The following is a 57,296-nucleotide window of genomic DNA, read 5'->3' on the forward strand; positions in this document are numbered from 1 at the left end:
CGTTGGAATGTCGTAGCATAACTGATCACCGTCCATTAATTGTTATCTATATTATACCATATTAACGCGGTGTCGTCTTAAACTACGCGCAAATAAAAAGAGCTGTCGAGACTTTCTCGACAGCCTGGCCGGACCCCAGGGTCCGGTTTTTTTTGTGAGGCCCCTAGTCTACCGTTTGCCGCTGACTGCCCTTGATATGCTTGCCGCAAACTGATTTTAGGGCTGGCCGAATATTTACCTCCAAAAAGGTCAACAATGATTACCAGCACTTTAAATACTTAGCAATCCTTCAGGAGGGGTAGAACAGGTGAATACCAGACCATGGATCAAAATGTGGATCAGCGCCCTGCTGCTGCTGACACTGGCGATGCCTACGGCGCTAGCCGAGGAGAAGCCGGCTGAGAATAAGGTGGACTTGGCGCCGGGCGCCGTATCCGCCGTCGTGATGGATGTGGATACCGGTACGCTCATCGTCGATAAGAACAAGGATGCCAAGCTTCCGCCGGCAAGCATTACGAAGGTCATGACCATGCTGTTGATCATGGAGGCTATCGATCAGGGCAAGCTGAAGATGGACGAGATGGTACGGACAAGCGAATACGCAGCATCGATGGGGGGATCGCAGATCTTCCTGGAGCCGGGCGAAGAAATGACGGTTAGAGATATGCTGAAGGGAATAGCCATGGCGTCGGGCAATGACGCTTCCGTTGCTATGGCGGAGAAGATCAGCGGCTCTGAGCAGGCTTTCGTCGCGTTGATGAATGAGCGGGCCAAGGGGCTCGGCATGCACAATACGAACTTCGTCAATCCGAACGGACTGCCGGCTGAAAATCATTACTCCTCCGCTTACGATATCGCTTTGATGAGCCAGGAGCTGCTGAAACACGAAGAAATTACTCAATTCACCGGACAGTATCAGGATTATTTGCGCAAGGACACGCAAAAGCCCTTCTGGCTTGTCAATACGAATAAGCTGGTCCGCTTCTATTCGGGAGTGGATGGACTCAAAACCGGCTATACCAGCGAGGCGAAGTTTTGTCTGACGGCAACGGCCAAGCGTGATAATCTGCGCGTCATCTCGGTCGTGATGGGCGAGCCGGATACCAAAACAAGAAATGCCGAGGTCACTAAGCTGTTCGATTATGCGTTCTCCCAATATACGAACCTGCCCATCTACAAGACGGGCGATCCGATCGGCGAGCTGAAGGTCGGCAAGGGAGAGACGCCGGTTATTCCGCTGACAGCCAAGCACTCGTACTCGCTGCTGCTGAAAAAGGGCGATGCCGTGGAAGGCATCCGTCACGAGGTCCAGCTTGATCCGAAGCTCAAGGCACCTGTAGCTATAGGGCAGCCGATCGGTAAAATCGTCGTGTACAAGGGCGACCAGGTGATCAAGGAGTTTGCACTGGAATCCCCGGTGAACGTAACGAAGGCAGGCTGGTGGACGCTCACCAAGCGAACGGCCAAACGACTGTTTTTCTTTGATTGACATCCCAGAATCCCCGCAGCAGAAGTAACGGCCACGCGGGGATTTTTTTGTATACGTACCTCTTTAAAAGGACCCCTGCTGCATTTTCTGTCGCTTTCCTTCTAGTTCTGACGCATTTCTTCTAGTTTTGTCGGGGGGGAAGGAAAAGCTTTCCTGCATGTAGAAACAGTGATTCATGAACGGGAGGGAGTGAACAGCGTGAGCTTACAAATCGAGTTGGAGCATTACCGCAATGCGCTTATCGTCAGGCTTCAGGGCGAGCTGGACCATCATACGGCGGAAGCCGTGAAGACCCGCATGGAGGAAGCGGTTCTGCGAGGGCACAGCACCCATATTATTCTCAGCCTGAAGCAGCTCAGCTTCATGGATAGCTCGGGCCTCGGCGTGATTCTCGGCCGGTATAAGCAGATTACAAGCCGCGGAGGCAAGATGGTGGTATGCGATGTAAATCCGTCCGTATACCGGCTGTTCGAGATGTCAGGTCTGTTCAAAATTTTATCGATTCAAGACAACGAGAGACAAGCGATTCAAAGTCTGGAGGTCGTATCATGAGTGTACGCAATTTTATGAAACTCCAATTCGCCAGCCGCTCTGAGAACGAATCGTTTGCGCGCGTCACGGTCGCCGCATTCGTCTCCCAGCTGGACCCGACGCTTGACGAGCTGACCGATATCAAGACGGTGGTCTCCGAGGCGGTAACCAACTCGATCATTCACGGCTATGATAACAATCCGGAGGGAACCGTTACGATCTCGGCCGAGATCGATGGCGATACGGTTTTAATTTCGGTGGAGGATCAGGGGGGCGGTATCGAGGACCTCGATCTGGCCAAACAGCCGTTATATACGTCCAAGCCGGAGCTGGAGCGCTCGGGCATGGGATTCACGATCATGGAAAACTTTATGGATGAAGTGGAAGTAACCAGTGAGCTTGGCGCCGGAACGTCGATCCGAATGAAGAAGCGAATCGAGTCAAAAAAAGCTTTATTTAATTAGGGGTTGAACCTATGGATGTGGACTTGAAGCAAGCCTCGCACAGCTATCTGGACGATACCGAAGTCAAACGGCTGATCGCGCTCAGCCAATCCGGCGATGCGCTCGCGCGTGAAACGCTTGTCAATTGCAACATCCGGCTCGTATGGTCCGTGGTGCAGCGCTTCCTGAACCGCGGCTACGAGGCGGAGGACCTGTTCCAGATCGGCTGCATCGGTTTATTGAAATCCGTTGACAAATTCGATCTGTCGTACGAAGTCAAGTTCTCCACCTATGCGGTGCCCATGATTATCGGGGAGATACAGCGCTTCCTCCGGGACGACGGGACGCTCAAGGTCAGCCGGTCGCTCAAGGAGCTCGCCAACAAGATCCGCAAGGCCAAGGACGAGCTGGCCAAGCGCAACGGCCGTCTGCCAACGGTCAAGGAAGTGGCTGAGGAGCTCGGCATCACACCCGAGGACGTGGTTTTCGCTCAAGAGGCCAATAAGCCGCTTTCCTCGATTCATGAAACGGTTTTTGAAAACGATGGCGACCCGATTACGCTGATGGATCAAATTGCGGATGAGGGGCAAGAGAAGTGGTTCGACAAGCTCGCGTTAAATGAAGCGATCGGCTCGCTGAGCGAACGCGAGCGTCTGATCGTATACTTGCGATACTTCCGCGATCAGACGCAGTCCGAGGTTGCCAGCCGGCTCGGCATCTCCCAGGTGCAGGTGTCGCGGCTGGAGAAGAAGATCCTGCTTTCCATTAAAAATCAGATCGCTCAGTAGCAGCCCAAAACCCGTCCGGAAGCCCGGACGGGTTTTGGGCTTGTCGTTGTCGTCATCATAGCCCCGCTTCTACCGAGCCCTGGAAGCATTGTCCCGGAACAGCAAGCCGATGCAGTACAGACCGGCTAAGCCTACCAGTGTGTATACGATACGGCTGAGTCCGGAGGATGCCCGGTGGACGTCTCCACCGAGAAGCGCCGTTACCAAATCCCACTGAAACAAACCTACCAATAGCCAGTTGAGCGCTCCGATAATGACGAGGGTCAATGCGGTTTTGGTCATATTGTTTGCACCTTCCTTGTTTAGATAAGTGTGGGTCTAGCTGATTCTGGTATTAGGCTTCCTAGTCCGCCGCATGGCTATTCATAGGAAGGTGCCCACAAGTTTTTCCATATGGGGTGACGATTACAAGTGTGCGTTCCCATTCATACTACCCTTATCTGACAGGAAGGGCTCAGGAAGGAAGGACAGAGAGGAGGTCGCTTGTACGATGGAACCGCAAATTTCTTCAACGCCGCGCGTTTATATCCGCTTGCGCCGAACACTGCGCATCAGTCCCCGGGAGTCCGTAAGGCTGGGGAGGGTCGCTCAGCTGCTTGCGCCGCCCGAGCATGAACGCGAGCTGCTGGAGCTGGAGCTGTACCGTCCCAAGGAATACGACGGCAATCTCGTGCTTGTGGATATGCTGCTTATCATTCGTAAAGTACAGGAAAGATTCCCGGAAATGCAGCTTGAGCTATTCGGCGAGCCGCATACGCTGGTCGAGATACAAAGTGAACCCAAGCGCCCCAATAAAGTGCTGATCGTGCTGGTGTGGCTTCTTTTGTTCGTGGGCTCGGGACTGGCGATCATGAATTTTCATGCCGATGTCAGCATGGCCGAGGTACATCGCCATATTTACAAGCTGCTGACGGGTCAAGAGAAGACGCATCCGTTGCTGCTGCAAATACCTTATTCGCTAGGAATCGGATTGGGGATGATTGTATTTTTTAATCATTTGTTCCAGAAGAAATTCAATGAAGAGCCAAGCCCGCTCGAGGTGGAGATGTTTATGTACCAAGAAAATGTGAATCAGTTCGTTATCTCGGACGAATATGCCAAGCTTCACCGAAAAGAACATCATCAGGACGGGAATGAACGCCCGGTGAAGTCACGATGATCGAGTGGGCCGCGTCTTTGGCGCTTATCTTTATCGGATTAGCCGGCGGCATAGCCGTGGGGAGCGGGATGGTCGCTTTTCTGGTCGTGCTGGACATCATTCCGCGATTGGCGCAGATCTCTCGGTCCTATGGGCATATACGGCTTTATGAAGCCGCCGTGATCGTGGGAGCTCTCTTTTTTACGGTGACCGATTTTTTCGAATGGACCTATCGACTCTTTCCGATGTCTGCGGCCGTATACGGCCTGCTGGCCGGCTGCTTCGTCGGAATGCTGGCGGCCGCCTTGACAGAGGTCATCAATGTGCTGCCGATTATTGCGAAACGGATCGGGATGGAATCTTATATGATATGGCTCTTGATGGCCATGATCTTCGGCAAAGTATTCGGCTCCTTCATCGACTGGCTGGGCATTCTCGGGTAGAGGCTCTGCCGAAGCTTCGCAAGGGGCGCCGGATAACAGAAAGTCATCAGGATTAGGAGGGACGATTACGATGCAAAAGGAATTCAAGCGCGCCAAACGGATGAATCCCCAGCGGAACGGACTTAACACGGGCAACGGGATGACGGAAGAGCCGGAGCTATCCGGGGAAAGACAGGAGGAGCAGGAGGAAGGGTTTGCTCTCCGGCAGGATGAGAATTCATATCTTGAAAGAGAGTCAGAGACCGACCCGAAGCTGGAAATTGATGAACATGGCGATATTATCGGTCAAGCGCGCGAAAGAGCAGAGGTCGGACCGGAGGGCGAGCCGGGGCGGGACCCGGAGAAAACGGGCGCCGAATCCTCTAGCGGAAACGACCCGAAAACCGGCATGAAGGCGGAAGCCCATCTGTCGGAGGAGGAGCGCAGGCTTAAGGAAGATCAGGCGATCCCGGCAACGTTTGCCCGCTTGAAACGGCAGCTTGAGGAAAGGGTCGGCCTGAACAAAAGCTTCGACGTTGTTTTTCGCGAGATGGTGTTCGGAGGGCAGAACACGGGCATTTTTTATTACAACGGATTTGCGAAGGATACCGTATTGACCGATATCCTAATGCGGCTGTCATACGCAGACGAAGAGCATAGAGCGGCGAACGGGGATGTCAGCCTTCCCGGTCACAAGGAGGGGGAAGAGCGCTCCGGCAGCGGGCTCCCGACAGGAGCGGGGCAGCATGTGCAGGGCGGCGTCAGGAATGAGCATTCTAATACCCGGCGTCGTCTCGATGAGGGGGCAGGCGGCGACTCGGACAAGCTGAATATTATCGAGCTGTTTGACCATGCGCTCATTCCCCATATCCAAGTCAAGAAAACGAGCACGCTCAAAGAAGCCATCGATTATGTCGCGATGGGCGGTACGGCCTTTTTCTTCGAGGGAGAGAAGGAGGCGGTGCTGGTCGATGCCAAAGCCTTCCCGGTGCGTTCGACGGAAGAGCCGGATCTTGAGCGGGTCGTACGCGGCTCGCGCGACGGCTTCGTCGAAACGCTGCTCACGAACGTCACGCTGGTCCGCCGGCGGCTTCGCGACCCGCGATTGAAGCTGGAGATCACACAGGTCGGCAAACGGACGCAGACCGATGTCTGTATCGGTTATATCCAGGATATCTGCGATATGGAACTGATCGAAGCTGTGCGCGACAAGATTAAGCAGGTAGACGTAGACGGACTTCCGCTGGCCGAGAAGCAGCTGGAGGAGGCGATAATCGGCAAAGGCTGGAACCCCTACCCGACGGTTCGTTACTCCGAGCGGCCCGACGTCGTTACGGCTCATTTGCTCGAGGGTCACATGATCATTTTCGTAGACACCTCACCATCGGTCATGATCATGCCAACTACTTTTTTCCATCATGTGCAGCATGCCGAGGAATACCGCCAGACCCCGTTAGTCGGCTCCTACCTGCGCTGGGTACGGTTCATAGGCATTGCGGCCTCGCTATTTCTGCTGCCGCTCTGGTTTCTGATCGTCTCCTCTCCGGATCTCAAGCCGGGCGGTCTGGAATTTCTCGGGCCGCAGAAAGCAGGAAAGATTCCGCTAATATTGCAATTCCTGATCGCGGAGCTCGGGATCGATCTGATGAGGATGGCAGCCATCCATACCCCGACCCCGCTGGCTACAGCGATGGGCTTGATAGCGGCCATTCTCATCGGCGACGTTGCCGTGAAAACAGGCTTGTTCGTCAACGAGGTCATTCTGTACTTGGCGGCTGCCGCTATCGGGACCTTTGCAACGCCGAGCTATGAATTAAGTTTGGCGAATCGGCTGGCCAGGCTTGTCCTGCTGATAGCCGCCGCCATCTTCAAGGTCCCGGGTCTGGTCATTGCTTCCACAGGCCTGGTGCTAATGCTGGCGCTTCAGCGCTCTTACAATACGCCTTATTTGTGGCCGTTCATTCCATTTAATGCCAAGGCGATGCTGGATATTCTGGTGCGTCGGCCCTTCTTAACCATGAAATCGCGGATGAGCCTGAACAAAACCGCCGATTCCACGCGTCAGCCCTCTCCCGAACCGGGGCCATGATCGGGAAATCATTGCGATAAGCCTGTCTTCCCAGCGAAGGCGGGCCGTTTTGCATGTTGTGTAACAGGCGCGGATTATGATACTTTAGAAGTAACGGGCTGCAAAAAGTATGACCAATGGAGAATAAGTCCTATAGGGGAAGAGGGAGTTATATACGATGTATTTACACGGCACCAGTACGATCAACAGCAAAGGGCATCTAGAGATTGGCGGCTGCGATACAGTCGAGCTTGCGGAGCAGTACGGTACACCTTTATATGTGATGGATGAGGCCTTGATCCGCCAGCGCTGCAAGGAATTTGTCGACGCCTTCCGAAAGTCCGGACTTCCGTTCCAAGTGGCTTATGCCAGTAAGGCGTTCTGCGTTATGGCCATGTGCCGCATTGCCGAGGAGGAAGGCATGTCCCTGGACGTCGTCTCGGACGGCGAATTATATACGGCTCTGCAAGCCGGGTTTCCCCCGGAGCGCATACACTTTCATGGGAACAACAAAACGCCGCAGGAGTTGGAAATGGCGCTTGACGCAGGCATCGGCTGTTTTGTCGTCGATAACTTCATTGAGCTTCACATGTTGAATGCGATCGCGGGCGAGAAGCGGAAGAAAACGAAGGTGCTGCTCCGAATTACGCCAGGTGTGGATGCTCATACGCATGAGTACATCTCCACCGGCCAGACGGATTCAAAGTTCGGCTTCGATCTGGCGAACGGTTCGGCGAAGCAGGCGGTGTCGGAAGCGTCCGAGCTGCCGCATCTTGAGCTGCTCGGAACGCATTCGCATATCGGCTCGCAAATCTTCGAAGTCGGCGGCTTCCAGCTCGCCGTTGAGAAGGTCATCGGCTTTGCCGTCAGCGTTCGTGCAGAGCTAGGTGTTACCTTCTCGGTGCTGAACCTGGGCGGCGGCTTCGGTATCCGCTATACCGAAAGCGATACTCCACTGCCTGTCGCCGAGTATGTGGCCGCGATAACGTCCACCGTACGCGAGCAGTTCGCCAAGCATGGCTACCCGCTTCCGGAGATCTGGACGGAGCCGGGCCGCAGCATTGTCGGCGATGCGGGCACAACGCTCTATACGATCGGGACCTACAAGGATATCCCGGGCGTTCGCAAGTATGTGGCGGTTGACGGAGGCATGACGGACAATCCGCGTCCCGCGCTGTATCAGGCGCAGTACGAGGCGATGCTGGCCAATCGCGCGGCCGAGCCTGAGGAAGAGGTTGTTTCGATCGCAGGCAAATGCTGCGAAAGCGGCGATATGCTGATCTGGGATACGAAGCTGCCCAAAGCGAGCACAGGAGACGTGCTGGCAGTGGCCTGCACGGGGGCATACAATTACTCGATGGCCAGCAATTACAACCGACTTCGTCGTCCGGCTGTTGTTTTCGTCAAGGACGGGGCAGCGGATGTCGTGGTGGAACGCGAAACGCTTGGCGATCTCGTGCACAAGGATGTCGTGCCGGAGCGGATGAAGCCGGTATCGAAAGCTAGATAGAAGGTTGATAAGAAGGCGAGCGCCGGTGACTCAAGGGCTGCAGCTCTTATTGGAGCGCCGGCTGGCCTTTCGTAGCTGGCCCGGACAGCAGTTCTGACGGCGTTCCTAAGCATAGGAAAGCGTCGATGTGATTTGCTTGTAAATGCCAGTTATGCTAAACTCCATTTATAAATTCATAACCCAAAGGAGAATGATTGTGGCTAAAAAAGGTTCGATCGAGCTTGAAAACGGTGGAGTCATCCAACTTGATTTCTTTCCGGAAGAGGCGCCTAACACGGTAGCAAATTTTGAGAAGCTTACAAATGAAGGGTTTTATAACGGACTTTCTTTCCATCGCGTTATCCCAGGCTTCGTAGCTCAAGGCGGATGTCCGAGAGGAAATGGTACGGGCGGCCCTGGTTACACGATAGATTGCGAGACAAGCACCAACACCAGCAAGCATGAGCGCGGTACTCTAGCTATGGCGCATGCAGGCAAGAATACGGGCGGAAGCCAATTCTATATTTGTTATGCTCCCCAGCCTCACCTGGACAAGCAGCATACCGTATTTGGCAAAGTGACGAGCGGCATGGAGCTGCTCGATAATGTCAAGCAAGGCGACAAAATGAAAGAAGTCAAGGTTTGGGAAGAGTAGAAGAGGACGTATAGTCAAAGCAGTGTTCACGATTTCTTAGGTGGACACTGCTTTTTGTTAGTAGAGGTTACTGATTATATTTATAGTAGACAATTTCAGTCCCCATTCCGGCTCGGAAAAATGCCAAAGTGCAGTTTTTTCACATAAATTTCCTTCCGGTGTGAAAATGCCTGAAATCATGCAAGAATTTCATGGATATTTCTCAGAAGAACGGGTTAAGCGGGAAAAATAGATGCACGTTGGCATGAATTTCACTTGGTGGTCAATTATAGGAAAAAAAAGATGTACGACTGCAGGTCTTTGCGCACATGATAGATTTTTCCGATGAAGATCTAGCCGAATGTTAGGTTACCATCTTATGTTCAACCTATAAAGTTCCGAAATTTCTTTTTTTCATGGCTGGATGGGCTTCAACTCAATAGTTTCGGTTTGCCCATCTACTTTAATCGTTAATATAATGCTTTGGTCTCTTGGCGGCACAGCAAAACTCCCTTGTGTTTCGGTCTTCTTAATTGCATGGTTATTGCTGTCAAGCTTCATATCCTCCCCTGACATACTTCCGCCGATGCGTTTTAACTCATACCCAATGTACCCATCAATTCTTTCTTTTTTCTTATAGGTAACCCTTAATAACTCTCTAGTTATTCCTCCACTTGCATTCGTATAACTTAATTGCGCTTCCCAATTCACACTATCTCCTTTGAATATTCTTTGTTCTTTAGAGGAATAAAAAGACAGTACTACGACGATAAGAATCATGAGAATCAGGACCGAAAAAAATGTTTTTTTCACATTATACCCCTTCCTTCTCAGAAAATAGTAAAAATATATTATACCATATAAATAAATATGAATTCCAAGTAATATTAGAATCAGACCTATAGCACTTTGAGGTCAATCATGGATACTAGGTCTTGGTCGTGCCATATTAGTTTGTAAAATAAAATGTGTAAATTCTCAAAGCTTTAAAATGAAAATAACAAAGAGTTTTGAGCACGCAAATGGGAATATTGCGAAGGGAACAACTTTTAGCATCTTCAGAATCTATATGGCATTGAAGTCTCTCCGACGATGATTTCAAACGTCACGGATCAGATTATCTCGCAGAATCGTCCGCTGCAAGGTGTTTATATGGTCGTGTTCCTGGATGCCATTCACTTCAGCAGGACGGCGTTATCGTAAACATTGATCTGGATGGCAATAAGTATGTATTAGGCATATAGGGCGCCGAGAACGAGATTACCAAGTTCTGGCTCAATGTGCTAAACGACCTCAAAAACCGCGGAGTGTAGGACATCCTCAGAACCTAAGTCGATAATCTGACCGACTTCTCTTTGGAGATCAAGCCTACTACCCGAAGACTGAAATCCAAACATGAAACATTCACCAAATTCGCAATTCGACGCTTTACGTCTTTTACAAGGATTTGAAGAAGTAACTGCCGATCGGAAGATGGTCTTCAAAGCGGCCTGCGAGGAAATCGCGCTAGTGGAGTTCGATCGCTTCGTGGAAAAGTAGGGAGCCAATTACCCGCTCATTATCAGCTCCTGTCGAAGAAACTTGGACGAGCTCGCTACGTTTTATAAATACTCGCCTGAGCTGCGTAAGCTCATATTTACCACCAACATAATTGAAAGCTATCTTTGTCAGCTTCACAAAGTGACAAAATGAAAGAGCCATTCTTCTTAAGCTATGAAGCACTGCTGAAAATGCTTCGCGTCCAAAGCTGGAGACAAATCCTTCTCCAGCTTTCTCTGTTTTTTCCGGAACGGATCGGTCAGCATCTACCATAGGCTCAATTTCATCGAGAGATTCTCTATATACGAGTTTACACAAAATAATGACAGACCCAAGAGTTGTGTAGTAAATAAACTACCAGTGAATTACTTCAATTATATAGAGCGTGTAGAATGTAAATAAAAAAGGCTGCCCAATTCAGCAGCCCGTGCTACAAATCATCAATTTGTTACTTACCAATATTGTGAGTATGGTTTAGTTTCCATGATCCGGTACCTCGGAATATTTCAACATCCATCGATACACCTACTAATGTCCAAACCTCACCTGTACGAACAGGTTTCCAACTCGTTCCCACCCCATAATTAAAGGAATTATTAGTTAATTGATGATTTTGAAATTCTATTTTCTGCACAACTTGGGTTTGATTTTCGTCAGTACCAGTTTGACCAATTCTAACAGAACGATTATCCAGGGTGACTTGAGAATCTTTTGTCCAACCTCCGGAAGCATTTATTATTGTTATATATTCTTTATTATTTTTCGTTTTTGTTTCCCACTCAAGCGTAGTATAAGCTTTTGTGGAATACGCCCCGTCCCATGTTTCTTTGTTTCCTGAAGATGTTGCTAAGGGCCCTATAAACGAAGTAGTGACATATCGACGAGTTTCAGAATTATCTTGTCTATTCTGCTTCACTTGAAATAGTTGGGTTGTACTTGCCACCTCAGCCTCAATTTGTTCACCACTTGTTGTATCTGTATAGGTTGCTCCACCCTTAACATTAGGGGAGCTATAATCCGTTTTTCCTTGAAGGGCACTACTATATAACTGCTCCAAGTCAGTTATTAGCGGTTTAGAGAAAATAATTACATCGTCTGATATTGGAAATGTTTGTGCATGAGACGTAATAGGGAGACTAGATAACATTAACGATGTTGCTAGGGTGAAACGAATTAATTTTTTCAAAATAATGCTCCTTTCGAATGCAAGATTTATATTACAACCATATATTATCATTTAATTCCATATACTAGAATGGTATAATTGACCCTAGTTAGATTATCGAATAAAAGGATATATTGCAATAATTGCTTTAATTAGGATTAATAATATAAATAAATGTTGATTTTTGGGATATTTATATTGGTTGGGTCCTGATTATGTAGTTATAGTAATTTACACCTTTGTAGATATAAGAAAAATAAATAGGACATCATGCTTTTTCTAGATAATATTTTGGCTGATACAACAAATTTTTGAAAAAAGTGTTATGTCCCTGTTATTTGGAAGCCATTCATTCTTTTTAGCGTCATGTATATTCTTACACTTCAGCTTGGTTTCAGCGAGGTAGTATCTACAATCAGATACACAAGTCTCTTAGAACGAGCAACCGCTCTCTTCCTAACTCGGTGGCAAAAAATAAGACTCTTCTTAAACGAATGGATACAGTTTCTAGTGGATGTAAACTTGCCTGATGGGAAGGCACTCGGATCTATACCAGCGAAAGCTATAAGCTTTTTAAGTAAACATCAAATAGCCCATACCATGGTCACAGGAGGTGGGCATAGCCATACTTTTATCAAACATACGCTAGGTCAGCGAATCTTTGATGATCTTGACAACAGATCGTCAAGCGCATGCAGGAGATGGTCGAACCGGTAATTCAATTATTTGAGAGGGATTCAAACCGTTTTCCCTCGCCGTCCCGATTACTCTGTAGATCATCGCGCTCACCTTCACGCCGTTAGGCATGTTGGCAAACAACCAATTCTTCCGTCCGATCACATGTTCAACTGCAAATAGCTAGTTGCAGAGCTGCTAGTCCTTTGATGCGCAGCGGTTTTCGTTTGGTTATATGTGGCAGGGAGCGCTTTTAGCACCTCATAATTTTTCCTGTGTACATGCGCCCAACAGCCCACTAACGTAACGCCCTTCACCTTATGTTAATCGCCATAGAAATACACTAGCAGATAGCTGCTGAAGCTCGACAGGAAATTTCGCGGATGCTCGCCGCCTCGTGTCGGACGGTATCGTACAGCACGATCGGCGGACCCATGCGTCCAGTGCGGCATACCCATCGATACGACTTAGATATCGTCGCTTTGCTTGGCGCGCGATGCAACTAAAGTGTCGTCTCGTCGACATGCAAAATATCCTGCTGGAGCAGATGCTCCTCCATCCGCTGAACTAGCAGAGATAGCCATTGGTCTGCGCAATAAGCATCCAGCCCGCAGCATCTGTGGCGAGAGCGTAAAACCAAAGGGGCAAATTTTTGTTCCTATCGGTATAACGGCTGGTTGTCTAAATACTTTTAGCTCATGATGTACGTTATGCTCGACGGTGAGGCCAAGTTCCTGGAAAACCGGTTTAAGAATCGGCGCAATTACGATGGGCATGTGAATTTCCTCCCCTTCGCAGTGGAGGTAAGATTAGACCAGACGAATATGACGGGTCACCTTCACTAAGGCGGAATGATTGTAATTTCGTTACACATTTCGGTGCTCATTTCATGCCGCGCCGCCCCAGCAAAAGCTAATTTGCTCGATTTCCAGGAGTTCATGATAAATGGTATTCAGTGGAAACTTGTCCACCTTGGCTTCGCGACTGCTTGGTTTCTCCGGTTGTAAGTCACTGTCTCAAGGGGTGGTTGTTTGCCAACGGCAGGTGCGAGCGATTCGATCGGGCAAGACGATGCTCCTCATAGCATTTGAGCTAGGTGGTTAGCTCGGCATTTTGCCGCTTCACTTTTGCAAGTGGGTTGCATATTCAAATGTTGTAGGGGTGGGTTGATCCGAATTAACTTCTATATTAACAAATTCGCGAGCGGTGAACGTTCTTCCTGACTCACAGATGGCAAGCGTGGCCGCCACCTTCTGGTGGCCTGAACCTGCGTAATGAACAAAACGTCCAGCAACCGACACAATTCACGGGACGTAATGGAAGCGCGGTGATGTTAGAGGTCGACCACTTTAATGTTCAAATCCTGGGTAGACAAATCAGTCAACTAGAGGTATACTGACTTTTAAATTGCATAGCTTACCTTTCGGGGCAGGGTGAAATTCCCTACCGGCGGTGTTGTACGGCGGCTTCGGCTGCCGTCTCAGTCCGTGAACCGCGCTTCAGGCGCTTGCGAAGCAAGCCCGTTGCCGGTCGACTCGGTGCAAGTCCGAGACCGACAGTATAGTCTGGATGGGAGAAAGGGGAAGCGGAATCGTGACGATACGAGGGCTTAGTCGATGCATGCTTTTCATCATGCTCGGCATGCCTGTATGCTGTTCCGTTTTGGGCAAGCTTCCAGGTGCCGAACCTGCATCCGTTGGTGCGGGTGGCTTGGTGCCGGGCGTCTTGCGTCATACGTACGCTTATTTAAGTGTGCGCCGCAGGGTACTGCTTTCGGCAGCGCCGCGGACGTTTATTCAGCCTGCGCTCGTTTGTTATGGTTTCCCAGCAGTCCGGACATGTTACGGATGCGTCTTTCTCAAGCCCTTTTTGCCCCAAGCGAAAAGCGGCTTTTTCTGTTTGGAAACAAAAGGAGGGGCAAGCATGAGCGAAGTGCTGAACGATGAATTCTATATGCGTCTTGCCCTCCAATTGGCTTCGGCCGCCTCGGGTCAAACGGGGATCAATCCGGTAGTCGGCTGCGTACTGGTCAAGGACGGCCGCATCCTGGGGATGGGGGCGCATCTGAAGCGGGGCGAGGCTCACGCGGAAGTGCATGCGCTGAACATGGCGGGGGCGGAGGCGCAAGGGGCGACAGCGTACGTCACCCTGGAGCCCTGCAGCCACCACGGGCGGACGCCGCCGTGCAGCGAGCGGCTGATCCGCGAGGGAGTCAAGCGGGTCGTGGTCGCCGCCACCGACCCGAACCCGCTTGTCGCGGGGAGCGGCCTGGCGAAGCTGGCCGCGCACGGCGTTGAGGTCGAGGCGGGCGTGCTCGCGGCCGAGGCCGAGGCGCTGAATGAAGCGTTCAACAAGTATATCGTTACGCGAAGGCCGTTCGTGACCGTCAAGAGCGCGAGCACGCTGGACGGCAAGATCGCCGCCCGCGGCGGGGACAGCAAGTGGATCACGGGCGAAGCTTCGCGCGCCCATGTTCATTTGCTGCGTCACCGCCATCAGGCGATCATGGTCGGCATCGGCACGGTGCTCGCCGATGATCCGGCGCTGACGACCCGGCTTCCTGTGCCGGGTCTGAACCCGCTGCGCGTCGTCGTCGACTCGACGCTGAGGCTCCCGCACGACGCGCAGCTCGTGCGGGACGGGGCGGCGCCCACGGTCGTACTGACGACCGCCGAAGCGCCGCCCGAACGCCGCCGCGCGCTGGAGGCGCTGGGCGTCGAAGTGATCGACTGCGGCCCGGGGCCCGCTGTCGACCTCCGCGCCGCCATGGCGCGGCTCGGCGAGCGCGAGATCGGCTCGCTGCTCGTCGAGGGCGGCGGCAAGCTGAGCGGAGCCTTGCTGGGCGCAGGCCTCGTCGATAAGCTGGCGCTGTTCCTGGCGCCGAAGATCATCGGCGGCGGAGCGGCCGCGCCGGGCAGCTTCGACTTCCCCGGCAGCGCGTCGATGAGCCGGGCGATCACGATCGAACGCATGCAGATCGAGCGCTTCGGCGAGGATGTCTGCCTGACGGGATATCCCAGGTATGGAAGCGAGAGTGAGGGATAGAGCATGTTTACGGGAATTATTGAAGAGATCGGCACGATGAAGCGCATCGATCGCCAGGGGCAAGCTATGGTGCTGACCATCGGAGCGAGGCGCGTGCTGGAGGATGTCAAGCTGGGCGACAGCATCGCCGTGAATGGCGTCTGCCTTACGGTCATCGCCTTCGATAGCGCGGGCTTCTCCGTCGATGTGATGCCGGAGACGTTCCGCCGCACGACGCTGGAGAGGCTGTCGATAGGCTCGCAGGTCAACCTGGAGCGGGCGATGGCGGCGAACGGCCGGTTCGGCGGTCATATCGTTCAGGGGCATGTCGACGCGACCGGCCGCATAGCCAGCCGCAGGCCGGAGGAGAACGCGGTCGTGTTCCGCATCGAGCCGGGCGATCCGGGGCTGCTGAAGTACGTGATTCCCCACGGCTCGATCACGATAGACGGCATCAGCCTGACGGTGGTCGAGAGCGGAGAGACGCATTTTACCGTATCGATCATTCCCCATACGCTGGCCGAGACGGTGCTTCAGCACAAGAAGGCCGGGGATGAAGTGAATCTTGAGGCCGATGTGCTAGGCAAATATATCGAGCGGCTGCTCGGGTTCGGCGGCGGTCCCGGAGGCGCGGGAGCCGCAGGCCGGGGCGGTTCGACAGGCAAGCTGACAGCGTCCATGCTTGCCGAGCATGGATTCTTGTAAGGGATAGGTAACGAAAGAGAGATTGGTAAGGGAGGCGTGAAGAGCATGGCAGCACCCATTCATTTTCATTCGATTGAGGAAGCGATTTATGATTTGATGCGCGGCAAAGTCATTATCGTCGTAGACGATGAGGACCGGGAAAATGAAGGAGACTTTATCGCCCTGGCGGAGAAAGCGACGCCGGAGGTCATCAACTTTATGATCAAGGAAGGCCGGGGGCTCGTCTGCGCGCCCATCACCGAGGACCGGGCTAAAGAACTGGACCTGCCGCCGATGGTTGCACGCAATACGGACTACCATGGAACCGCCTTTACCGTATCCGTCGACCATATCGAGACGACAACGGGCATATCCGCATCGGAGCGGTCGATGACGGTCAAGTCGTTGATGGATGCGAAGACGAAGCCGGAGCATTTTCGCCGTCCGGGACATATTTTTCCGCTTATCGCGAAAAACGGAGGCGTACTGCGCCGAAGCGGTCATACGGAAGCGGCTGTCGACCTGGCCCGGATGTGCGGCTCCTACCCGGCTGCCGTCATCTGCGAGGTCATCAAGGAGGACGGCGAGATGGCTCGCGTGCCGGACCTGATGGAGATTGCGCTTAAGCACGATCTCAAGATCATTACGATCAAGGAACTGATCAAGTACCGCAACTTTAAGGATAAGCTCGTGCAGCGCGAGGTGGAAGTGCGCATGCCGACCGACTTCGGAGCCTTTGCCGCGATTGCCTACACCAATGAGGTGGACAACAAGGAGCATGTGGCGCTGGTCAAGGGCGAGATCGACCCGGCGAAGCCGACGCTCGTCCGCGTTCACTCCGAATGCCTGACCGGCGACGTCTTTCATTCCCATCGCTGCGACTGCGGGCCTCAGCTCGCCGCGGCGCTCAAGCAGATCGACGAGGCGGGCTCGGGCGTCCTCTTGTATATGAGGCAAGAGGGCCGCGGGATCGGGCTGATCAACAAGCTGAAGGCCTATAAGCTGCAGGAGCAGGGACTCGATACGGTCGATGCGAACCTGAAGCTCGGCTTTGGCGCCGACCTGCGCGACTATGGCATCGGGGCTCAGATTCTGAAGGATCTCGGTATCCGCCAGATCCGGCTGCTGACGAACAACCCGCGCAAAATCCGCGGCCTGGAAGGGTATGGGCTGGAAATCGTCGAGCGCGTACCGATCCAAATGGAAGAAAACGAAGACAACACGAAATATTTGCACACCAAGCAGGAGAAGCTGGGCCATTTGCTCGATTTTTCGATCTAAACCTAACCCGGTGCACAAAAAAATATTGAATTTGGAAGGAAGTTATGAGATTATGGCGAAAGTATACGAAGGTCATTTGGTGTCGAAAGGCTTGAAATACGGGATCGTTGCAGGAAGATTCAATGAATTCATTACCGGAAAGCTCGTTAGCGGCGCATTGGATGCGCTCAAGCGCCATGGCGTGGAAGACAATGAAATCGAGCTTGCCTGGGTGCCGGGTGCCTTTGAAATTCCTTTGATTGCGCAGAAAATGGCGGAAAGCGGCCGCTACGATGCGGTCATTACGCTCGGCGCGGTCATCCGGGGTTCGACGCCGCATTTCGATTACGTATGCAACGAGGCGGCGAAGGGCGTTGCAGCCATCGGGCTGAAGACGGGCGTTCCCACCATATTCGGCGTGCTGACGACCGATTCGATCGAACAGGCCGTCGAAAGAGCCGGAACCAAGGCCGGCAACAAAGGCTGGGAAGCGGCCGCCACAGCTATCGAAATGGCTAATTTGACCCGACAACTCGAACAGCAGGCTTAATAGTGATAGGATGACCCGGTCCAGATTATAGCCGTGCTAACAAGGGGGAGCAGACACAGGTGAAAGTGACGGTTAAGCTGGAAACATTCGAAGGCCCCCTTGATTTGCTGCTTCATCTGATCGACCGGGCGGAAGTCGATATTTACGATATACCGATCAAGGATATTACGGACCAGTATCTGGAGTACCTCGACGCGATGCAGGAGCTGGAGCTGGAGGTCACAAGCGAATTTCTCGTGATGGCCGCGACGCTGCTGTCGATCAAGAGCAAGATGCTGCTGCCGAAGCCTCCGGTGCTGGAGCTGGACTTCGACGATTATATGATGGACGAGGATTATGATCCGCGTGCCGAGCTGGTCGCCAAGCTGATCGAGTACCGCAAGTACAAGGCGATTGCCGATCACCTTCGGGACAAGGAATCGGAGCGGAGTCTGATCTATACCCGCGAGCCGGAGGACTTGACTCCGTATGTGCCCGTGGTGCAAGAGAATCCGGTCAAGGGGCTGGACGTGAGCGATCTGGTGAATGCGTTCCGCAAAGCCATGAGGCGCTTGCAAAGCCGTCAAGCGGTGGCCCGTATCCGGAAGGACGAAATCAGCGTCAAAGACCGGATGTTCCAGCTCGTAGAAAGCTTGGAGCGAAGCGGAGGAAAGCTCTTGTTCTCCAGGCTCATCGACAAGGAGCACGCGCGCGACTCGATTGTCGTCACGTTTCTGGCTTTGCTGGAGCTGATGAAGGTGAAAAGAATCGTTTGCTTTCAGCATCAATTGTTCGACGATATTGTGATTCAGGCACGGGAGGATGGAAGGGCAGATGGATTTTGGGCAGATGAAATCAGTTATTGAGGGCCTACTGTTCGTGGCGGGAGACGAAGGACTGGACGCCAAGCAGCTCGCGGAGGTGCTGGAGCAGGATGTGGCTTTCGTAACCGAATTGGTGCTCGATCTGCAAGCCGACATGAAGCGGGAAGGACGGGGGCTGCAGATTGCGCAGCTGGCCGGTACGTTTCAGCTCACGACGGTCCCCGAGCATGCTCCCTATTTCGAGCGGCTTGCCTTCTCGCCTTCCCGTTCCTCGCTATCGCAAGCCGCGCTGGAGACGCTGGCTATCGTAGCCTACCGGCAGCCGATCACGCGGGTCGAGATTGAGGAGATTCGCGGGGTTAAGGCGGATCGAGCCCTCCAGACGCTGGTGGCCAAGGATCTGATCCAGGAGGTTGACCGCGCGGATGCGCCCGGTCGCCCTATCTTGTATGGAACGACCAAGCCGTTCCTGGATTATTTCGGTTTAGCGGGGCTTTCGGACCTGCCGGAGACGGCCTTGTTCGAGAACGACGATAATCTGGAAGAAGAGACCCGGCTGCTGTTCGAGAAGCTGGAGGGCAAGCAGATGACGTTCGACGAAATGTCGGAGGACGACCAGCTGTAAGTCCATTCGCTTCAAAGTCTGCATGTTTTGGCTGAAAAGGGCAATACTAACTCCCGAGGAAACGAAGCGGCAAGCTTCCGGCCCACCCGGGAGTTTTTGGCTTGTCCGGAAAGGTTGCCGGCGTGCGGGGGGAGAATGGGCATGATAGGGTTAGGACTGATTGCGGCATTTTTATTCGTCATGGGCATACTGTTATCGCGACCGGTAAAAGTCCGGCTCACGTTTTCGCACCGGGAAGAGAATGACGAGATTAACGTCGATATTCAGGCGCTGCTAGGTCTTGTCCACTTCCGATATGAAGTGCCGGTGCTTCGCTTCAAAGGATGGGATACGGGCGTGGAGGTCCGCACAGAGCGGGTGAACGCTCAGGCCGGCGACCTGCTAAGCGGCCACCAGCAGAATATCAATGGGGAGACGATCAAGAACGCCTACGATCAGTTTCGCGAGCTTGTGCAGCATTGCATCGAGCTCAATGAATGGATGAAGCGGCTTCTGCGTCGAGTGCACTGCAGCGAGTTGAACTGGAAAACCTCAGTAGGGCTGGGCGATGCGCCCTCAACCGCCATCCTTGTCGGTTCTCTCTGGGCAGTCAAGTCATCTATGCTGGGTTACTTGCTGAGAATGATCCAACTGGAAGCTCAGCCCCAGCTGATAGTGACGCCGTCCTTCCACCAGAAGGTTTTTACGACCGAGGGGAGCGGGCTGTTCTCTATCCGCATCTGGTATCTGCTGAGCGGCGGCGTGCAGCTTCTTCGGCGGATCCGCAAGTCGGAGGGAGGACTGGAAACCTGGAAGCGACTCCTGACTAGGCAAGCGCCCCAGCCACATTGAAGCGACTCTACATACTCTGGGCGGGAGTAGGATAAGCTAACACTGTTTCTTACTCCGATTACAGACAGGGAGGTTTCCAAGATGACCGAGCATCCGATTCAAGGTTTAATGAAAACAGCGATGGAAAATATCAAGCAGATGGCTGACGTCAATACGATCGTAGGCGATCCTGTAGAAACGCCGGACGGCAGCGTGATCATGCCGATCAGCAAGGTCGGTTTTGGCTTTGCGGCAGGAGGCAGCGAGTTTTCGGGTGAAGATCCGCAAGCGGGGGCAACCCGCACGGACGGACACAATGCTTCCGTATCGCTTCCCTTCGGGGGCGGTAGCGGGGGCGGGGTGTCGATTACTCCTATCGCCTTCCTCGTCGTTGGCCAGCAGGGCGTCAAGATTGTGCCGCTCGACAATCAGACTCACCTGATGGAGCGTCTGATCGACTCTGCTCCGCAAGTTGTCGACCGGATTCAGTCGATGATGATGAAGAGCAGCAGCAGCAAATCAGCGACGGGCAATGAGTCGGCTGGCGCGACGCAAGTCACGAATATCGAGAATCAGAACTTTATCGTATAGGACAAGGACGATCTGAAGCTGCCTCCGGGCAGCTTTTTTTCTTTCTACATTTTATGTTAATTTTGACACAAATTCAGAGATGCATATTGCTCTTCAAAGGACCTTAGACTATAGTAATTTTAGATCAGAACGGATTGGATACTAGGTGGAAAGACACAAGGAGATGGATGGAGTTTGCGGCTGCTGTCGACTAGCTCATGTCAGGCTGGGATGAGGCTTGGCAAAAGTATATTCAGCGAGGATGGGATTGTGCTCCTGAACGTCGGGGTGGAATTAACGGATGCGCTGATCCGAAGATTGCTGCATTTTGGCATTGATTATGTATATATTGCCGACCCGGCTACAGACGATGTCCAGGTCGAGGATTTGATCTCGGAAGAAACGAGGGCGCATGCGATTCAGGAGGTTCGGACCCATTTCCGGGCTTTCATCGAGAACAACAGCGCATCCAAGATATCCAAGGGGCATGTGCTGGGTCGGGCCTTCAGCAATGTCATGAAAATGATTATTGACGATTTGCAGGACAATAAGCCCGGAACGCTTATCATGCTGATGAACATGAACGTTATGAACAACTATTTATATCAACACTCGTTGAATGTATGCATTTATGTAACGATGCTGGGCATGGTAAACGGTTACAGCCGCGATCAGCTGACCACGATCGGTCTAGGGGCTTTGCTCCATGATATCGGGCTGACCAAGGTGCCTGGTTCGCTGTTGAACAAGCCCGGAGCGCTATCCGAGGCGGAATACGCCGAGATCAAGAAGCATCCGGAGCTCGGTTTCCAGATCCTCAAGGAAGAGCCGAACATCCCGCTCCTTTCCGCCCACTGCGCGTTCCAGCATCACGAGCGGGAGGATGGGGGCGGCTATCCTCGCGGCATACTCGGCGCGGATATTCATGAATATGCGAAGTGGATAGCGGTTGCCGACAGCTACGACGCGATGACGACACACCGCGCTCATCGGCCGGCGATGCTTCCCCATCAGGCCATGGAGGTATTATTCGCCGGCGTCGGCACGCTCTTCGATCAGAAGAAAGTAGCGCTCTTCCGGGATAATGTAGCGATATACCCGATCGGCGTGACGGTCTTGCTCAGCAGCAAGGTGAAGGGCGTTGTGGTCGCCATTAACCCGGCTGTTCCTCAGAGGCCTACCGTTCGGGTCTTGGAGGATGCAGACGGCAAGCGGTTAGCCCAGCCCTATGAAGTAGATCTGAGCGAGAAGCTGACCTTGTTTATCGAATCGGTGGATATCTAGCGTATACGTTTCAACCAAGCTTGGCCGGCGGAGGTGCGCACATGCGTACTCCGCCGGCCCTTTTTTATGAGCTTCCGATCCGAAACCAGGCGCTTACTCAGCGGAGACGGGAACCTCTTTCAGATCCGTTCCGCACCCCTTTCGTTCATAACGGTTGTCCAGCGCGCATATACATGAACAAGTATCCGATCTTGTCCGGCGATGGCCTATCCGCTGGCTTGCCATCGTACGAAGACGGAGATCCGGTTATGTCAGCCTTTAGCGCGTGGGAGGAACAAGATGAGAAGAGTATGGGGATTACTGCTGGCTGTTGTCCTTGCCATCGTCTGGCCGGCCGACCTGCCTGCTCAGGCGGCGCCTCCAGGTATAAGGACGGGGGCCGAAGCGGCGGCGCTGATTGATGTGACGTCCGGCCGGCTGCTGGTTACCGTCAGAGGGGACAAACCGATGCGTATCGCCAGTTTGACCAAAATCATGACGGCGATCGTAGCTATCGAGCACGGCAAACTGTCGGATATGGCTAAGGTGAGCAAAAATGCCTTTGGCAAAGAAGGCTCTTCCATTTACTTGAAGCTGAACGAAGAGATGAATCTGAAGGACTTGCTGTACGGGCTGATGCTGAGGTCGGGCAATGATGCGGCGGTCACGATCGCTGAGCATGTAGGCGGCAGCGTAGAGGGCTTCGCTTACCTGATGAATGAGAAGGCCAGGATGATCGGCATGACGAATTCCAGCTTCAAAAATCCGTCGGGCCTGGACGAGGAAGGCCATTTCTCGACCGCCAACGATATGGCCAAGCTGACGGCTTATGCGCTCCGCAATCCGGTGTTCCAAGAAATTGTAAGGACCAAGGTCAAGAAGGTGCCCAATCCGAACGAGTCTTGGAATTACACCTGGCTCAATAAAAATAAAATGCTGACGCTCTATGAAGGAGCCGACGGGGTGAAAACTGGTTATACAAAGCTGGCCAAGCGCTGCCTCGTATCCTCGGCGACTAGAGGAGGCCAACAGGTTGCGGTGGTGACGCTGAATGACCCGAATGATTGGCTCGATCATTCCCGGCTGCTTGATTACGGGTTTCAATATTACCCGCTTCAAACCCTTGTCCGGCGGGGAGAAGTGATAGACGGCACGGCCTTCGCGGCAGAAGTGGACCTGCGCTATCCTGCATCTGAGGACGAAGTCGGCAAGTTCACCAAGGAGCGTGTGTTGAACGATCCAGCCTCGACGGAATTCCGATTGGGAACTGCAGGCAGACTCGACTTCAAGCTTGGCGGCAAGCTCATCGGCACCGTCCCGCTTGTGCCTGCGGACAGCCCGAGGCTTTCCGTTGCGGGCTCCAGAAATCCTGCCCTCGCCTCGGCTCTGACGTCCAACTGGAGCCTGTCGGACAAGTGGCTGTACATCCTGCGGGCATTTACACGCGTCATGTTCACGGGACAAGCGGAAGCGGAATAACGGAGGGAAGGTGTACCCGTATGGTGAATTTGATTTGGCTGTTTTTTATCGTGGCCGGATTTATCGTGGCTGCCTTTCAGGGCAAAATCGATCTCGTCACCGAGGCGGTATTCGATGGCGCCAAAAGCGGTGTCACCGTTTGCTTCGGTCTCATCAGCATCATGGTATTCTGGCTTGGGATGATGCGGATCGCCGAGGATGCCGGCATGCTGAAGAAGCTCGCCCGGCTGCTCAGTCCCGCAGTCAGGTTCCTGTTCCCGAGCGTTCCCAAGGATCATCCGGCGCTTGGCTACATTATGTCCAATATGAGTGCCAATATTTTCGGTCTGGGCAACGCCGCCACTCCGATGGGGATCAAGGCGATGCAGGAGCTGCAGAAGCTGAACCCGCACAAAGAAGCGGCGAGTCCGGCGATGGCTACACTGCTTGCGCTGAATACGGCCAGTATAACGCTTATTCCCACGACGCTGATCGCAATCCGGATGAGCTATAATTCCGCCAATCCCGCTGAAATTGTCGGCACGACACTGATCGCTACCATCATCTCCACCACGGCGGCGATTATGGTGGATCGATGGTACCGCAAGCGTTATACCACGATCGGTCCCGGGAAAGGGTGATGGATAAGTGTTCGAATTTATCAATCTCATATCCGCCTGGGCCATACCGGTCATCATCGTGTTCATCCCGCTATATGCGGCCTACCACAAAATCCCCGTCTATGAATCGTTCGTAGACGGGGCGAAGGATGGCTTCGACACAGCCATCCGCATCATTCCCCACCTGGTAGGCATGATGGTGGCTATCAGCGTGTTTCGCGCCTCGGGGGCGATGGATCTGTTTATCGGCTGGCTGAAGCCGATCTGCGAGCAGCTTGGAGTGCCGAGCGAGATCATCCCGCTTGCTTTCCTCCGTCCGATCACCGGGGCGGGCTCGCTTGCCTTTACGACGGATCTGATCTCGCAGTTCGGACCTGACTCGATGGTGGGCCGGATCGCTTCTACTATTCAGGGCAGCACGGACACGACGCTCTATGTGGTGACGGTCTACTTCGGCGCCATCGGTATCCGCAAGGCCGGATATGCGCTGAAGGTCGGGCTTATTTCCGACGCCGTCGGCTTCATCGCTTCCATCGTCATCTGTTATTTGGCCTTTGCCGGCTGAACCGGCGAAGCGTCACTTCCCCAGCCTCCTCACCGCGCGAGCCGGCCTTACATACACTAAAAGCAGCGACTCCCAAAAAAGAGGTGAGAGGTCCTGCGCTACAGCGGTATCCTGATGCATCACTCCGCCTGTCCGACTATTAATGGAAAGGGATATGATCTCTTCATTACCAAGAGCGGCGTTATTATCCCTTCTTCCGTCCCCACGGACACGTCTTTTGTCCATATATGCCTAGAGGGCGATTACTCGCTTCCGAGTCCGTTGTTCGATGCCGGGCAGGAGGAGCAGTGGTTTGTCCTTGCCAAGCTCATCCTTCGGCTATCGGAGCTGTATGGATTCTCCTCCGATGCGGTATATCCACATTCCGATTCATGTCCCGGTACAGGTTTTCCGTGGGCACGGCTTGTGATTTCACCCAAGGATAGGTATCATTAGCTTGAGGTGAAAAGAGACGATGGAACGATTACAGAAAGTGCTGGCCGAGGCCGGCGTTGCATCACGAAGAAAATGCGAGGAGCTCATTACTGCAGGCCGCGTGCAGGTGAACGATGAAGTCGTAACCACCCTGGGCGTCAAGGTGGATGCGAGTGCGGATGCTATCCGGGTGGACGGCAAGCCTATCCGCAAGCAGGCCAAGGTATATGTGATATTCAATAAACCGAAAGGCGTCATTACCAGTGCGGAAGATCCTGAGGGAAGGAAGACCGTGACCGACTTTTTCCGTCATATGAAGGAGCGCATCTATCCGGTCGGACGGCTGGATTACGACACGGAGGGTCTTCTTCTGATGACCAACGACGGAGAGTTTGCTCACTTGCTGACGCATCCCAAGCATCATGTGCCCCGCACGTACTTGGCGACGGTGAAAGGGGTGCCGCACGGCAATTTGCTGGACAAGCTCAGAGAAGGCATCCAATTGGAGGACGGCATGACGTCCCCAGCGGAGGTCGAGTACCACAACGTGTTTCCGGAGAAGAAGGAAGCGGTTATCAAAATTACGATCTATGAAGGACGCAATCGTCAGGTGCGCCGCATGTTCGAAGCGATTCAGCATCCCGTCATCAAGCTGAAGCGGGTACAGTTCGGACCGCTGCTGCTATCCGGCTTGCCGCGTGGCAAGTTCCGGCTGATGTCGCCGCAGGAAGTGAAGGATCTGCGCGATGCCGCGCTCGAAATGGATGGCGGCCGGTCACATAAAATTCAAAAAGGCGAAACCGAACTGTGACATTTTTCGCTATAATAAAGTCAATAGCCATTTGTTGAGGAAGTGCGCCGACTTGCAGCCTTCGTCGGTCCATGCCGAGGACGTCCTGCGACCGGCGCTTCTTCATAATGGTGAAAATATTGACGTTTGAAGGTGTGGGATGATGGGCAAACATAAAAAGTGGGTACAAATCTCCATTTTCTCCGTTATTCTCCTGCTTGGCGGCTGGACTCTGATGAACAACCTGTTCTTATCGGAGAAGAAGCCTACGGTCGGAGCGTCCGCTCCTGATTTCAGACTGGCGAGTCTGGACGGCCAAACACGACAGCTGTCCGATATGGCGGGAAAGGTGGTCGTTGTTAACTTCTGGGGCACCTTCTGCGAGCCCTGTCGCAACGAGATGCCCGCGCTCGATCAGCAGAAGGACAAGTGGGCCGGGAAGAACGTGGAGATTTGGGGATTGAATCTGGACGAGCCGAGAGTCGCCGTCGAGAATTTTGTCAAGCAGTACAACGTAACCTTTCCTATTCTACTTGATAAGAATGAAGAAATACGCAAGCGCTACGGCGTCTCGCAATACCCGACGACGTTCTTTATCAAGCCGGACGGCAAAATCGGCGAGATTCGCATCGGCGAGATGGATGCCGCTTACATCGACCGGACGATCGCTTCTATGCTAGCTCAATAACCATTACGAATACGAAGGCGGGACCGTACTGGGTTTCCAGGTTCGGTTAGGTTCGAAAAGGCATAAATCCGAACTGTCCAGCCTTCGAGGAGGACCCATGATTCACAATACGAAATGCGAATGCGGCCACCAGAACCCCGTAGGCACCTTGCTGTGCGAGTCTTGCGGCAAGCCGCTTGTGGATGACGGGGGAGCCGAGCCGCTTGAGATGAAATACGACGGGATGGCCAGACGTTCGCAAAAAGCCAATCCCGGCTTGATCGACCGCGTATGGAACTTCTTTTCCTCAGTCAAGGTGGCCATCTATCTGATTGTGATCACTCTGATCGGGTCGGCGCTTGGCACGATCTATCCCCAGGAAAACACTTTCCTGAATTTTGATCCTTCCGTATACTATAAAGAAACATACGGAACTTCCGGCCACATCTATTATTTGCTGGGACTGTCCCATACGTTCGAGTCCTGGTGGTTTATCCTGCTGCTGTTTATGATCGGAACTTCGCTTGTCGTCTGCAGTCTGGACCGCGTGCTTCCGTTGTACCGTGCGCTTAGCAAGCAGCAGATCCGCAAGCATCTGCGCTTTATTACCCGGCAAAAGGTCACGCACAGCGGTCCGGTGCCCGGAGGGCCGTCGGAGGAGGCGGCGCAGGAGTGGACCAAGCAGACAGCCAAAGCGCTGACCAAGGCGGGCTACCGGGTCCATACGGAGGGCAGCGCGCTTCTAGCCGAGAAATACCGGTTCAGCCGGTGGGGGCCCTATATCAATCATATCGGACTCATCATCTTTCTCGGGGCCGTCTTGATGCGGGGGATTCCGGGCTGGCATATGGATCAGCATCTCGCGTTCCCCGAAGGCAAGCTGGTGAAAATTCCGGAAACTTCGTATTACTTGAAAAACGAGAAGTTTACGCTGGAATTTTATACGCAGGAGGAGATGTCGGACGACTTCCGCTCCAAAGGCATCGATGTCCCCAAAGTATACGAGACGCAAGCCTCCTTGTTTATGTGCAAGGCCGATTGCGACGATCCTGCAAAGGAGCCTGTGCTGGAAGAGGTGCACCGGCAGGATATCGTGGTGAACAAGCCTCTCTCTTACAAAGGTCTGCTCGCTTACCAGTTCGACTACAAGCCTGCTCCGACCCTTATCGCCGTCAAGCCGACGTTGAAGAATAAGGAGACGGGCGAGGAGTTCGGCGAGTTCGACCTGTCTATGGACAACCCTAAGGAGCAGTACACGGTGGGCCCTTATCAGCTTAAGCTGAACGCCTACTTTCCGGAATTTGCCGTCGATCCGAAGGGCCTGCCTATGACCAAGTCGAGAGACCCCGTCATGCCGGCTTTTGTGTTTACGATTACAGGTCCGGGACTTGCCGCGCAAGGCGAACCGTATATGTATTTTCCGCGTCAGATCGATAAGGTTAATTTCCGCCAGGACGAAATCAACGGGGCGCTCGGACAGAAGCTGGAGCTCTCGGTCGGTTCCATGGAAAATGTCCAGTTCTCCGAGTACATCAGCTACTTGAATATCCGGATTGACCGGGCGATGCCGTACATCTGGGTCGGGGCGGCGATCTCCATGATCGGCCTCATCATGGGCTTTTACTGGAATCACCGTCGTGTCTGGCTGCGTATAGACGACGGCGACCTGGCGCTTGGCGCGCATACAAACAAAAATTGGTACGGGCTTCGCAAGGAAATCTCGCAGGTTCTCGCTAAGACGGGGATCGAGATTGATCCGAAAGCGCTCGAAAGAAGGGTGGAACAGACGTGAGCAGCACGTTACTGCTGATTGCCTTTATTATTTACTCCCTAGCCTTGCTCGGCTTCGTTATCGGGATTACAGGCCAGAAATCGAAACAGGTGACCGATCCGGCAGGGTATGGCCGCAAATGGGGCCGAATCGGAATCGGTCTGACGATTATCGGTTTTGTGTCCCAAGCGGGCTTTTTTTTCACAAGATGGGCAGAAGCGGGTCATATCCCTACAAGCAATATGTACGAGTTTATGACGTTTCTCAGCATGATGATTGTGCTGGCTTTTATCGTCGTTTACTTCATTTATAAGTCTTCGGTGCTTGGCGTGTTTGCGATGCCTGTTGCCATCATCGTCATTGCGTATGCTTCCGTATTTCCGCGCGAGATCCAGCCGTTGATCCCGGCTTTGCAAAGCTATTGGCTCAAAATCCACGTGACGACCGCCGCTCTCGGCGAAGCTTTCTTCGCGGTCGGATTTGCAGCCGGACTGATGTATCTGGTGCAGAATGTGGACTTTAAGGACCGCAGCAAGGCCGCGCGCCGCGAGCAGCGGGGCGTGGAGTTCACGCTGTTTACACTCGTGATTGTCGTCGCTTTCGTAGCCGCGATCTTTACGTTTAACGGGATGGGCTACAAGGCCGTGTTCTCAAGCAATGTCGTCGTCAAAGATGTGAATGATGTGGAGCAGCTGGTGCCGCAGGAGACGACCTACGTCCTGCCGCCGATATTCGGTCCCCACGAAGGCCAAATTGTGGAGATGACTCCTTTCTTCGGGATGACCGAGCCGCTGATGGAGGCTCCATCCTGGATGAAGGGTGCCAATGCCGGGCGCAAGCTGAACACGGTAGTCTGGTCTCTGCTCGGAGGGCTTGTGCTGTACGCGCTGCTGAGGTTGTTTATCCGCAAGCCGCTGGGGGCTGCGCTTCATCCGCTGATGAAGGGAGTCGATCCGGAAGATATCGACGAGATCGGGTATCGCTCGATCGCGATCGGCTATCCGATCTTTACGCTCGGCGCGCTTATCTTCGCTATGATCTGGGCGCATGAGGCCTGGGGCCGTTTCTGGGGCTGGGATCCGAAGGAAGTATGGGCGCTGATCGTTTGGTTGTTCTACGCGGCCTATTTGCATTTCAGGCTTTCCCGCGGATGGCAGGGCAAGCGTTCGGCCTGGTTGTCCGTAATCGGATTCCTTGTGGTCATGTTCACCCTGATCGGCGTTAACCTGATCATTGCAGGCTTGCATTCGTATTCCGGAACGTAAATAACGGTTCATTTCTGATGGGAAAGAGGGGTAGGGCCATGACGGATATGAAAATGAATATTTTGGTTGTCGACGACGAGGAGCGTATTCGCCGACTGCTGCGGATGTACCTGGAGAAGGAAAATTATCGAATCGAAGAGGCCGAGGATGGGGAGACGGCGCTCAACAAGGCGCTGGAGGTCGACTACGATCTGATCTTACTCGACGTGATGCTTCCCGGCATCGACGGCAATGAGGTGTGCGCCAGGCTGCGCCAAGTAAAATCCACCCCGGTGATAATGCTGACGGCCAAGGGCGAGGAGACGAACCGGGTGCAGGGCTTCGAGTCGGGTGCGGATGATTATGTCGTCAAGCCGTTCAGCCCGCGCGAGGTCATATATAGGGTGAAGGCGATTCTGCGGCGTTCGTCCGTAACGGCTTATTTATCCAAGGAAGTCAATTCCAGCAACAATATTGTATTCCCGAATCTCGTGATCGAGCATGACGCTCACCGGGTTAGCGCAGGCGGACAGGAAGTTGCGCTTACCCCTAAGGAATACGAGCTGCTGCATTATCTCGCCGTATCGCCGGACAAGGTGTTCTCACGGGAGGAGCTTCTGAAGGACGTATGGAATTATGAGTTCTTCGGAGACCTGCGGACCGTCGATACCCATGTGAAGCGGCTGCGTGAGAAGCTCAACAAGGTATCGCCGGAAGCGGCTGCCATGATCACGACGGTATGGGGCGTCGGTTACAAGCTCGAGGTGCCGAAGTAACGTGTTTATTTTCAAAAGCATTGTCGGCAAGCTGTGGATTACCATCATCGGTCTGGTCGTTGTCGTCTTGTTAACCGTCGGCGCGTTTCTCTTTAAGTTTATCGAGACGTCCTTTCCCAAATCGAAGGATCAGGTCGAAACGCTGAGCCGTCTGGCGACGAAAGTAGCCAGCGAGATCTCGTTGCATAAGGAAGAGCGCCGCTACCTGCAGGTCGTCAATGAACTGCTGAACGCCCAGGGAGCCAGCGTCATTGTCGTCGATAAGAACTATGAGCAGGAGAGTACGCCTGTAGGCCAATCCGAGGACCGACAAGCGAGCTATAACGATTTCTTTACGAAAAATGAGCTGACCAAGGTGTTTGCGGGGCAGGTGATCGACAACCGGAATCCGATGATCGCGGCACGCTCCCCGTTAGGACGTACCTATACGGCCGTTGCAGTCCCTTTCATGGACGAAAATCAGTCTGACGTGGCGGGAGCGCTGATCATGTACCAGCTCACGCAATCGTCGGAGGTTACCCAGAACTATGTGAAGAAGCTGTTTGTCGTCGTAGGGGTCGCCGGATTCCTGATGACGACGTTCTTTGCCTTCTTCCTCCTGACCCAGATCACGCAGCCGCTGCTGAATCTGAAGAAGGCCGCGGATATGATCTCCGAAGGGGAGTACGGAACCCGTGTACCGATCCAATCCTCGGATGAGATCGGCCAGTTAGGCAAGACCTTTAACCGGATGGGCGAGCAGCTCCAGGATACGATCCAGGCGCTTAGCCATGAGAAGGAGCATCTCTCCAGCGTACTGCGCAGTATGGCCGACGCCGTCGTTACCTTCGATCCGGCTGGCCGCGTCATCCTGGATAACCCGGAGGGCGAACGGATTATCCGCGAATGGAATGAGCTGGAGTGGCTGGAGGAGAACAGCAAACGCACTTCCTCTGCGGATAGCGGACGGGAGTGGGATTGGAGATTGATCCCCGAGCCGCTGCTGCCCCTGTTCGAAGAGGTGATCGATCATCCGCAGGAGATGACGACCAAGCTGCATGTGAAAAGCGAGGTATGGTCGGTTGCCATGGCCCCTCTCTATGTGCAGGAGCATGTCCGAGGCGTGGTGGCCGTCCTTCGGAATGTGACGGAGGAGTTCCGGCTCGAGAAGCTGCGCAAGGACTTCGTAGCCAACGTATCTCACGAGCTGCGTACGCCCCTCTCGATGCTGCAAGGCTACAGCGAGGCGCTGCTTGACGATATTGCCGCGACGCCGGAAGAGCGGCAGGAGCTGGCGCAGGTCATCTATGACGAATCGCTGCGAATGGGCCGGCTCGTCCATGATCTGCTGGATCTGGCCCGGATGGAGACCGGTCATATGCAGCTCAATCTGAGAGAGCTCGATGTTCATTCGTTCATCAAGCGCATGCATCGCAAGTTTGCGGCCCTGTCGAAAGAGAAGAGCGTCCAGCTGACCTATTCGCTGCCGGATGAGCCGCTCGTGCTGGAGCAGGCCGATGAGGACAGGCTGGAGCAGGTGCTGACGAATCTGGTGGACAACGCCTTGCGCCATACTCCCGCCGATGCGGAGATCCGGGTTGCGGCATCCCGTTCCTCGCTGCGAGGGGAAGAGGCTGTACAGATCGAGGTGGCGGATCAAGGATATGGTATCGGGGCTGAGGACCTGCCTTATATTTTCGAACGCTTCTACAAGGCCGACAAGGCTCGTACGCGAGGCGCATCGGGCGGGACGGGTCTAGGTCTATCCATTGTCCGAAACATCGTAGAGGCCCATCAAGGGACGGTACAAGCGAAGAGCCAGCCAGGACAAGGTACGACATTCTCCATCATCCTGCCGCGCCAATTCGGCAAAACCTAACAAACCCCCTCCGGATTCTCATCCGGAGGGGGTTTGTTAGGTTGAGGCGTTGTAGAAAAAAGACAGCAAATCTTGTTGTCCGTGGAACATGGAAGACGGAAGCGGCACCCGCCTGATGGCAGGTGCCGCTTCCTCATGGGCTGTATCCTATAGGGCCAGTTCGCGAACTTGTGTCAGCTCAGGCAGTGCCGAAAGCTGCTCCAGTACGCTCTCCGTCGCGCGCTTGTCGATCGTAAGCACCATGATAGCCGAGCCGCCGATGACCTTGCGTCCTACTTGCATCGTGGCGATGTTCACATCGTTGCTGCCGAGCAGGGTGCCGACTTTGCCGATAATTCCCGGCTTATCGTTATGGGAGATGAGCAGCAAGGTCCCTTCCGGAGCGAAATCGACCGGATATTGATCGATTTGAACGATGCGCTCTCCATAGCCGGAGAGCAGGGTGCCGGCCAGCGTGCGTTGTTCGTTTTTCGTCTTCAGCGTAACGGACACCAGGTTGGTGAAGGTTTTGGCTGCGGACGATTTTTGGGTAACGATATTCAGATCGCGGGATTTGGCCAGATGCATGGCATTAACCACGTTGACGCCCTCCAGCTGATGCTGCAGCACGCCCTTGACGATATAACGGGTCAACGGAGAAGTATCCACCTCGGTCAGATCGCCCGAATAGTTGATGACAATTTCGCTGACGGCGCTGTCGATCGTCTGACCGAGCAGGTTGCCGAGTTTTTCGCCGAGATTGAAGTACGGCTGCAGCGCATGAAGCACGTTGGCCGGAACCGGCGGCATATTGACCGCATTCTTGAACGGCTCGTCGCGAAGTATGTGCAGCACTTCCTCGGAGACGTCGATCGCTACGTTCTCTTGCGCCTCGACTGTCGATGCGCCCAGATGCGGGGTCACGATGATTCTTGGATGGTTCAGGAATGGATGGTCAGCCGCAGGGGGCTCCGATTCAAATACGTCGAATGCCGCTCCGGCCACGATGCCCGCATCGATAGCTTCTACCAAAGCCATCTCGTCGATGATCCCGCCGCGGGCACAGTTCACGATGCGTGCGCCTTTCTTCATCAGCTCGAACTGAGGGCGGCTGATCATATGACGGGTTTCATTGGTGAGCGGAGTATGCACCGTAATAAAATCGGCTTTGCTGCAAATGTCGTTGACGGTCCCGAGCTTGACGCCCATCTGGTCCGCTCTTTCTTCCGTCAGGAACGGGTCGTAGCCCAGCACCTCCATGCCGAATGCCTTCGCGCGCTTGGCGACCTCGCTGCCGATACGTCCCATGCCAAGAACGCCCAGCACTTTGTTGCGAAGCTCTACGCCGACGAACGTCTTGCGGTCCCATTCGCCGCCTACCGTTTTCTTGTAAGCCTGCGGAATCATCCGGGCGGTAGACATCATCATGGCAAATGTCAGCTCGCAGGTCGCGATGGTGTTGCCGTCAGGGGCGTTGATCACGACGATACCGCGCTTGGTGGCGCCTTCCAGATCAATGTTGTCCACGCCTACGCCGGCGCGCCCTACAACCTTAAGACGGCTGCCTGCGGCCATAATACGCTCGGTCACTTTCGTCGCGCTGCGCACAAGGATCGCGTCGTACTCTGTAATGATGGCGACCAGCTCGTCTTCGGACAAGCCTACTTTCTTGTCGACCTCGACATCCGGCGCATCATAGAGCAGTTGAATCCCCATGTCGCTGATTCCATCCATAACCAACACTTTAAACATTGCGTTTCCCTCCGTTATCCTTTTTTCTAACAAACCAAAAACTCCTCATTCCCGATACGTCTAGCGTATACAAGGGACGAGGAGCTGATTCTCGTGGTACCACCCTAATTCGCCGCGGGCTCGCGCTCACGGCCTTCACTGGTCTGCCGTAAAACAGACCGAGAGGGGTAACGGCATCTAGCCGGCTGCATCTACTGAAGTTCGAGGCAGCAACTCTGGAGTGCTCCGCATAGCGTCTACGTCCGGTTTGCACCATCCACCGGCTCTCTGTACGTTCCGCAATTATGCTTGGTTCCGTCATCGTTTGTCTTGAATATGTCTCTTAAATTTCCACTAGCTTATCATGGAAATTTTGAGGTTGTCAAGCCTCTTTTCATAGTCCTGGATTCCTCACTGGCGCAGGGGGGAAATGAGGGCGCTTTCCTCTGGGAGGCGGGCTCTAGGGGAAGATGCTTCAAAGAAAAAACCTCCCCCTGTGTCAGCCGCTTGGACCCTTCGGCGCGCTCGGTAAGGCCGGGTAATTGCCAGGGGAGCGCGCCGGAGGTACAATGAACGATAGAACGGCAGGAATGAAGGAGGAAACCGGCATGACATTTGAACGCATCGGGCCGGATGCTTACGCGAGGAAGCTGGAGAAGGGCGAGCTGGAAGGGACGCTGACTATAGACGTCAGACAGCCTGAGGAGTGGGAATTTTATCATTGGGATCATATGGAGCTTACCCCGATGATGACGATCCCTCAGAAGCTGGAGGAGCTGCCAAGGGATCAGCCGATCTATGTCGTTTGCGCCCACGGGGTGCGCAGCGAGAACGTTTGCCGGTACTTGAGCGAGCAGGGCTTCGCGAATACGGTGAATGTAGAAGGCGGAATGGCCGCTCTGGCCGCACTGCGAGGGTTTCGGTACGACTGAGCCCGCGCCCGGTCGTCGTTAATAATGAAAAGCCGTCATTCCTTGAGGGGAACGGCGGCTTTGTTTTTTAATTCGTGTAGAACGGCAGGAGGGGCAGCGTTTCGTTCGCGTACAGCTTGCTCCTGACACGAAGGAAATCTCCCTCGCGGACGGCGTCGGTGGCGATCAGCATGTCGGTTACCGCGCCGATTTCGCCAAGATTCATTTTTTTAACTTGACCGCTGGTGATCATATCGTCGATTCGTCCGCTCAGATCCTGCGGTGTAAAGGCTTGATAACGGTGGCTTGCAAGCAGCATGTTGGCTATGTAGGCATTCTTCATGTTGAGCGATAGAGCGCTCCACTGCTCGATATTCAGCGGCTTGGTCACATCGACGGCTTTGAACTGCGGTTCGGATGTCTCAGCCCATTTGATGATCGACTGATAATAACCGTTCTCCGCCTTCAGGGCGAAGCTCCTTGCTTCCGCCAGATAGGCGTCTGCCTGCAGCTGGGCTACAAGCTCAGTTCCTCTCATGGCATTGGCTTTGGAGGCAAAGCCGGGAAGGGCTTCGCTAAACAGCTTTAGGCTCCTCATATAATCCTTATGCGCATCCTGCAGAAGCGGGGAGGAAGCGGGAGTCGATTTCTCACTCAGCTCGCTGTAGATCGTTTGCGCTTGCTTCGCCAGCTCCTTTAACAAGAGTGACGAATCCGGCGAGCGATTCGATTGAAGCTGGTCCATTTTGTCGAACCATGCTTTATGAAATTCCCTGTACGGTTGATAAATGGTATGATAGAAGGAGACGAGGTACTGCTGATGATACGCGGCGAAGCCGTCCCTTTCTTCTTTTTGCTTAACCAGCAGCTCTTCGTACTTCTCGGAGGCGCGCTGCCCGCCGAGCTGCAGACCGTAGAAGAAGGCTCCTACCGAGACGACAAGCATAAAGATGAATGTGATGGCGAATACATAGTCAGTTCGGTTTAAACGTTTCTCCATAAGCAAAGCACCTCAACTCTATTCTATGCAGCTAGTATAGGCGAATTTGTCGAAAAAGGGAATCTTCATGAAAAAATTTAACTTCAAGCAATTCAAATTCCATCGCGTTCGCGCCGATGAATTGACGGACCGCTTGCTGGTCCTCAATCTGTATGTGACCCAAGCCGTAGTGCTGCTTATAGCCGCTGTTATCCTATGGTTTCAAAAGCCGAACCTCCCGTCCTTATTTTCGCTGGAGCCGGCCTGGCCCATCGTCTTGTGGGGAGCCGTGTTTGCCGCCGTGGTTCTCGTCGTGGACTTGCTTATCTCGCAATGGGTCCCTCCTGAGGTCGCAGATGACGGCGGAATCAACGAAATGCTGTTTGGAAGCCGTCCGCTTTGGCATATAGCCGTCATGTCGCTTGTGGTAGCCGTCTGCGAGGAACTGCTGTTTCGCGGCGCGATCCAGGCAAGCTGGGGGCCGTATTGGACGAGCATCTTGTTCGCGGCCATCCACTTCCGGTATCTGCAGCACTGGTTAATGACCGGGCTTGTGTTCGGCATCAGCTATGGGCTTGGCTGGATATATATCCAGACGGGCTCGCTCTGGACGCCGATCCTTGCTCACTTTCTCATCGATTTTGTGATGGGGTGCATCCTACGATACAGGAGAGAGACTTAAGATGAATGCCAAACGCTTGCAGGAAGAACCCACGATCGCGCGGCCTTCGGGCAGGGAGGAGGTCCCCCTGCCCGAGGATCATTACCTGCCGCCGCGGAGATCGGTGCATCCAACCGAGAAAGAAAAATGGCTACGTATCTTTTATCGGTCGCTGCTCTGGATTTTTATACTGCTTGTTACGGGGCTTTTGCTGTGGGGGTGGAGGAGGCTGTATCCGTAAGCTCGATCGCATCCGGATCTACGAAGCCGTAGCCCTTCTCCTCCAGCTGCGTTAGCAGCTTGTCTAGCGCTTCGACGGTCCAAGGCAGCTCATGCATAAGAATGTTGCTGCCGGCGTGCAGCTGTTCCATGACGTTCGCAGCGACCTGATCCGAGCTGTGATTTTTGGTCGACATCTCCCAATCCTTCGATCCGTTGGACCATGTCATATACAGCATATTCTCTTCTTTGGCTTTGGCCCGGACAAGATCGCTGCCGGAGCCATGGGGAGGACGGAAAAATGACGGAGCCTTGCCAATGAGCTCCTCGACCGCTTTCTGAACGTCGGCCAGCTGCTGGTCGACTTTTTCTTTGTTTTCCTTCTTCAGGTCGATATGGTCCCAAGAGTGGTTGCCGATCGTCTGTCCGCGGTCGTGCAGGAGCTTGACGATATCGGGCTTCTGCTTGATCCGGTAACCGTTCAGAAAAAAGATCGCCTTCGCCTTATGCTTATCCAGCGTATCCAGCATAGCTTTGTTCATTTCCATATCCTTAGGCCCGTCGTCAAAGGTAAGCAGGACGACCTTTTTCGGATGCTTGTCCGGGTCGATCGGTACGATATCGTACGTCTTGGGATTCATCCTGTACGTTTTGGCCGCTGGCTGAGGCTCCTGTGCCGGCGGCGCTTCAGCCTGAGGAGGCTTCGAAGCGGAAGGGACGGATGGAGAAGGCGCAGTCTGAACATCCGCCGGTTTCTCGCCCGTGCCGGATGGCGGTGAAGTCCGGGCCGGCGGGGGCTGAGGCTGAACCGCAGCAGGCTCTCCCGGAGAAGCCTGACAGGCTGTAACAGCCGCGGCCACCAGCAGGGCGGCCGGGAGTGTCATCCATTTGTTCGTAATCATCGCTTGTGTCAGCTCCTTTGCTGGGAAGTCGCCCGAATCGGACCGCCGAAAGCGGCCCTTCCTGATTTTATCATGTATGGCGGCTGGTTACCTAGCGGAAAATAGATTACGAATACCAAGAGGATGGAGGGATAGCTATGAAGATGAGTACTTTCCTGTTAGGCGGGGTTGTCGGGGCGGCTGCGGCAATATACTTGACGAAACGGGCGAAACCGATGCTTTTCTCCGCGCTCTCGAGCAATGAGGCATCATCTGGATTGCTGCACAGCGGCCTGGGCCGTTCGGGCAAACATGCAGACACCCAGTCAGCTGGCGGACTGGCTGGAGCCAGCTCGAAAAAAGCTTCTTCCGACAGCCTGCAGCTTGGAATCGACGGATTGGGGAAGGTCGAGGAGATCATCCGGAAGGATCCGAAACTGAAGGAAGCGGTGGACGAGATTATTGCTGGCTCCGCAGAGACTGCAGGCAAAGAGCAGAATAAAGAGCAGCACGCGCACTGATGCGGGAATCGTCGGCGATCCAGACGCAGAAGGCAACTCCTAGGGGGAGGCCTTCTGCGTTTTTTCGTCCGTCCAAGGGGGAACTGGCGGATTTTTTGACTATAAGCCTTTTTTCGGCGGGGAAGCGTTCTTTTCTTGCAGGAATGTGATATAATAGTCGTAACATGGAATACAAGCTGTTGCTCGGGGGCTCAGCCCTTGCTCTGCTTGCATAACGGTTAGCGCCGCTGCGGCTGCTCCCGCGGCACACCTTTGTAAACCAAACTTCATAAGCTGTTAATACAGTCGGCAAGGGAGGAATCCAGTATGAAAATGGAGCGTTTAAGTCAGGACAAGATACGGATTTTCCTCACATTCGATGACTTAACAGAGCGCGGCATTCAAAAGGATGACATGTGGCGGGAAATTCCCAAAGTTCATGAGCTGTTTAGCGAGATGATGGATCAGGCTTACATGGAACTTGGATTTGATGCCAGCGGTCCGCTCGCTGTTGAAGTTCTTGCCATGCCGGCACAAGGGATGATGGTTATCGTCACCCGGGGTAAGATGAACTTCAATTCCGGTGAAGACACCTTGGAAGACGAACTTGATGAAGAAGTGTACGAGCTGGAACTGACGCTCGAAGAAACGGATCAGGTCACTTATGCGTTCAACGACTTCGAGGATTTGCTTCGTCTTGCCAAAGTCATGGAGCCAATGCTTACGGACGGCGGAACGTTGTATGCATATAAGAACAAGTGGATCTTGCTGCTTGATGCCGAATCGATGGATGAGAAAAAACTGCAGGCGGTCGTGGCCGTATTGTCCGAATATGGAGAAGCGACTTCCGTAACTCATGCAGTACTTGAAGAATACGGCAAGACCGTTATTGCCGAGAACGCGGTCGGAACGCTTTGCGCCAAATTTCAGTAAGTGCGTTAGCGGGTGAAGTCGTTTCCGTGCATACGATATACAGGGTAAAGCATTCGCAAAAACGATTCGTTTTTGAGGAATGCTTTTTTTGCGGAGAGGAGCATGGATATGACGGGAATGAACAGAAGCGCGGCGAAACCTTCGTTTGACCTGGAAGAGCTGGTCGCGCATTACCAGAAGCAGCTGACGGGAGAAGCGCTGCACTACTTGCAGCGCAGAGGGATCGAGCAAGAGACTGCGGAGCAGTATCGCATTGGATTTGAGGCGGGAAAGATCGGTTTTTATGTGCAGACAGGCAAGATAGGGGGATACTTTCAAAATCGGGTCATCATCCCTATCGTGGATAAACAAGGTCTGCCGATCGATCTGATCGGGCGATCCATCGACAACAGGGATCCGAAGTATAAAGCGTTAGTCGGGGAAGAGGACTATTTGTTTAACGAGTCGGTCCTGGAGCAGACGGAGGATGTGGTGCTCTGCGGCGGTGTGTTCGATGTGCTGAGTCTGGCGCAAGCTCGCCTGCCTGCGGTATGCCCGCCGGTCTGGATGACGTTTAAGGAAACGCATGTAGAGAAGCTCAGACATAAGCGGGTGTTCGTATGCTTGGGCAATGACGAGCTGGGGCGCCGCGAAAGCTCGCGGGTCCAGGAGCTTCTCCAGGGAATCAGCAAGGAAACGTTTATCGTTAACCTGCCTGAATCCATCAAGGACGTGAACGATTTTTTCGTGCGCGTGCAGAATCCTTTGGACACCTTCATCCAACTGCTCAATGAAACGATGGAGGAATCGCTTCTGCTGCCGATTTCGCCCGATGTCAAGCATATTACCGCTTATACGGAAGAATATATGAAGCGGTATCGCGGTCAGTCCACAGGGATTCCGACCGGGTTCGATTCGCTGGACCATGCCTTGTTCGGGGGACTTCGTACCGGACTTTATTATATAACGGGCTGCGCCTCTTCGGGGAAGACGATGCTTATGAAGCAGATGGCCGATGAGATCGCCTCCAGGCAAATTCCTGTCGTCTATGTCTCCTGGGACATGACGGCATTCGAGCTTTGGGCGCGCAGTATCGCGCGTCTGATCGGTACGGAGCCGCAGCTCGTGCTGAGCGGCAAGGCTTCGCCCGAGGACGTGAGCCGGGCCAATAAGCAGTATGTGCACATCAGCAAATGGATGTGGACCATCGAATGCACGCTGGAGACGGCGATGGACCGGGTGTTTGCAACGATCGAACGAATTGCGGGCATTGCGGGCCGAACGCCGGTCGTGTTCATCGACCATCTGAACCGCATCCCGACGACGGGCTTGCAGCGGCAGCCCCAGTCGGTGGCTGAGCATCAGACGATGCTTGCCTATGTATTAAAGCAATGGTCCCGGGAGAATGACGCTCCCGTCATTACCGCTATACCCATCGATCTTGGCGTCGAGAAACTGCCCGAAGGGGCGGAGGCTTCGGCTGATGTCGTTCTTTCGCTTACGCAAGGACGTACGGAGGGGACCGTGGAGGACGACAGCGAGAATCCCTGCTTGCTCCAATTGGTCAAGCACCGTAACGGCTCCCTAGCCTCCATACCGCTGCGTTTCCTTCACTGCGAAGCCCGCTTCGAAGCGATGGAGGCTGAGTCTGCCGGTGAAGTTGGCGCAGAATCCGAGGGAGCTTGAAGCTAGCGCAAATTGTCGAATTAAGGCATGGCACATCCGTTCGAATAGGTCTATAATGAAGATATGACATGGATTAGGAGGGAAAGCACCTGAGCATACTCACACTATTAATCACTGCCGTTGCGCCGGGTGCTGCCCTGCTGTCCTATTTTTATCTCAAGGACCGGTATGATCCGGAGCCCATCTCGCTGGTGCTGCGGCAGTTTTTTTTGGGATTGCTGATCGTTTTTCCAGTCATGGTCTTGCAGAATGCATTTGTTCAAGGCTTTGGCGACCATCCCCTTGTTTTTGCCTTTATCTCCTCTTCATTGCCTGAAGAATTTATGAAATGGTTTATCGTCTACTTCGTGATCTACAAGCATACGACTTTCGACGAGCCCTATGACGGCATTGTATACGCGGTAGCGGCCTCGCTCGGCTTTGCCACGCTGGAGAATGTGCTTTATGCGCTGCTGAACTCCATGGATTTCACCACACTGCTTATGCGGGCTTTTCTTCCCGTGTCCGGTCACGCGATGTTCGGCGTTATGATGGGCTATCATTTCGGCCAGGCGAAGTTTGATCCGGCAGGATCCCACAAGCAGCTGGCCATGGCTTTTGTGCTGCCGTTTTTCTGGCACGGGGTGTTTGACTACACGCTATTTGTCGCCAAAGGCTACTGGCTTTGGATCATGGGTCCGCTAATGGCCTACCTCTGGCTCCGGAGTTTATGGAAGGTTAAGCGGGCCAACGCGAGATCCCCGCTCCGCATGGTCACTCGCGAGGATCGGGTTAAAATTTAATAAGGCTGTCCATAATGGGGATATCCCATCCTGTTAGGAAACGAAAGGAGCCTTATGAACGTCGTCCAAACTCGTATTAAGGTGAAAATTCGATGCAAAAGCTGCGGTGAGAAGTTTACACTGAAGGGGCGTATGGACAAAGGAAAGATCGATACGGGCTTCAAGCGCTGCATTTGCGATAACGAGCAAGATTTTGACATTGAAACGAATGAACTCTAGTTTGCTCCGAAAGGCCGTCCCGCTGGGATGGCTTTTTTGCCTAGAGAACCTCTCGGATGCCCGGAGCTTGTCCATGGCGGCAATGAAACGAACAATTTTCTTTCGCGGCATCGCATCTTGTGCATAAAGGAACTGCCTTCAAGCGCAAACTAAGCCCAACAATGGCTGAAGAAGGGAGCTTTATTGCACATGTACAAAAGACTGAGCGTTATTATGTTTCCGATTCTGCTGGTCGCTTTGATTGGAACCGGGTTATGGGGGTATATGGAGCATCAAGAGAAAAATTCGGTATTAATCAAGGCGGAAAATCAGTATCAACGGGCTTTTCACGACTTATCGTTCCACGTCGGCAAGCTGCATAACGAGCTAGGCAACACGCTGGCGGTGAATGCAACCTCGCAGGATGCCTATAAAAAAGGGCTGATCAACGTATGGCGCATTACGAGTCAAGCTCAAAATGAAATTAGCCAGCTGCCGTTAACTCTCCTTCCCTTCAACAAGACGGAAGAGTTTCTGGCCAATATCTCGAACTTTGCTTATCGGGCTGCGGTAAGGGATCTAAGCAAGCAGCCTCTCTCGCAAGACGAGATGAAGACGCTCCGTACGCTTTATGAGCATTCCACTCAGATTAACAAGGACCTGAGGCAGGTACAATCGACGGTCATGGCGCAAAATCTTCGTTGGATGGATGTCGAGCTGGCGCTTGCCACGCAGAAGGAGCCTCAGGATAACGCCATTATCGACGGCTTCACCTCGATGGATAAGAAAGTCAGCGAATATCCCGAGATCGACTGGAGCCCTGCCGTCATGAGCATGAATCAAAGCCTTAAGCGTAATATGACGATGCTCAGCGGCAACGAGGTAACGGCAGACGAGATCAAAATGAAGGCAGCGCAGTTCCTCGGCGCAATCGATCCGAGCGTCATCCAAGTCGTAGAGAACGGGACGGGTACACCGTATCAGTCCTATAGCGCTTTTGTTCCGAAGGAAGGAACGCAGGACGGCGCACACCTCGACTATTCGAAAAAAGGCGGACAACTCCTGTGGTACAATGAAGCCCGGGATGTGAAGTCCAAGCAGCTCGATCTGCGGCAGGCGCGCGATATCGCCGCGCAATTTCTGGACGATCACGGTTATGACGGCATGACGGCCGTCAGCTATGACGAGTACAGCAATGTGGCCGATATTACTTTTGCCTCGCGAAACCAGGACGTGATCAATTACCTGGAGAAGGTCGCAGTTAAGGTTGCGCTGGATAACGGCGAGGTTACCGGACTGGAAGCGAGGGATTACGTATATGACAAGAAGGAGCGTCAACTGGCCGCGCCGAAGCTGACGGAGGAGGAAGCCAAGAAGACGCTGAGTCCGGAATTCAAAGCGGAAAGTGTACGAAAAGCTTTAATCCGCAACGATGTTGAGGAAGAGGTGCAATGCTATCAGGTTGTTGGACGAGTGAACGGCGGGCTTTACAGCATCTACGTGAATGCCGATAGCGGAGCCCATGAGAAGATCGACCGTATAAGCGAGGAAGAGGCGCAGGTTTCCCGAACCTGACGGCCAATAGCCAAGCCGCATAAAGCTATTCCCGAAGAATCCGCAGCAGACGCTGCGGATTCTTCGGCGTACGGGGGCTGCTGAGCCAAGGCTGGTCCCGCTTGCCTTCTGCAGGGGGCAGACGGATTTGGCGTCAAGGACAAATTTACCTTTCCATATCGGGGGGGCATGTTATAATAGAAGGGTATGTATAGTTCTAAAGTCTGTTAACGATTCTGTCAGGGGGTTGCCGAGCTTGCTTCCAAAGGTCAATACTATTTTACATATACAGGTGAACTCCATCGACGAGGAGGAAGCCAGACAGGAGTACAAGTCGCGTATCGCCGACATTACGGATGACCATATCAGCATGGAGGTTCCGATCCATGAGACGTCAGGGCGTCTCAAGCGGCTGTATCCGGGGGATGAGTTATCCATCTACTTCCTTACGGACGGCGGGGTCAAAAATTATTTTAGCTCCTCCGTGTTCGGTTTTAATGATGATGTGATCCGCCTCGTTCAGATTAAGAAGCCGAATCCCGAATCGATCACCAAAGTCCAGCGCCGCAGCTTCCTCCGGGTGCCCGCCGAATTAGAGCTAGCTGTCCGCCTCAGCGATAATTATCAATTTGTCGCGATGACCGATGACGTGGGAGGCGGGGGGATATCGTTTCTCTGCGAAGGCTCCATACCGGTCGGAGAGGGACAAGCGGTTGGCTGCTGGCTGCTGCTGCCGTTCAAGAGCGGAGTAATCGAGCATGTACCGTTCAAGAGCGAAATCGTACGTGTCAAGAAGCTGGAGACCGGCCGTCAGCAGGTCATGCTCCGTTTCACGGAGATCGGCGAAGGAGACCGGCAGAAGGTGATCCGGTATTGCTTCGAGAGACAATTCGACTTCCGTAAAAAATAAGTCCGGTGGAATAATTTCCCTCCCCTCTTGGGCACACTACGCGCAGCCTGAGAGCCGGAGGGGGAGCCATAGCATGATACGAAAGAACCAGGAAGAGAACGATACCGGGTACGAGGAGCTCTTTATCCGATTTTCCCGCCAAGTCGAGAAAGCAGGGGCTGTTCTGCTCGTCGTCTTCCTCGCGGGGCTGATTATTTCCCAGGCGCTGCTGCGTATTCCGGAGGTCCGCGAGCGGCTAGTCAAAGTCGAAAGACTCGAAGGACAGCCTTATCGGCAGGGGGCAAAGCCCTAGAGCTGGTGAGGGCTGCACCGAAGGTTTGGACGCAGTCTTTTGCATTCTTTGAGATACCTATGGTATAATTTTCATCGTTCAAGGCCTCGGCCTGTTTTTTTCAGATTGCTCGTCCGTTTTCATTGAGGTAAGGAGGCCGCAACTTGGAGAAGTTTAACATCGCAATCGACGGTCCGGCAGGCGCTGGCAAGAGTACGATCGCCCGATTGGTGGCGGGGGCTCTCGGGTTCGTGTACGTGGATACGGGAGCTATGTACAGGGCGATTACCTGGAGGATTCTAGAGGAAGGCCTTCAACCGGATCAAACGGAGGAAATGATCTCTCTGACACAGCAGACCGAAATCCGCCTTGCTCCTGGGCAGAACGGACAAGCCGTGTATGTCGACGGGCGAGAAGTAACGGGCATGATTCGCTCACCTGAAGTTACGGGTAATGTATCACGTATATCGGCGATCGCCGGCATCCGGGCGGTACTGACCCGCAAGCAGAAGGAAATGGCGGCAAGCCTGGGCATCGTCATGGACGGTCGCGATATTGGGAGCCATGTCCTTCCGGATGCGGAAGTGAAGGTATTCCTTACGGCGAGCGTCAGTATCCGGGCGGAGCGGCGCTTGAAAGAGATCCGCGATTCCCAGCCGGACGTTACGCTGGAGCAGTTGATGACTGACATTGCCGAGCGCGATCGCATGGACGAGCAGCGCGAAGCTTCCCCGCTTGTCAGAGCGCCCGACGCCGTCCTGATCGACACGAGCGACATGACGATCGACGATGTGGTTCGTCGCATTCTGGAGCTGGCGGGCAGCCGAGTCGGTGGAGGGAAATAAGTTATGTTGTATCGCTTTTTTCGCGGCATGTTTCGGATGATGTTCGCCTTGATGTTCCGCGTTCGCGCGGAAGGGCAGGAGCATATTCCCGCCTCGGGTGGTGTGGTGCTCTGTGCCAACCATACGAGCAACTGGGATCCTCCCATGCTGGGAAGCCCACTGGAACGCAAGGTCCATTATATGGCCAAGGCTGAATTGTTCCAGCTGCCCGTTCTCAAGCAGGTACTGCCCCGGATCGGTGCATTTCCTGTCAAACGCGGCGGCGTCAGCAAGGAGTCCATCCGCTTATCGCTGCAGCTTCTGAAAAGCGGCGAGATCATCGGTGTTTTTCCCGAGGGTACCCGCAGCAATGCAGGCGGTATGGGCAAAAAAGGTGCGGCCAGTCTCGCGATCAAATCAGGAGCAACCGTCATACCTGCGGCAATTATCGGCAATTATTCCTTATTCCGTCCGATGAAAATCGTCTATGGTCCTCCGGTCGATTTGAGCGAGTTTGCGGATGCCGGCTCTGAAGGCCTCGAGCAGGCAACCGATAAGATTATGGGCACGATTCGACAGATGCTTCGCGATCACGCATCGAACCTGTGAAATGGTGGCATACTGTAGAAAATGAGGAAACAAGCTTTTTTTATTAAATAAACCATTACCTGTCGTTTAGGTCGCTAAGGAGGAAATTAATCATGTCTGAAGAAATCAAAGTAGACCAAGAGCTTCAAGAGGAACAAACTGCCGAGGTGTCCCAAGAGGAATCGATGGCCAACGTTAACATCCTTAAAAAGGGTGATATCGTGAAGGGCAAGGTCATCAAGGTCGAAGCGGATCAAGCAGTCGTCGATGTAGGCTACAAATATGACGGCGTCGTTCCGCTTCGCGAGCTGTCGTCCGTGTCGCTTGACAATGCGGGCGAGAGTGTCGAGATCGGTCAGGAGATCGAATTGAAGGTTCTGCAAATCAATGATCACAAGGAAACGCTTGTTTTGTCCAAGAAAGCGATCCAAGGTGAAAAGGCTTGGGAAAAGCTTGCCGCCGACATGGAGAACAAAACGATTCTGGAGGCTAAAGTGGCCGAGGTCGTTAAGGGCGGACTTGTCGTCGATGTAGGCTTGCGCGGTTTTGTGCCGGCTTCGATGGTCGAGCGCAACTTCGTAGAAGATTTCAGCGATTACAAAGGCCGTACGCTTCGTCTTCGCGTCAAGGAAATGGATAAAGAGAAAAATAAAGTCATCCTTTCCCAAAAGGATGTTCTGGACGAAGAGTTCGAAGCCAAGAAGCAGGAAGTTCTGGGCCAATTGAGCGTCGGTCAAGAATTGACCGGTACGGTTCAACGGTTGACGCAATTCGGCGCGTTCGTCGATATCGGCGGCGTAGACGGTCTTGTTCATATTTCCGAGATGGCTTGGCATCATGTTGAGACTCCTTCCGAAGTAGTCAAGGAAGGCGATCAAGTCAAGGTTCAAGTGTTGAAGGTTGATCCGGCTAACGAGCGTATCTCCCTCAGCATCAAGGCAACGCAACCAGGACCCTGGCAGCAAGTGGCCGAGAATATCAATATCGGCGATATCGTAACCGGTACGGTAAAGCGTCTTGTTCAATTCGGAGCTTTCATCGAAGTGGCTCCTGGCGTAGAAGGTCTTGTGCATATTTCCCAAATCTCGCACCGTCACATCGGCACTCCGCATGAAGTGCTGAAGGAAGGTCAAGAGGTTCAAGTAAAGGTGCTGGATGTGAATCCAAGCGAAAAACGCGTCTCCTTGAGCATCAAGGAAACCGAAGAAGCTCCTGCCCGCGAGCCGAAGCAAGAGCGTGAGCGTGCGCCTAGACGGGAAAGAGAATCCGTATCCCATGAAGAGATGCAAGGCCTGAACCTGACGCTCGGAGAGCGCTTTGGCGACAAGCTGAGCAAGTTTAAATAAGCATTGTCTATGAAATGAGGGAACCAGGGTGCGCATTCCACGGAAGATGGAGCATGTCCATCATGCTCTACAGCTTGGTCAAAGCGGGCTTCACGGCTTGGACGATGTCAAGCTCATTCCCAATTGCCTCCCCGGCACTTCGACGGAACATATCGCAATATCTACCCAGATCGGCGAACTCTCCTTGAGTTCGCCGATTATTATTAATGCGATGACGGGCGGAGCAAGGGAGACGGAAGAAATTAACCGGGAGCTGGCCGTAGCGGCCCGGGAAACGGGACTCGCGATGGCCGTAGGCTCCCAAATGTCGGCTATTAAAAACCCCGAGGTAGCCTCAAGCTACCGGGTCGTTCGGGAAATAAACCCCGATGGCTTCATCTTCGGCAATCTGGGCAGCGAAGCTACTACGGAGCAGGCAGAGTGTGCGGTCGAGATGATCGGGGCCGATGCTCTGCAAATTCATCTGAATGTGATGCAGGAGCTGATCATGCCGGAAGGAGACCGGGACTTTACTGGCATGCTAGGCCGCATACGGCGCATCGTAGAGACGGTCGGAGTGCCCGTCATTGTGAAGGAAGTCGGCTTCGGGATGGCACGTGAGAGCGCAGAAGCGCTGCGGGAAGCAGGCGTCCGGATTATTGACGTCGGAGGCGCTGGCGGGACGAATTTTGCCGCTATCGAGAATGCACGCCGCGTAACGCCGCTCGATTGGCTGAATGACTGGGGGGCTAACACCGCCATTTCTCTTCTTGAAGTGCTGCAGGCCGCGCAAGGGGCAGACGGCTTCGGTGCCGATAAAAAGGTTGCTGTCATCGCGACGGGAGGCATCGATCGAGCGCTGGATATTGCCAAATCGCTTGTATTAGGCGCTTCGGCTGTAGGCATGGCCGGTGCTATGCTGCGGGTTCAGCGGCAGGAAGGGACGCCCGCTCTGATAGCCTATATTCGGGCCTTGCATCAAGATCTCCGCTTGGTCATGACAGCGCTTGGAGCTGAGGATCTCGAGTCCTTGCGCCGTGTCCCTGTTGTGATTCGCGGAGAAACCGCCGAATGGTGTATCGCTCGCGGAATTGACCTTCAGCGATTGGCGAACCGGGACGGCTACATCTATTCTTCATAAAAAGACAAACGGAAAGCCATACTAAGGAAAAAGAGAGGACAAGCTTTTTCCGAGGTGAACGCGAATGATGAATGCAGGTTATATTTCCTTATTGCTAGCAGTCATTGCTCTGATTCTATTCGCCAGCGGCTGGAAGGACGTCCTGTTAAGAGGTATCACTCCTACGAGTCTACTTCTTTTTTTTGCATCCTGGGCCGTTCTGCTCCGTGTTGAAGTAGGTTGGGGCGGACTGCGTATCTCCGGCTCGGCCTTCGTTTTTTTGCTTTTGTTTGTCTATGTGCTGTCTAGGGCAAGAGGAGTACTGCTGAGGCTTCATCTGGCGTCGGTTTCGCTGCTGCTGGGAGCTCTGTATTTTTTTATGACGGAAATGCTCCACCTGATGCCTTCGTTGATCGTCTGGAATGTCCCCCTCACGATCTCGCTTCTGATCGGATTGCTGGGTGCGATGCTGCTCCGTTCACCGGCACTCCAACTGGCTGCAGTAGCGGGAGGCTTGCTGATCGGGGAAGGCCTTGCTCTGTACACGCATCGGAGTGAAGGGCCTGCCATGCTGGGAACGGCAGCCTTGGTCGACTTGTGGTGGCTTAGCGCCTTCATTGTCAGAGGGGGAGCGTTAATGCTGGAGACGGTAGTTGGCGGCCTTCGCCGGGCATTGCGCGTCCTTAACGAGACGCTGCGCAAGGAAAGCGATTGAGTCGGCGTTGGTTTACTTGCGTGCATTCGTTTGATATAATATGTTGTTGACATTGCACCAAGATTTGGATCGATTGATGCGTTTTCGCGAAGGGAATGAAGTTCATGGCAAGGCCAATAGTGGCGATTGTCGGCCGACCGAACGTGGGGAAGTCGACGATATTCAACCGGATTATCGGCGACAAGCTGGCTATCGTAGAAGATAAACCGGGAGTTACCCGGGACCGTTTGTACGGCCGGGGGGAGTGGCTGGACCGCGAGTTCAGCATCATCGATACCGGGGGTATCGAGATTGAGGGCGAAGACCAGATCATGCGTTCCGTCCGCATGCAGGCTGAACTCGCTATCGAAGAAGCGGATGTTATCGTCTTTATGGTAGATGCGAAGGCGGGTGTCACTCCGTCGGACAGCGAAGTGGCGGAGATGCTCTTCCGGGCTAAAAAGCCTGTTATCATCGCTGCCAACAAAGTTGATAACTTGAGCAGGGTAGACGATATTTACGAGTTTTACAGCCTGGGCTTCGGCGAGGTTGTGGGGATTTCGGGCTCGCATGGCACCGGGATCGGCGATTTGCTGGAGGCGGTGACCGCTCACTTCCCGGAAACGACGGAAGATGAGTATGGGGAAGATGTCATTAAGGTCGCGCTGATCGGAAGGCCGAATGTCGGTAAGTCGTCCCTGGTCAATGCGCTGCTCGGCGAGGAGCGCGTCATCGTGAGCGATGTGGCAGGCACAACCCGCGATGCGATCGATACGCCTTTCGAGAAGGACGGGCAGAAGTATGTCATTATCGATACGGCAGGCATGCGCAAGCGGGGCAAGGTATATGAGAACACCGAGAAGTACAGCGTGATGCGCGCGATGAAGGCTATCGAGCGGGCGGATGTCGTCCTGGTTGTCTTCAACGGCGAAGAGGGCATTATCGAACAGGATAAGCATATTGCCGGATACGCCCATGAAGCGGGCAAGGCGGCTATTTTTGTCGTGAACAAATGGGATATCGTAGAAAAAGACGATAAGACGATGCACCAGTTCACTCAAAAAATCCGCGATCATTTTCTGTTCATGACCTACGCGCCGGTCACATACCTATCGGCCAAAACCAAAGTCAAGCTGCACAAGCTGCTGCCGATGGTGAACCATGTAGCGGAGCAGCATGCACTGCGCGTACCGACTCATGTGCTTAACGAGATTATTTCCGATGCGGTCGCCATCAACCCGCCACCGACCGATAAAGGCAGACGTATGCGCATCAATTACGCGACTCAGGTATCGGTTAAGCCGCCCACGATAGTATTGTTCGTGAATGACCCGGAGCTGATGCATTTCTCCTATGAGCGGTACTTGGAGAACAAGATCAGATCTGCGTTCAGCTTTGAAGGCACGCCGTTACGCATCTTTACCCGACGTAAATCAGAGGACGATTGACAGGAGTGGCGCTTGTGTGGGCTTGGAGTTCACTAATTATCGGTTATTTGCTTGGTTCGATCAGTTTCAGTTTTTTGGCCGGGAAGCTCCTGAAGGGCATCGACATCCGGCAGCATGGCAGCGGGAACGCCGGCGCGACCAACACGCTGAGGGTGCTCGGCAAGGGTCCGGGAATCGCGGTGCTGCTGCTTGATGTCCTGAAGGGCGTTGCGGCTGTCTGGCTCGGATATTTGCTTAGCGGAGGAGAGACGCTCTTTCTGGTATTATCCGGCATCAGCGTCATCGTCGGTCACAACTGGCCGGTATTCTTCGGCTTTCGCGGCGGCAAGGGGATCGCGACAACGATCGGCGTCATGGTCTCCGTTGCGTTTCTTCCCGCGCTGCTGGCGGGGATCGCCGCGATTCTTTCGATCGTATGGACACGTTATGTTTCCCTGGGTTCTCTTCTGTTTACCGCACTCTTGCCTTTATTTATTTGGCTGATGGGGCGCCCAGTGGAAATATTGTGGCTGAGCTTGCTTCTGTTCGCCTTCGCCTTGTTCCGCCACCGCAGCAACATCGTGAAGCTGTTTAAAGGACAGGAGAACAAGCTTGGCAGTAAACGGCAAGCCTGAACTCAATATACCCGAAAGGGGGATCTCGCCTATGGCACAAGCTTCGAAAACAGCCGTACTGGTAGCTGGAAGCTGGGGGACGGCGATCGCCTCGGTATTGGCCGAGAATGGTCGGGAGGTCGCCCTGTGGACCAGAAACGCGGAGCAGGTACGTGAAATTAACGAGAGTCACCGAAACGGGCGTTTCTTGAACGATGCGGTGCTAGCCGATTCTATCCGGGCTACGTCGGATATGAAGGAAGCGGTAGAGGGCGCGGAAGCCGTCATCGTCGTTGCGCCTTCGGCGGCTATGCGGGCGATAGCGGGACAATTAAGACCGTATCTGGATAAAGAAACGCTTCTTATCCATGCGACCAAAGGCTTCGAATCAGGCACGCTCAAGCGGATGAGCGAGGTGTTAGCTGATGAGCTGCCGGAGCTTGACGCTAGCCGACTCGTCGTTCTGTCGGGCCCGAGTCACGCGGAGGAGGTAATCCGGCAGTGTCCGACTACGGTCGTCGTTGCCTCTCTGGATAAGGATGCGGCCGAGCAGGCCCAGGACCTGCTGATTAACAACAGCTTCCGCGTCTATACAAATCCCGATGTCATCGGTGTGGAAGTCGGCGGAGCCCTGAAGAATATCATCGCACTTGGCGCCGGTCTATCGGATGGACTCGGCTTCGGAGACAACGCGAAGGCGGCGCTTCTAACACGCGGCCTGGCCGAAATCGCTCGTCTCGGCACGGCCATGGGAGCGAACCCGCTGACCTTTGCCGGGCTGGCGGGCATCGGCGATCTGGTCGTTACTTGTACGAGCCAGCACAGCCGCAACTGGCGGGCCGGTTCCATGCTGGCGCAAGGGCTTGCCCTGGATGAGGTGCTGGCGCGGATGGGCATGGTCGTAGAGGGCGTGAAGACGACACAGGCGGCGCACAAGCTTGCCGAGCGGTACGGCATCGTCATGCCGATTACGGCGGAGCTGCATCAGGTGCTGTTCGACGGCAAGACCCCGCGCGAGGCTGTTGAGGACTTGATGGGCCGCGGACGCACGCATGAAATCGAGGAAATCGCCGATTCTTCACAAACAGGTTGGTTTCGTTAGGGCGCTCGCCTATACGGCTAAACGCCAACATACATATAATACCTCAGACTGCTTACTTAGTCGGACAGACGGCTGAGTGGCGTATCCAGTCTGAGGAGGTAGTGACGTGTCCAACAAAAATATGTCCAAAGACGTATTGAGCGTCGTAAAAAAGAAAACCGGGAAAAGCGTTTCCGAGAAGGACATTCATAAGCTGGCTAGCGGCGTAAAGCCTTCCACGATGCAAAGCGACGCACAGCTTAGACAACTGATCAAGCAAGTGGCGGGGCTGGTCAATGCTCCCGTGTCGGAGCAGACGATGAATGAGCTCATATCCGCGATTAAGAGCAGCAAGATGAACACGGCCAACATGGAGCAGCTGATGAAGATGATCATGAAAAAGTAACACTTCGACGGCACAAGCGTGCGGATGCGGCGCTTGTGCTTTTTTTATGTTATGATGGAATCTGAAGTTTTTGGATGAAGGTATAGTGGAGGTTGAGGGAAAGTATGTCGTCTTTGGATAAGATGTGGGCATCCTTTGTGGCGATCGGGCTGATGATTGTGGCATCGCTGCTGATCACGTATGCGCGAACGCGTACGAAGGGAGTTACCCGGATCATATTGTCGATTCTGGCGTTTATTTTATTTATTCCTATTCTCATTTATATGATGGCATCCATGCTGTAGGAAGGAAGGCGCGCATTTATGATTACGTTAAAGGGACGCAGTATCCAGAAGACGGTAGAGCCAGAGATCGGCTTGACTATTCTGGATCTGGCCATCAAGCATAAAGTGGACTGGAGCTTCTCCTGCACGCGCGGTACATGCTCCCGCTGTCGCTGTATCGTCACTGAGGGAGGAGAGCATCTGAAGGGCCCGACAGTTGCGGAGCTTGATAATTTGGAGCCGGAAGAGTTTGAGCAGGGCCTCCGGCTTGGCTGTCAGGCCGAGCTTAGGTCGGCGGGCAGCGTTACAGCCACGCTCAAGCCTTTTTTCTAAAGGAAGTAAGGAGGCTGTCGATTCATTGTGGACGGCAGCGCAGTTAAGTAAAGGCTGATCGTAACGGACACCACAGTCGCTATTCCACAAAAATGAGACCTGTTCAAATTGAAACGGACACAGACGACCTTACTTACGTCAAAACCGCATAGAATGGGCGGAAATGCACCAAATAGCGTCATCTGAGTCCGTTAGATTTTCAATATCGCGAAAATGATGCAAATAGAGACTCTGAGGTCCGTTAGCGAAAGCAGAACGTTTCAACTCAGTTACTCACAATGAATCGACAGCCTCGTAAGGATTGCAAGCGAATTTTTAGAATGAGGATGAGACGGTGAACATAGACAAAAAGATATCGATGTCGAAGCGGGGCGAATCGGCCTTGCGCATCCTCGAAGAGACGCTCAGGCCGCTCGGGGCTGTTTGGGCTGTTGGCGGAAGTACAGGCCTGCTTCTGCAGGGCGTACAGCTGTCGGCCGAGCCCCGGGATCTCGACCTTTACGCAGATGAGGACGACGCGAGGAAGGTCCATGCCGCCTTGCGCGCATATGCCCTGGACGTGCAGGAAAGAAATGAAACATCCGTCTACCGTTCCCTGCTAAGTCATTATGAGATAGACGGAGTGTGTGTGGAGCTGGTCGGCGCATTTGAGGTTCGTGCGCTCGGTAGCGAGTATCGGGTAGACACCCGATACCTGACGGAGTCGGCAGTCAGGGGGCCTGGGCCGGAAGGCGGCGGCAAGGTTAAGCTGATGCCGCTTGTCCATGAGCTGATATTCAACGTTCTGCGCAAACGACCGGATCGTTACGAGGCGGTGGCTGCCCTATGCCGGCAAACTGATCGTCAGTCCCATCGGACGCTGCTTGGTGAACTGGCTGCCCGCAACCGGCTATCCGAGCCTGTTCTTCACCGGCTGTATGAGCTGCTGGACCGAGAGGAGGACGGAGATGGCAGCAGAGATTAGATTTATGCCGGGCGCCGTCACGGTACAAGCCAAGCCGGGCACGACCCTGCTTGATGCGGCCAGAAGGGGAAAGGTACCGGTGCGCACCCGATGCGGCGGTAAAGCTGCCTGTTTGATGTGCAAGGTGCAAATTGCGTCCGATGCGCAGCAAGGACTTGCGCCGATGAATACCAATGAACGGCTGAAGCTCGGATCGTTAGCCGAGGAGGGGTACCGGCTGGCTTGTCAGGCCAAGGTTAACGGGACGGCCGCCGTCTCGGTCACCGTGCCGGAGGACCCCCTTAAAAGCGCCGTGCGTCGGCAGCTCGAGCGCCAGCAGGAGGAGGAATGGCCATGATGAAAGGATGGAAGCGGCTGAGCGCTATGCTTGTGCTTCTGTGTTTACTCGCAGGCTGTATGTATCCGAACGAGCTCCGTAAGGAGAATCAGCTGGCCAGCGGCGAGTATGTGATGGTCGTGCAGAATGCCATAGACCAATATAAGTCGAAAACCGGCGTACTGCCGATTAAAAACAGCGAGGAATCGACCCCTCTGTACGAAAAATATCCGATTGATTTCAAGAAGCTTCAAGGCAAATACTTGAGCGCGGTACCGGCCAATGCATTCGAGAGCGGCGGGACGGCTACCTATGTGCTCGTCGATGTGGAAACGAAGCCCACGGTCAAGATGCTGGACCTGACCTCGTTCCAGCAAACCCTTGATATCCAGCAGGCCGTCAATGCCTACATGTCGAAGCATTCTTCGCTGCCGATCGGCGAGCCTGTTGCCCAAGGCTTTCACACGATCGATTTTGTGAAGCTTAACCGCAAGCCGGCGGATGTACGCAGTGTGTACACGCCTCAGGTCAGACTGCCCTTCCTTCTGCACGACTCCGGCACAGTAACCATCGATTACTCGCCTGAGATCATGCGCTTGATCGACAGGAAGCAGCTTCAGTCGAAGCTGACGGCCGGACAGGATTTGCGTGCATTGCTTGTGGAGGAATCGTATTTCGTGCCCGCCAGGTCGTTCGGTTACCGGTGGAACAACGGTCAGCCTGAGCCCATTACGGCGCCTTAAAGCCCTATCAGAAGCCCTGCAAGCCCCTATCGCCTGATATTCAGGCGGCAGGGGCTGTTCTTATTTTCCAAAGCCCGAATAACGGCCTCTGGCGCGGCATATATTTGTCGAGGATGAACTGCCGTGCCTAAGCCCCGATACCGGGAATCTCAGCGGTCTGCCGTTTGCCGGAAGCATTCTCAGCATGCTCGTATTTTTTGCAGGCGGAAAGCGGCTTTATAAGGAGTGGGGTCAAATATTTTATGCGCCGATCATCATATTTTTGTCCGCCATACATATATTTGTACTAGTCCGAGGCATGTACGAGTTTCGTTTTAACAACCTGTAGGAGGGATTCTCATTGGAAAAAGTGGATATCTTTAAGGACATTGCAGAGCGTACTGGCGGGGATATTTACCTGGGGGTCGTTGGAGCGGTCCGTACGGGGAAATCAACGTTCATCAAGCGCTTTATGGAATCGATTGTTTTGCCGAATATCCAGAATGAAGCGGATCGCATCCGGGCTACCGACGAGCTGCCGCAGAGCGCGGCCGGGCGCACGATTATGACGACGGAGCCGAAATTCGTACCGAACAACGCCGTTCAGCTGCATGTGGCCGAAGGGCTTAACGTGAATGTGCGGCTGGTCGATTGCGTCGGCTATGTCGTAGAAGGCGCTAAAGGCTACGAGGATGAAAGCGGCCCGCGGATGATCAACACGCCCTGGTTCGACGAAGCGATCCCGTTTCAGGAAGCCGCCGAAATCGGCACGCGCAAGGTCATCCAGGAGCATGCGACACTGGGTGTCGTGATTACGACGGACGGTTCTATCGCGGAAATTCCGCGCGTTTCCTATATTGATGCCGAAGACCGTATTATTAACGAGCTCAAAGAGGTCGGCAAGCCTTTTATCGTCATCGTCAATTCCACCAAGCCGCAAAGCGAGGCGGCTCAGGATCTTCGCAGGGAGCTGCAGGTGAAGCATGATGTGCCTGTCGTGACGGTAAGCGTCGCGAATATGGGAGAGGATGATTTCACCTCTGTGCTGCGCGAGGTGCTCTATGAGTTCCCCGTGCATGAAGTCAACGTGAATTTGCCGAGCTGGGTGATGGTGCTTCAGGAAAATCACTGGCTTCGCTCCAACTTTGAAAATTCTGTGCGGGATACCGTGCAGGACATTCGCCGTCTTCGCGATGTGGACCGGGTCGTCAGCAGCTTCGAGGAGTATGAATTCATAGACAGGGCGGCACTCGCAGGGATGAACATGGGTCAGGGCGTGGCGGAGATCGACCTGTATGCGCCCGATGAGCTGTATGACGGCATCCTGCAGGAAGTGGTCGGCGTTGAAATACGAGGCAAGGACCATTTGCTTCAGCTGATGCAGGAATTCACCCATGCCAAGCGCGAATACGATCACTTTGCGGAAGCGCTCGAAATGGTCAAAACGACAGGCTACGGCATCGCCCCGCCGACGCTTGCCGAGATGGCGCTGGATGAGCCCGAGCTGATCCGTCAAGGCTCCCGCTTCGGCGTCCGGCTGAAGGCGACGGCTCCTTCTATCCATATGATCCGGGTCGATGTGGAGTCGGAATTTTCCCCGATTATCGGGACGGAAAAGCAGAGCGAGGAGCTTGTGCGATATCTGATGCAGGATTTCGAGGACAACCCGCTAAAAATTTGGGATTCCGATATCTTCGGCCGCTCGCTGCATTCCATCGTTCGGGAAGGCATCCAGGGCAAGCTGGCGATGATGCCGGACAATGCCCGTTACAAGCTTCAGGAAACGCTTGGCCGAATCATCAACGAAGGGTCCGGGGGCTTAATTGCCATTATTTTGTAAGCAATCGGACAAAATACGACGAAAAATGTGCCCTTTTGGGCGCATTTTTTGCATTTTTACTTGAAAAGTCTGAACTCCTGTATTACTATAAGGTTGATTTGCTGAAGAAACTCACATGGGATGTATATTTTGCCTGTAAACAGTGAACAAAGGAAATAAAGACTTATCGTATGCTGTGGGGGGAGGTGAATGGCATGAATAAATCCGATCTGATCAATAAAGTTGCTGAGACCAGCGAGCTTTCCAAGAAAGACGCAACCAAAGCCGTTGAAGCGGTTTTCGAAGCGATCTCCGAGGCTCTCCAAGGCGGCGACAAAGTGCAACTCGTTGGCTTCGGAAACTTCGAAGTTCGCGAACGTTCCGCCCGTAAAGGCCGTAACCCGCAAACCGGCGAGGAAATCGAAATCCCTTCGAGCAAAATCCCTGCTTTCAAGCCAGGTAAAGCGCTTCGCGACGGTATCCAATAAGATTA

General features: G+C 53.7%; 59 protein-coding genes, 1 pseudogene, 1 riboswitch and 1 other annotated feature. Of the genes and pseudogenes, 53 read left to right on the forward strand and 7 right to left on the reverse strand.

Annotated elements, in window-relative coordinates; genetic code table 11:
* The first annotated feature begins 331 nt into the window (after positions 1-331).
* The 4 genes from GSF01_RS08590 to sigF all read left to right on the forward strand — a co-directional run bounded on the left by GSF01_RS08590 (position 332) and on the right by sigF (position 3,251).
* On the forward strand, positions 332-1,489 hold the full coding sequence (locus tag GSF01_RS08590) for a D-alanyl-D-alanine carboxypeptidase family protein (RefSeq protein WP_159883300.1): 1,158 nt from the start codon (positions 332-334) through the stop codon (positions 1,487-1,489).
* 198 nt (positions 1,490-1,687) lie between these two features.
* Positions 1,688-2,041, forward strand: a complete 354-nt coding sequence (spoIIAA, locus tag GSF01_RS08595; RefSeq protein WP_159882884.1) for an anti-sigma F factor antagonist — start codon at positions 1,688-1,690, stop codon at positions 2,039-2,041.
* Positions 2,038-2,484 (forward strand): anti-sigma F factor, encoded by a 447-nt coding sequence (gene spoIIAB, locus GSF01_RS08600; RefSeq protein ID WP_159882886.1) that lies wholly within the window; start codon positions 2,038-2,040, stop codon positions 2,482-2,484. Before spoIIAA ends, spoIIAB begins: the two co-directional genes overlap by 4 nt.
* An 11-nt stretch (positions 2,485-2,495) precedes the next feature.
* The gene (gene sigF / locus GSF01_RS08605; RefSeq protein WP_159882888.1) at positions 2,496-3,251 is read left to right on the forward strand and encodes an RNA polymerase sporulation sigma factor SigF; all 756 of its coding nucleotides are present in this window, start codon (positions 2,496-2,498) and stop codon (positions 3,249-3,251) included.
* Between the two features lie 69 nt (positions 3,252-3,320).
* Here sigF and GSF01_RS08610 read toward each other — a convergent pair whose 3' ends face one another.
* A complete protein-coding gene (locus GSF01_RS08610) occupies positions 3,321-3,533 on the reverse strand; it encodes a DUF378 domain-containing protein (protein ID WP_159882890.1) in 213 nt (70 codons plus the stop codon).
* 208 nt (positions 3,534-3,741) lie between these two features.
* On the opposite strand from GSF01_RS08610, the gene GSF01_RS08615 reads away from it, so the two are divergent.
* The 5 genes from GSF01_RS08615 to GSF01_RS08635 all read left to right on the forward strand — a co-directional run bounded on the left by GSF01_RS08615 (position 3,742) and on the right by GSF01_RS08635 (position 9,023).
* Positions 3,742-4,410 (forward strand): stage V sporulation protein AA, encoded by a 669-nt coding sequence (locus tag GSF01_RS08615; RefSeq protein WP_159882892.1) that lies wholly within the window; start codon positions 3,742-3,744, stop codon positions 4,408-4,410.
* Positions 4,407-4,832 carry a stage V sporulation protein AB gene (locus GSF01_RS08620; RefSeq protein ID WP_159882894.1) on the forward strand — a complete coding sequence of 142 codons (426 nt, stop codon included), beginning with the start codon at positions 4,407-4,409 and terminating at the stop codon, positions 4,830-4,832. The genes GSF01_RS08615 and GSF01_RS08620 overlap by 4 nt, the downstream gene beginning before the upstream one ends.
* Before the next feature lie 70 nt (positions 4,833-4,902).
* The gene (locus GSF01_RS08625) at positions 4,903-6,900 is read left to right on the forward strand and encodes a spore germination protein (protein ID WP_159882896.1); all 1,998 of its coding nucleotides are present in this window, start codon (positions 4,903-4,905) and stop codon (positions 6,898-6,900) included.
* Between the two features lie 157 nt (positions 6,901-7,057).
* A complete protein-coding gene (gene lysA, locus GSF01_RS08630; protein WP_159882898.1) occupies positions 7,058-8,389 on the forward strand; it encodes a diaminopimelate decarboxylase in 1,332 nt (443 codons plus the stop codon).
* Positions 8,390-8,579: 190 nt separating this feature from the next.
* A complete protein-coding gene (locus tag GSF01_RS08635) occupies positions 8,580-9,023 on the forward strand; it encodes a peptidylprolyl isomerase (protein ID WP_159882900.1) in 444 nt (147 codons plus the stop codon).
* 393 nt (positions 9,024-9,416) lie between these two features.
* On the opposite strand, the gene GSF01_RS08640 is transcribed toward GSF01_RS08635, so the two are convergent.
* On the reverse strand, positions 9,417-9,815 hold the full coding sequence (locus tag GSF01_RS08640) for a hypothetical protein (protein ID WP_159882902.1): 399 nt from the start codon (positions 9,813-9,815) through the stop codon (positions 9,417-9,419).
* A gap of 240 nt (positions 9,816-10,055) precedes the next feature.
* Between GSF01_RS08640 and GSF01_RS30585 the strand changes: the two are divergent.
* Positions 10,056-10,816 (forward strand): annotated as a pseudogene (locus tag GSF01_RS30585) (IS256 family transposase); the annotation flags it as partial.
* A gap of 173 nt (positions 10,817-10,989) precedes the next feature.
* Here the strand turns inward: GSF01_RS30585 and GSF01_RS08650 are convergent.
* Together GSF01_RS08650 and GSF01_RS08655 are read right to left on the reverse strand one after the other, a co-directional pair.
* On the reverse strand, positions 10,990-11,727 hold the full coding sequence (locus GSF01_RS08650) for a hypothetical protein (RefSeq protein WP_159882904.1): 738 nt from the start codon (positions 11,725-11,727) through the stop codon (positions 10,990-10,992).
* Between the two features lie 1,121 nt (positions 11,728-12,848).
* Positions 12,849-13,157 (reverse strand): hypothetical protein, encoded by a 309-nt coding sequence (locus tag GSF01_RS08655; RefSeq protein WP_159882906.1) that lies wholly within the window; start codon positions 13,155-13,157, stop codon positions 12,849-12,851.
* A 639-nt stretch (positions 13,158-13,796) separates the two neighbouring features.
* A riboswitch (FMN riboswitch) is annotated at positions 13,797-13,966 on the forward strand.
* 338 nt (positions 13,967-14,304) lie between these two features.
* Here GSF01_RS08655 and ribD point away from each other — a divergent pair.
* From ribD to GSF01_RS08750, 18 genes are all read left to right on the forward strand, one after another.
* Positions 14,305-15,426 carry a bifunctional diaminohydroxyphosphoribosylaminopyrimidine deaminase/5-amino-6-(5-phosphoribosylamino)uracil reductase RibD gene (gene ribD / locus GSF01_RS08660; RefSeq protein ID WP_159882908.1) on the forward strand — a complete coding sequence of 374 codons (1,122 nt, stop codon included), beginning with the start codon at positions 14,305-14,307 and terminating at the stop codon, positions 15,424-15,426.
* Between the two features lie 3 nt (positions 15,427-15,429).
* Positions 15,430-16,110, forward strand: coding sequence for a riboflavin synthase (ribE, locus tag GSF01_RS08665; protein WP_159882910.1), 681 nt, complete (start codon positions 15,430-15,432; stop codon positions 16,108-16,110).
* Positions 16,111-16,155: 45 nt separating this feature from the next.
* A complete protein-coding gene (locus GSF01_RS08670) occupies positions 16,156-17,370 on the forward strand; it encodes a bifunctional 3,4-dihydroxy-2-butanone-4-phosphate synthase/GTP cyclohydrolase II (protein ID WP_159882912.1) in 1,215 nt (404 codons plus the stop codon).
* 52 nt (positions 17,371-17,422) lie between these two features.
* Positions 17,423-17,899 carry a 6,7-dimethyl-8-ribityllumazine synthase gene (gene ribH, locus GSF01_RS08675; protein WP_159882914.1) on the forward strand — a complete coding sequence of 159 codons (477 nt, stop codon included), beginning with the start codon at positions 17,423-17,425 and terminating at the stop codon, positions 17,897-17,899.
* Positions 17,900-17,958: 59 nt separating this feature from the next.
* Entirely contained in the window at positions 17,959-18,744 is a 786-nt protein-coding gene (locus tag GSF01_RS08680) for a segregation and condensation protein A (RefSeq protein ID WP_159882916.1), read from the forward strand.
* Positions 18,713-19,327: an SMC-Scp complex subunit ScpB gene (gene scpB / locus GSF01_RS08685; RefSeq protein WP_159882918.1), complete on the forward strand. Its 615-nt coding sequence runs from the start codon at positions 18,713-18,715 to the stop codon at positions 19,325-19,327. The genes GSF01_RS08680 and scpB overlap by 32 nt, the downstream gene beginning before the upstream one ends.
* Positions 19,328-19,468: 141 nt before the next feature.
* The gene (locus GSF01_RS08690; protein WP_159882920.1) at positions 19,469-20,158 is read left to right on the forward strand and encodes a DUF2953 domain-containing protein; all 690 of its coding nucleotides are present in this window, start codon (positions 19,469-19,471) and stop codon (positions 20,156-20,158) included.
* 81 nt (positions 20,159-20,239) lie between these two features.
* The gene (ytfJ, locus tag GSF01_RS08695) at positions 20,240-20,728 is read left to right on the forward strand and encodes a GerW family sporulation protein (protein WP_159882922.1); all 489 of its coding nucleotides are present in this window, start codon (positions 20,240-20,242) and stop codon (positions 20,726-20,728) included.
* Between the two features lie 174 nt (positions 20,729-20,902).
* A complete protein-coding gene (locus GSF01_RS08700; protein WP_159882924.1) occupies positions 20,903-21,991 on the forward strand; it encodes an HD-GYP domain-containing protein in 1,089 nt (362 codons plus the stop codon).
* A gap of 279 nt (positions 21,992-22,270) precedes the next feature.
* A complete protein-coding gene (locus GSF01_RS08705) occupies positions 22,271-23,449 on the forward strand; it encodes a D-alanyl-D-alanine carboxypeptidase family protein (RefSeq protein ID WP_159882926.1) in 1,179 nt (392 codons plus the stop codon).
* A gap of 20 nt (positions 23,450-23,469) precedes the next feature.
* Entirely contained in the window at positions 23,470-24,069 is a 600-nt protein-coding gene (locus tag GSF01_RS08710; protein ID WP_159882928.1) for a nucleoside recognition domain-containing protein, read from the forward strand.
* Between the two features lie 7 nt (positions 24,070-24,076).
* On the forward strand, positions 24,077-24,613 hold the full coding sequence (locus GSF01_RS08715) for a spore maturation protein (protein WP_159882930.1): 537 nt from the start codon (positions 24,077-24,079) through the stop codon (positions 24,611-24,613).
* Positions 24,614-25,067: 454 nt separating this feature from the next.
* Positions 25,068-25,838, forward strand: a complete 771-nt coding sequence (locus tag GSF01_RS08725; RefSeq protein ID WP_159882932.1) for a pseudouridine synthase — start codon at positions 25,068-25,070, stop codon at positions 25,836-25,838.
* Between the two features lie 142 nt (positions 25,839-25,980).
* The gene (gene resA, locus GSF01_RS08730; protein WP_159882934.1) at positions 25,981-26,505 is read left to right on the forward strand and encodes a thiol-disulfide oxidoreductase ResA; all 525 of its coding nucleotides are present in this window, start codon (positions 25,981-25,983) and stop codon (positions 26,503-26,505) included.
* Positions 26,506-26,602: 97 nt separating this feature from the next.
* On the forward strand, positions 26,603-28,276 hold the full coding sequence (gene resB, locus GSF01_RS08735) for a cytochrome c biogenesis protein ResB (protein WP_159882936.1): 1,674 nt from the start codon (positions 26,603-26,605) through the stop codon (positions 28,274-28,276).
* Positions 28,273-29,520: a cytochrome c biogenesis protein CcsA gene (gene ccsA, locus GSF01_RS08740; protein WP_159882938.1), complete on the forward strand. Its 1,248-nt coding sequence runs from the start codon at positions 28,273-28,275 to the stop codon at positions 29,518-29,520. Before resB ends, ccsA begins: the two co-directional genes overlap by 4 nt.
* A gap of 38 nt (positions 29,521-29,558) precedes the next feature.
* Positions 29,559-30,275, forward strand: a complete 717-nt coding sequence (locus tag GSF01_RS08745) for a response regulator transcription factor (RefSeq protein WP_159882940.1) — start codon at positions 29,559-29,561, stop codon at positions 30,273-30,275.
* A gap of 1 nt (position 30,276) precedes the next feature.
* Entirely contained in the window at positions 30,277-32,133 is a 1,857-nt protein-coding gene (locus GSF01_RS08750; protein WP_159882942.1) for an ATP-binding protein, read from the forward strand.
* 147 nt (positions 32,134-32,280) lie between these two features.
* On the opposite strand, the gene serA is transcribed toward GSF01_RS08750, so the two are convergent.
* Positions 32,281-33,864 (reverse strand): phosphoglycerate dehydrogenase, encoded by a 1,584-nt coding sequence (gene serA, locus GSF01_RS08755; protein ID WP_159882944.1) that lies wholly within the window; start codon positions 33,862-33,864, stop codon positions 32,281-32,283.
* 69 nt (positions 33,865-33,933) lie between these two features.
* Positions 33,934-34,174: a binding site (T-box leader), on the reverse strand.
* 277 nt (positions 34,175-34,451) lie between these two features.
* Here serA and GSF01_RS08760 point away from each other — a divergent pair.
* Positions 34,452-34,775, forward strand: coding sequence for a rhodanese-like domain-containing protein (locus GSF01_RS08760; RefSeq protein WP_159882946.1), 324 nt, complete (start codon positions 34,452-34,454; stop codon positions 34,773-34,775).
* 67 nt (positions 34,776-34,842) lie between these two features.
* On the opposite strand, the gene GSF01_RS08765 is transcribed toward GSF01_RS08760, so the two are convergent.
* Entirely contained in the window at positions 34,843-35,754 is a 912-nt protein-coding gene (locus GSF01_RS08765) for a hypothetical protein (protein ID WP_159882948.1), read from the reverse strand.
* A gap of 67 nt (positions 35,755-35,821) precedes the next feature.
* On the opposite strand from GSF01_RS08765, the gene GSF01_RS08770 reads away from it, so the two are divergent.
* Positions 35,822-36,415, forward strand: coding sequence for a CPBP family intramembrane glutamic endopeptidase (locus tag GSF01_RS08770; protein WP_159882950.1), 594 nt, complete (start codon positions 35,822-35,824; stop codon positions 36,413-36,415).
* Between the two features lie 176 nt (positions 36,416-36,591).
* Here the strand turns inward: GSF01_RS08770 and GSF01_RS08775 are convergent, their stop codons facing one another.
* A complete protein-coding gene (locus GSF01_RS08775; protein ID WP_159882952.1) occupies positions 36,592-37,515 on the reverse strand; it encodes a polysaccharide deacetylase family protein in 924 nt (307 codons plus the stop codon).
* Between the two features lie 137 nt (positions 37,516-37,652).
* On the opposite strand from GSF01_RS08775, the gene GSF01_RS08780 reads away from it, so the two are divergent.
* The 23 genes from GSF01_RS08780 to GSF01_RS08890 all read left to right on the forward strand — a co-directional run bounded on the left by GSF01_RS08780 (position 37,653) and on the right by GSF01_RS08890 (position 57,291).
* A complete protein-coding gene (locus GSF01_RS08780) occupies positions 37,653-38,015 on the forward strand; it encodes a hypothetical protein (protein ID WP_159882954.1) in 363 nt (120 codons plus the stop codon).
* 306 nt (positions 38,016-38,321) lie between these two features.
* Positions 38,322-38,927, forward strand: a complete 606-nt coding sequence (locus GSF01_RS08785; RefSeq protein ID WP_159882956.1) for a genetic competence negative regulator — start codon at positions 38,322-38,324, stop codon at positions 38,925-38,927.
* Positions 38,928-39,035: 108 nt separating this feature from the next.
* Positions 39,036-40,592 (forward strand): DnaB-like helicase C-terminal domain-containing protein, encoded by a 1,557-nt coding sequence (locus GSF01_RS08790; protein ID WP_235941362.1) that lies wholly within the window; start codon positions 39,036-39,038, stop codon positions 40,590-40,592.
* Positions 40,593-40,681: 89 nt separating this feature from the next.
* A complete protein-coding gene (prsW, locus tag GSF01_RS08795) occupies positions 40,682-41,374 on the forward strand; it encodes a glutamic-type intramembrane protease PrsW (RefSeq protein WP_159883304.1) in 693 nt (230 codons plus the stop codon).
* A gap of 408 nt (positions 41,375-41,782) precedes the next feature.
* The gene (gene ypeB / locus GSF01_RS08800; protein ID WP_159882960.1) at positions 41,783-43,147 is read left to right on the forward strand and encodes a germination protein YpeB; all 1,365 of its coding nucleotides are present in this window, start codon (positions 41,783-41,785) and stop codon (positions 43,145-43,147) included.
* A gap of 235 nt (positions 43,148-43,382) precedes the next feature.
* Positions 43,383-44,036: a flagellar brake protein gene (locus tag GSF01_RS08805; protein ID WP_159882962.1), complete on the forward strand. Its 654-nt coding sequence runs from the start codon at positions 43,383-43,385 to the stop codon at positions 44,034-44,036.
* 73 nt (positions 44,037-44,109) lie between these two features.
* Entirely contained in the window at positions 44,110-44,328 is a 219-nt protein-coding gene (locus GSF01_RS08810; RefSeq protein WP_159882964.1) for a hypothetical protein, read from the forward strand.
* Positions 44,329-44,471: 143 nt separating this feature from the next.
* Positions 44,472-45,152 carry a (d)CMP kinase gene (gene cmk / locus GSF01_RS08815; protein ID WP_159882966.1) on the forward strand — a complete coding sequence of 227 codons (681 nt, stop codon included), beginning with the start codon at positions 44,472-44,474 and terminating at the stop codon, positions 45,150-45,152.
* Between the two features lie 3 nt (positions 45,153-45,155).
* Positions 45,156-45,740 (forward strand): lysophospholipid acyltransferase family protein, encoded by a 585-nt coding sequence (locus GSF01_RS08820; RefSeq protein ID WP_159882968.1) that lies wholly within the window; start codon positions 45,156-45,158, stop codon positions 45,738-45,740.
* A 92-nt stretch (positions 45,741-45,832) separates the two neighbouring features.
* The gene (gene rpsA, locus GSF01_RS08825; protein WP_159882970.1) at positions 45,833-47,065 is read left to right on the forward strand and encodes a 30S ribosomal protein S1; all 1,233 of its coding nucleotides are present in this window, start codon (positions 45,833-45,835) and stop codon (positions 47,063-47,065) included.
* A gap of 46 nt (positions 47,066-47,111) precedes the next feature.
* The gene (gene fni / locus GSF01_RS08830) at positions 47,112-48,185 is read left to right on the forward strand and encodes a type 2 isopentenyl-diphosphate Delta-isomerase (RefSeq protein WP_201305348.1); all 1,074 of its coding nucleotides are present in this window, start codon (positions 47,112-47,114) and stop codon (positions 48,183-48,185) included.
* A 64-nt stretch (positions 48,186-48,249) separates the two neighbouring features.
* A complete protein-coding gene (locus GSF01_RS08835) occupies positions 48,250-48,879 on the forward strand; it encodes a YphA family membrane protein (protein ID WP_159882974.1) in 630 nt (209 codons plus the stop codon).
* Between the two features lie 104 nt (positions 48,880-48,983).
* The gene (gene der / locus GSF01_RS08840) at positions 48,984-50,306 is read left to right on the forward strand and encodes a ribosome biogenesis GTPase Der (protein WP_159882976.1); all 1,323 of its coding nucleotides are present in this window, start codon (positions 48,984-48,986) and stop codon (positions 50,304-50,306) included.
* Between the two features lie 14 nt (positions 50,307-50,320).
* Complete coding sequence (plsY, locus tag GSF01_RS08845) at positions 50,321-50,920, forward strand: glycerol-3-phosphate 1-O-acyltransferase PlsY (RefSeq protein ID WP_159882978.1); 600 nt, start codon at positions 50,321-50,323, stop codon at positions 50,918-50,920.
* A gap of 31 nt (positions 50,921-50,951) precedes the next feature.
* A complete protein-coding gene (locus tag GSF01_RS08850) occupies positions 50,952-52,001 on the forward strand; it encodes an NAD(P)H-dependent glycerol-3-phosphate dehydrogenase (RefSeq protein WP_159882980.1) in 1,050 nt (349 codons plus the stop codon).
* A 121-nt stretch (positions 52,002-52,122) separates the two neighbouring features.
* Positions 52,123-52,386 carry a stage VI sporulation protein F gene (locus GSF01_RS08855; RefSeq protein ID WP_159883306.1) on the forward strand — a complete coding sequence of 88 codons (264 nt, stop codon included), beginning with the start codon at positions 52,123-52,125 and terminating at the stop codon, positions 52,384-52,386.
* A gap of 104 nt (positions 52,387-52,490) precedes the next feature.
* Positions 52,491-52,670, forward strand: coding sequence for a DUF2768 family protein (locus GSF01_RS08860; protein ID WP_159882982.1), 180 nt, complete (start codon positions 52,491-52,493; stop codon positions 52,668-52,670).
* Between the two features lie 18 nt (positions 52,671-52,688).
* Entirely contained in the window at positions 52,689-52,982 is a 294-nt protein-coding gene (locus GSF01_RS08865) for a 2Fe-2S iron-sulfur cluster-binding protein (protein WP_159882984.1), read from the forward strand.
* Between the two features lie 334 nt (positions 52,983-53,316).
* The gene (locus GSF01_RS08870; RefSeq protein WP_159882986.1) at positions 53,317-53,946 is read left to right on the forward strand and encodes a nucleotidyltransferase domain-containing protein; all 630 of its coding nucleotides are present in this window, start codon (positions 53,317-53,319) and stop codon (positions 53,944-53,946) included.
* Positions 53,930-54,283, forward strand: coding sequence for a 2Fe-2S iron-sulfur cluster-binding protein (locus GSF01_RS08875; RefSeq protein ID WP_159882988.1), 354 nt, complete (start codon positions 53,930-53,932; stop codon positions 54,281-54,283). Before GSF01_RS08870 ends, GSF01_RS08875 begins: the two co-directional genes overlap by 17 nt.
* Positions 54,280-55,005, forward strand: coding sequence for a DUF3939 domain-containing protein (locus tag GSF01_RS08880; protein WP_235941363.1), 726 nt, complete (start codon positions 54,280-54,282; stop codon positions 55,003-55,005). Before GSF01_RS08875 ends, GSF01_RS08880 begins: the two co-directional genes overlap by 4 nt.
* A 340-nt stretch (positions 55,006-55,345) precedes the next feature.
* Positions 55,346-56,824: a stage IV sporulation protein A gene (gene spoIVA, locus GSF01_RS08885; RefSeq protein ID WP_159882990.1), complete on the forward strand. Its 1,479-nt coding sequence runs from the start codon at positions 55,346-55,348 to the stop codon at positions 56,822-56,824.
* Between the two features lie 194 nt (positions 56,825-57,018).
* Complete coding sequence (locus GSF01_RS08890) at positions 57,019-57,291, forward strand: HU family DNA-binding protein (RefSeq protein ID WP_072327675.1); 273 nt, start codon at positions 57,019-57,021, stop codon at positions 57,289-57,291.
* Positions 57,292-57,296 lie beyond the last annotated feature (5 nt).

It is taken from the genome of Paenibacillus puerhi, from assembly GCF_009846885.1.
In the GTDB taxonomy this organism is placed as follows: domain Bacteria; phylum Bacillota; class Bacilli; order Paenibacillales; family NBRC-103111; genus Paenibacillus_G; species Paenibacillus_G puerhi.

Coding starts and splice junctions, on each gene's coding strand:
- GSF01_RS08590 (WP_159883300.1), top strand. CDS start 332: ATGTGGATCAGCGCCCTGCTGCTGCTGACACTGGCGATGCCTACGGCG.
- spoIIAB (WP_159882886.1), top strand. CDS start 2,038: ATGAGTGTACGCAATTTTATGAAACTCCAATTCGCCAGCCGCTCTGAG.
- sigF (WP_159882888.1), top strand. CDS start 2,496: ATGGATGTGGACTTGAAGCAAGCCTCGCACAGCTATCTGGACGATACC.
- GSF01_RS08610 (WP_159882890.1), bottom strand. CDS start 3,533: ATGACCAAAACCGCATTGACCCTCGTCATTATCGGAGCGCTCAACTGG.
- GSF01_RS08615 (WP_159882892.1), top strand. CDS start 3,742: ATGGAACCGCAAATTTCTTCAACGCCGCGCGTTTATATCCGCTTGCGC.
- GSF01_RS08620 (WP_159882894.1), top strand. CDS start 4,407: ATGATCGAGTGGGCCGCGTCTTTGGCGCTTATCTTTATCGGATTAGCC.
- GSF01_RS08625 (WP_159882896.1), top strand. CDS start 4,903: ATGCAAAAGGAATTCAAGCGCGCCAAACGGATGAATCCCCAGCGGAAC.
- lysA (WP_159882898.1), top strand. CDS start 7,058: ATGTATTTACACGGCACCAGTACGATCAACAGCAAAGGGCATCTAGAG.
- GSF01_RS08635 (WP_159882900.1), top strand. CDS start 8,580: ATGATTGTGGCTAAAAAAGGTTCGATCGAGCTTGAAAACGGTGGAGTC.
- GSF01_RS08655 (WP_159882906.1), bottom strand. CDS start 13,157: ATGCCCATCGTAATTGCGCCGATTCTTAAACCGGTTTTCCAGGAACTT.
- ribD (WP_159882908.1), top strand. CDS start 14,305: ATGAGCGAAGTGCTGAACGATGAATTCTATATGCGTCTTGCCCTCCAA.
- ribE (WP_159882910.1), top strand. CDS start 15,430: ATGTTTACGGGAATTATTGAAGAGATCGGCACGATGAAGCGCATCGAT.
- GSF01_RS08670 (WP_159882912.1), top strand. CDS start 16,156: ATGGCAGCACCCATTCATTTTCATTCGATTGAGGAAGCGATTTATGAT.
- ribH (WP_159882914.1), top strand. CDS start 17,423: ATGGCGAAAGTATACGAAGGTCATTTGGTGTCGAAAGGCTTGAAATAC.
- scpB (WP_159882918.1), top strand. CDS start 18,713: ATGGATTTTGGGCAGATGAAATCAGTTATTGAGGGCCTACTGTTCGTG.
- GSF01_RS08690 (WP_159882920.1), top strand. CDS start 19,469: ATGATAGGGTTAGGACTGATTGCGGCATTTTTATTCGTCATGGGCATA.
- ytfJ (WP_159882922.1), top strand. CDS start 20,240: ATGACCGAGCATCCGATTCAAGGTTTAATGAAAACAGCGATGGAAAAT.
- GSF01_RS08705 (WP_159882926.1), top strand. CDS start 22,271: ATGAGAAGAGTATGGGGATTACTGCTGGCTGTTGTCCTTGCCATCGTC.
- GSF01_RS08710 (WP_159882928.1), top strand. CDS start 23,470: ATGGTGAATTTGATTTGGCTGTTTTTTATCGTGGCCGGATTTATCGTG.
- GSF01_RS08725 (WP_159882932.1), top strand. CDS start 25,068: ATGGAACGATTACAGAAAGTGCTGGCCGAGGCCGGCGTTGCATCACGA.
- resA (WP_159882934.1), top strand. CDS start 25,981: ATGGGCAAACATAAAAAGTGGGTACAAATCTCCATTTTCTCCGTTATT.
- resB (WP_159882936.1), top strand. CDS start 26,603: ATGATTCACAATACGAAATGCGAATGCGGCCACCAGAACCCCGTAGGC.
- GSF01_RS08745 (WP_159882940.1), top strand. CDS start 29,559: ATGACGGATATGAAAATGAATATTTTGGTTGTCGACGACGAGGAGCGT.
- serA (WP_159882944.1), bottom strand. CDS start 33,864: ATGTTTAAAGTGTTGGTTATGGATGGAATCAGCGACATGGGGATTCAA.
- GSF01_RS08760 (WP_159882946.1), top strand. CDS start 34,452: ATGACATTTGAACGCATCGGGCCGGATGCTTACGCGAGGAAGCTGGAG.
- GSF01_RS08765 (WP_159882948.1), bottom strand. CDS start 35,754: ATGGAGAAACGTTTAAACCGAACTGACTATGTATTCGCCATCACATTC.
- GSF01_RS08770 (WP_159882950.1), top strand. CDS start 35,822: ATGAAAAAATTTAACTTCAAGCAATTCAAATTCCATCGCGTTCGCGCC.
- GSF01_RS08775 (WP_159882952.1), bottom strand. CDS start 37,515: ATGATTACGAACAAATGGATGACACTCCCGGCCGCCCTGCTGGTGGCC.
- GSF01_RS08780 (WP_159882954.1), top strand. CDS start 37,653: ATGAAGATGAGTACTTTCCTGTTAGGCGGGGTTGTCGGGGCGGCTGCG.
- GSF01_RS08785 (WP_159882956.1), top strand. CDS start 38,322: ATGAAAATGGAGCGTTTAAGTCAGGACAAGATACGGATTTTCCTCACA.
- GSF01_RS08790 (WP_235941362.1), top strand. CDS start 39,036: ATGACGGGAATGAACAGAAGCGCGGCGAAACCTTCGTTTGACCTGGAA.
- ypeB (WP_159882960.1), top strand. CDS start 41,783: ATGTACAAAAGACTGAGCGTTATTATGTTTCCGATTCTGCTGGTCGCT.
- GSF01_RS08810 (WP_159882964.1), top strand. CDS start 44,110: ATGATACGAAAGAACCAGGAAGAGAACGATACCGGGTACGAGGAGCTC.
- GSF01_RS08820 (WP_159882968.1), top strand. CDS start 45,156: ATGTTGTATCGCTTTTTTCGCGGCATGTTTCGGATGATGTTCGCCTTG.
- rpsA (WP_159882970.1), top strand. CDS start 45,833: ATGTCTGAAGAAATCAAAGTAGACCAAGAGCTTCAAGAGGAACAAACT.
- fni (WP_201305348.1), top strand. CDS start 47,112: ATGGAGCATGTCCATCATGCTCTACAGCTTGGTCAAAGCGGGCTTCAC.
- GSF01_RS08835 (WP_159882974.1), top strand. CDS start 48,250: ATGATGAATGCAGGTTATATTTCCTTATTGCTAGCAGTCATTGCTCTG.
- der (WP_159882976.1), top strand. CDS start 48,984: ATGGCAAGGCCAATAGTGGCGATTGTCGGCCGACCGAACGTGGGGAAG.
- GSF01_RS08850 (WP_159882980.1), top strand. CDS start 50,952: ATGGCACAAGCTTCGAAAACAGCCGTACTGGTAGCTGGAAGCTGGGGG.
- GSF01_RS08855 (WP_159883306.1), top strand. CDS start 52,123: ATGTCCAAAGACGTATTGAGCGTCGTAAAAAAGAAAACCGGGAAAAGC.
- GSF01_RS08860 (WP_159882982.1), top strand. CDS start 52,491: ATGTCGTCTTTGGATAAGATGTGGGCATCCTTTGTGGCGATCGGGCTG.
- GSF01_RS08865 (WP_159882984.1), top strand. CDS start 52,689: ATGATTACGTTAAAGGGACGCAGTATCCAGAAGACGGTAGAGCCAGAG.
- GSF01_RS08875 (WP_159882988.1), top strand. CDS start 53,930: ATGGCAGCAGAGATTAGATTTATGCCGGGCGCCGTCACGGTACAAGCC.
- GSF01_RS08880 (WP_235941363.1), top strand. CDS start 54,280: ATGATGAAAGGATGGAAGCGGCTGAGCGCTATGCTTGTGCTTCTGTGT.
- GSF01_RS08890 (WP_072327675.1), top strand. CDS start 57,019: ATGAATAAATCCGATCTGATCAATAAAGTTGCTGAGACCAGCGAGCTT.